Below are 55,883 nucleotides of genomic sequence, written 5' to 3'. Positions count from 1 at the left end.
CCGTGCAGCGCAAGCCTTAGACTTGCATGCATAACAACAAGAAAAGGTACTCAGATGAACGCGATTAATCGCCTCGCCGTTGCTATTTCCATTGCCTCGTTGTTTCCCCTCAGTGCATTTGCCGCCGACTCGAAAGGGACGGTTGAAGTTGTGCATTGGTGGACCTCGGGTGGTGAGAAGGCGGCTGTAGATGTCCTGAAGGCCCAAGTTGAGAAAGATGGCTTCGTCTGGAAAGACGGCGCCGTCGCAGGTGGCGGTGGCGCCACCGCCATGACCGTGCTGAAAAGCCGCGCGGTCGCCGGTAACCCGCCAGGTGTTGCCCAGATCAAAGGCCCCGACATTCAGGAATGGGCGTCCACTGGCCTGCTCGACACCGACGTGCTCAAAGACGTCGCCAAAGAAGAGAAGTGGGACTCCCTGCTCGACAAGAAAGTCTCCGATACCGTGAAGTACGACGGTGACTACGTCGCCGTACCGGTCAACATCCACCGCGTGAACTGGCTGTGGATCAACCCGGAAGTCTTCAAGAAAGCCGGTATCACCAAGAACCCGACCACCCTCGAAGAATTCTACGCAGCCGGCGACAAGCTGAAAGCCGCAGGCTTCATTCCGCTCGCCCACGGTGGCCAGCCTTGGCAGGACAGCACTGTGTTTGAAGCGGTGGTGTTGTCGGTGATGGGTGCCGACGGCTACAAGAAAGCCCTGGTCGACCTGGATAACGGCGCACTGACCGGTCCGGAAATGGTCAAGGCCCTGACCGAGCTGAAGAAAGTCGCGACCTACATGGACGTCGACGGCAAAGGCCAGGACTGGAACCTCGAAGCGGGCAAGGTCATCAATGGCAAGGCCGGCATGCAGATCATGGGTGACTGGGCCAAGTCCGAATGGACCGCTGCCAAGAAAGTCGCCGGCAAAGACTACGAGTGTGTAGCTTTCCCGGGCACCGACAAAGCCTTCACCTACAACATCGACTCCCTGGCGGTGTTCAAGCAGAAAGACAAAGGCACTGCTGCGGGTCAGCAGGACATCGCCAAAGTCGTGCTGGGTGAAAACTTCCAGAAAGTGTTCAGCATCAACAAGGGCTCGATCCCTGTGCGTAACGACATGCTGAACAAAATGGACTCCTACGGCTTCGACTCCTGCGCCCAGACCGCTGCCAAGGACTTCCTGGCAGACGCCAAGACCGGCGGCCTGCAGCCAAGCATGGCGCACAACATGGCGACCACGCTGGCAGTGCAAGGTGCGTTCTTTGATGTCGTGACCAACTACATCAACGACCCGAAAGCCGACCCGGCCGACACCGCCAAGAAACTTGGCGCTGCGATCAAATCGGCCAAGTAACGTCTGGTAACGGCTTTTTGTAGGAGCCGGGCTTGTGTGGGAGCGGGCTTGCTCGCGAAGGCATCACCGCGGTGTAACGGTTACACCGCGCCGCCTGCTTCGCGAGCAAGCCCGCTCCCACACAAAGCCAGCGTCACAAGGTTTATTGGCTGGTCCTTTTTCCCTGTATTGGATTTTCCCATGAGTTCTGTTGCTGTGTTCAGCAAAGCCTCGCCGTTCGATGCACTGCAGCGCTGGCTACCCAAACTGGTGCTGGCGCCCAGCATGTTCATCGTGTTGGTGGGCTTCTACGGCTACATCCTGTGGACGTTTGTACTCTCGTTCACCAATTCCACGTTCCTGCCAAGCTACAAATGGGCGGGCCTTGCGCAATACGCGCGGTTGTTCGACAACGACCGCTGGTGGGTAGCGAGCAAGAACCTGGCCGTGTTTGGCGGGATGTTCATCGGCATCACGCTAGTGATTGGCGTGACCCTGGCGATCTTCCTCGACCAGAAGATCCGCCGCGAAGGCTTTATCCGCACCATTTATCTGTACCCGATGGCGCTCTCGATGATCGTCACCGGTACCGCCTGGAAATGGCTGCTCAACCCGGGCATGGGCCTGGACAAACTCCTGCGTGATTGGGGCTGGGAAGGCTTCCGTCTCGACTGGCTGATCGACCCGGACCGCGTGGTCTACTGCCTGGTGATCGCCGCTGTCTGGCAAGCCTCCGGCTTCATCATGGCGATGTTCCTCGCGGGCCTGCGCGGTGTCGATCAATCGATCGTGCGTGCCGCGCAGATCGACGGTGCGAGTCTGCCGCGCATTTACTGGAGCGTGGTGCTGCCAAGCCTGCGTCCGGTGTTCTTCAGTGCGGTGATGATCCTGGCGCACATTGCGATCAAGAGCTTCGACCTGGTGGCGGCGATGACGGCTGGCGGCCCCGGCTACTCGTCCGACCTGCCGGCGATGTTCATGTACTCGTTCACCTTCAGCCGTGGCCAGATGGGCATGGGTTCGGCCAGTGCCATCCTGATGCTCGGTGCGATCCTCGCTATCATCGTGCCTTACCTCTATTCCGAGCTGAGGACCAAACGTAATGACTAGTCTCGCCTCCAAATCACCTATCAGCCTGAGTCGCATCGCGATCTACGCGGTGCTGATCCTTGCCGTGCTGCTGTACCTGGTGCCGCTGGTGGTGATGCTGCTGACCAGCTTCAAGACCCCGGAAGACATCAGCACCGGCAACCTGCTGAGCTGGCCGACCGTGGTCTCCGGCATCGGCTGGGTCAAGGCCTGGGCCACCGTGGATGGCTACTTCTGGAACTCGATCAAGATCACCGTTCCAGCCGTACTGATCTCCACCGCCATCGGTGCATTGAACGGTTATGTGCTGTCGTTCTGGCGCTTCAAAGGCTCGCAGCTGTTTTTCGGCCTGCTGTTGTTTGGCTGCTTCCTGCCGTTCCAGACCGTGCTGCTGCCGGCGTCGTTCACCCTCGGCAAGATGGGCCTGGCCAGCACCACCACCGGCCTGGTGTTTGTGCACGTGGTCTACGGGCTGGCGTTTACCACGCTGTTCTTCCGTAACTACTACGTGAGCATTCCGGATGCGCTGATCAAGGCCGCGCGTTTGGACGGTGCGGGATTCTTCACCATCTTCCGTCAGATCATTCTGCCGATGTCGACCCCGATCATCATGGTCTGCCTGATCTGGCAGTTCACCCAGATCTGGAACGACTTCCTGTTCGGTGTGGTGTTCTCCAGTGGCGACTCCCAGCCCATCACGGTGGCGCTGAACAACCTGGTCAACACCAGCACCGGGGCCAAGGAATATAACGTGGATATGGCGGCGGCGATGATCGCCGGGCTGCCGACCCTGCTGGTCTATGTGATCGCAGGCAAGTATTTCGTGCGCGGCCTCACGGCCGGCGCGGTCAAGGGGTAATCATGGCTACGCTTGAACTTCGCAATGTAAACAAGACCTATGGCGCCGGCCTGCCCGACACCTTGAAGAACATCGATCTGTCGATCAAGGAAGGCGAATTCCTGATCCTGGTCGGCCCTTCGGGGTGCGGTAAATCCACGCTGATGAACTGCATCGCCGGCCTTGAGACCATCACCGGCGGCGCGATCATGATCGGCGACCAGGACGTGAGTGGCATGAGCCCCAAGGACCGTGACATCGCCATGGTGTTCCAGTCCTACGCGCTGTACCCGACCATGAGCGTGCGCGAGAACATCGAGTTCGGCCTCAAGATCCGCAAGATGCCCCAGGCCGATATCGACGCCGAAGTGGCACGCGTGGCCAAGCTGCTGCAGATCGAACACCTGCTCAATCGCAAGCCGGGCCAGCTCTCCGGCGGCCAGCAACAGCGCGTGGCCATGGGCCGTGCCCTGGCGCGTCGGCCGAAGATCTACCTGTTCGACGAACCGCTGTCCAACCTCGACGCCAAGCTGCGCGTCGAGATGCGCACCGAAATGAAACTGATGCACCAGCGCCTCAAGACCACCACGGTCTACGTGACCCACGACCAGATCGAAGCGATGACCCTGGGCGACAAGGTAGCGGTGATGAAGGACGGCATCATCCAGCAGTTCGGCACCCCAAAAGAGATCTACAACAACCCGGCCAACCAGTTCGTGGCGAGCTTCATTGGTTCGCCACCGATGAACTTCGTGCCCCTGCGCCTGCAACGCAAGGACGGTCGCCTGGTGGCCCTGCTCGACAGCGGCCAGGCCCGTTGCGAGCTGGCGCTGAACACCACAGACGCCGGCCTGGAAGACCGCGACGTGATCCTCGGCTTGCGTCCGGAGCAAATCATGCTGGCGGTGGGCGAGGCCAACAGTGCCTCAAGCATTCGTGCCGAAGTCCAGGTGACCGAGCCGACTGGCCCGGACACCCTGGTGTTCGTGCAGCTCAATGACACCAAGGTCTGCTGCCGCCTGGCACCCGACGTGGCTCCGCAGGTGGGCGAGACCCTGACCCTGCAATTCGATCCTTCCAAGGTACTGCTGTTCGACGCCAACACCGGCGAGCGACTGGGCACTGTGCAGTCACAGCCTGTCCCTGTGGGAGCCGGGCTTGCCCGCGATGGCATCACTGCGTTGTAACTGAAGGACCGAGTTGCCTGCATCGCGGGCAAGCCCGGCTCCCACAGAAGCAGATAAGTTGTTGTTTTAGATAAAAAAAGTAAACCGCGTTAGATAAAAACAGTTTAATAACAATAAAGACGAGGATGTAGGGATGAAAAAGCAACACAACAACACTCGGCTGATCTGCCAACTGTCAGCTGCAGCAGCCCTGGTATTGTCCGCCAATGCGATGGCAGACGATGCATTCAGCTCCAGTTCCAAGTGGATGACGGGCGATTGGGGTGGCGAGCGTACCAAGCTGATCGAGCAAGGTATCGACATCAAGGCTGACTACGTTGGGGAGATGGGCTACAACGCCCATGGCGGCTACAACGACGACAAGACCGGTCGCTACTCTGACCAGTTCGGTCTCGGTGTGGCACTGGACCTGCAAAAGCTGTGGGGCTGGGATAACACCCAGGCCAAGATCCAGTTGACCAACCGTAATGGCCAAAACATCTCCAACGACCGTATCGGCGACCCGCGTGCCGGCACCTTGAGCTCGTCTCAAGAGGTCTACGGTCGTGGCCATATGGTGCGTCTGACCCAGTTCTGGATTCAGCACCAGATGTTCGACAACAAGCTGGACGTGAAACTCGGTTACTTCGGCGAAGGCGAAGACTTCAACACCTTCCCATGCGACTTCCAGAACCTGTCGTTCTGCGGCTCGCAAGTGGGTAACTACGTCAACACCTGGTACAACTGGCCCGTTAGCCAGGCCGCGATCCGCGTGAAGTACAACATCACGCCAGAGCTGTACGCGCAGATCGGTGCGTACAACCAGAACCCTTCGCAGCTGGAGCACGGCAACGGCTTCAAACTCAGCGGCAGCGGCACCAAGGGCACCGTGATTCCGGTGGAATTGGTCTGGTCGCCGAAGGTCAACAGCCTGCCGGGCGAATACCGTGTGGGTTACTACAAGAGCGCGGCTGATGCCTCTGACGTCCGTGAAGACATCAACGGCAACGATGCGGCTACCACTGGCGCGGCTTACCGTACCCGCAGCAGCAAGAAAGGCTACTGGTTCGTTGCCCAACAGCAACTCACCACGCATAACGGCGACGCTTCCCGCGGCCTGAACATCGCAGCCAACGCCACCTTCCACGACAAGGAAACCAACCTGGTCGACAACTACCAGTCGATCATGCTGGTGTACAAAGGCCCATTCGACGCGCGTCCAAAAGACGACATCGGTATTGGCGTGGCTCGCCTGCACGTGAATGATGACGTGAAGAAAAACTCTGAACTGCTCAACGCCGCCAATGGCGTGAGCGACTATGACAACCCGCTGTACACGCCGATTCGCGAGACCGAGTACAACGTCGAACTCAACTACGGCATCAAGGTGACCAACTGGCTGACCGTGCGTCCTAACCTGCAATACGTCGTCCAGCCTGGCGGCGTGGACAAAGTCGACAACGCGTTGGTAGCCGGCCTGAAAATCCAGTCTACGTTCTAACGCTGTTGCGATAAGCTCCTCCTCTCTGTGCGCATTTTGCGGGTAGCCATGGCTACCCGCTTTTTTGTGTGGGAGCTGGCTTGACTGCGATGGCATCACTTTGGTTTATCTGAAGCACCGAGTTGCCTGCATCGCAGGCAAGCCAGCGCCTACAAAGAATTTCAGGACCGGGCACATGCATGAGCAACCGCTGCAACGCTTTTTCAAATCCCTGCGCGAGCGACCGGTGTTCGCCTGGGAGCGCTTTCAGATGCGCGATGTGTTGGTGATCGACCATCCGCTGTGCCAGGCGGTGTTCAGTCGCCAGGGCGCGCAATTGCTGCACTTTCAGCCTACCGGTCAAAAGCCTTGGTTGTGGTGTGCAGCCAAGTGGCCGCAAGTCGGCGCCATCCGAGGTGGCGTGCCGGTGTGCTGGCCGTGGTATGGCCGTCACCCGAGCGAAAATGCCTGGCCTTCCCATGGCTGGGCGCGGCTGATTGACTGGAAACTGCTCGACAGCAGCACCGACGACGACGGCGTCCGCCTGCACTGGCAATTGCAACTGTGTGACTGGCAGGTCGACCTGCACGCGCACCTGGGCGAAACCCTGGAACTGCGCCTGAGCACCGAGCATCAGGATGAGCTGCCGTGCCAGTTGAGCCACGCTTTGCATGCTTACTGGCGTATTGGTCACGTCGATGAGATAGCGCTGTCTGGACTTGACGGTGCCCAGGGTTACGACCAGCTCAATCGCCAGGTTTGCCAACAGGAAGGCGAGCTAAGGGTGGAGGGCGGATGCCAGCGGGTGTTCCAGCACGAGGGTGAATTGCAGCTCAAGGACCACGCCTGGCAGCGTGAACTGTGCATCGACACCGGCGACAGCGCCGACACAGTGGTGTGGCACCCAGGCAGCCGGCCGCTGTTGGGCGTGAGCTTCAACGAGGCGTCGGGGTTTGTGTGTGTGGAGTCGGCGATGGCGGGGGCGAGCCTGGCGCCGGGGGAGAGGGCGCATCTCAGTCTGCAGGCAAGAGCGGGGGTTTAGCGTGGCATTGCGGTTGTTGTGGGCGGGCTTGTTGTGGTGAGCGGGCTTGCCCCGCGCTGGGCTGCGAAGCAGCCCCATTACAGGCGCTGTGTATGTACCTGATGTACCGAGGGGCCCGTTTTTCAGGGCGGCTTCGCCACCCAGCGCGGGGCAAGCCCGCTCACCACATACAAACTCCCTCTCACCGGCAGTGGTGTTGCAGGCTTAGTTGAACTCATCCCCCACCGGATACCGGCTGTCATTCAAGCTCTCTTTGATCTTGCGCAGATGCGGCTGGAAATCCACCCCGCGCCGCAGGGTCATGCCGGTTGCCAGCACATCCAGCACCGTCAGTTGGATAATCCGCGAGGTCATCGGCATGTAGATATCGGTGTCTTCCGGCAGCGGAATATTCAGGCTCACGGTACTGGCCTTGGCCAGCGGCGAGTTCTCGGCAGTCACGCCCAGCACTGAAGCGCCGTTCTCCCGCGCGATACGCGCCACTTCCACCAATTCACGGGTACGCCCGGTGTAGGAAATAATCACGAACAGTTCACCGGTGTGCGCCACCGAGGCGATCATGCGTTGCATCAGCACGTCCGCGTGCGCGGTCACCGCCAGGTTGAAGCGGAAGAATTTGTGCAGCGCATCCATTGCCACCGGGGCCGAAGCACCGAGGCCAAAGAAGTGGATCTGCCGCGCTTGGATCAACAGGTCCACGGCCTTGCTGATCAAGTTCGGGTCCAGGGCCTGGCAGGCGCTGTCGAGGGACGCGATGGCACTGCCAAAGATCTTCTGGGTGTAGGCCTCAGGGTTATCATCGGCCTCCACGGCGCGGCTGACATATGCCGCGCCACTGGCCAGGCTTTGCGCCAGCTGCAATTTCAGTTCAGGGTAACCGCTGACACCGAACGAACGGCAAAAACGGTTGACCGTCGGTTCACTGACCGAGGCGGCCTGGGCCAGGGCGGCGATAGAGAAGCGGGTCGCCTGCTGCGGGTTGAGCAGGATGACCTCGGCGACTTTTTTCTCGGCCTTGTTCAATTCTTCGAGGCGGTTCCGGATCTGTTCCAGAAGATTTCGCACGCGGTCCATTCAGTCTTTCCTTCGGGCGACGATGCAAATAAAAGGTGGCAACCAATCGATGAGTGGTCTTTTGCGGTGGCCTATCCTACTGAGGGTAGCTGAACACCACCACTCGGAATGCGTATTTCGGGAAAATGTTGTGGTTATTACTACATTTTTCCTTGAGTGATGCCTTGAAAAAAGGTATTTGTAGCTTAACTTGATAAAAGAACAAACATCATGCCTTCGATAACCGTAGAACCCTGCACCTTTGCCCTGTTTGGCGCCTTGGGTGATCTGGCGCTGCGCAAGTTATTTCCTGCCCTCTATCAACTCGATGGCGCCGCGCTCCTGCACGACGACACGCGCATCCTGGCCCTGGCCCGTGAAGCCGGTTCCGAGCAACAGCACCTGGCGCACATTGAAAAAGAATTGCGTAAATACGTCGGCAAGGAACTGGACGAAACCATCGCCCAGCGTTTCCTGGCGCGGCTGACCTATGTTCACGTCGACTTCATGAAAGCCGATGACTACGTGGCCCTGGCGGAAATCGCCGGCACCGAACAACGCTTGATCGCCTACTTCGCCACCCCGGCGGCGGTGTACGGCGCGATTTGCGAGAACCTGTCCAAGGTCGGCCTGGCAGAAAATACCCGCGTGGTGCTGGAAAAGCCCATCGGTTCGGACCTGGAGTCCTCGCGCAAGGTCAACGACGCCGTGGCGCAGTTCTTTCCGGAGAACCGCACCTACCGCATCGACCACTACCTGGGTAAAGAGACCGTCCAGAACCTGATCGCCCTGCGTTTCGCCAACAGCCTGTTCGAAACCCAGTGGAACCAGAACTACATCTCCCACGTGGAAATCACCGTGGCCGAGCAGGTCGGTATCGAAGGCCGTTGGGGCTATTTCGACAAGGCCGGCCAGCTGCGCGACATGATCCAGAACCACTTGCTGCAGCTGCTGTGCCTGATCGCCATGGACCCGCCGGCCGACCTGTCCGCCGACAGCATCCGCGACGAGAAGGTCAAGGTGCTCAAGGCCCTCGCGCCGATCAGCCCGGACGGCCTGACCACCCAAGTGGTGCGCGGCCAGTACATCGCTGGCTACAGCGCCGGCAAGCCTGTGCCGGGGTACCTGGAGGAAGAAAATTCCAACACCCAGAGCGACACCGAGACCTTCGTCGCCCTGCGTGCCGATATCCGTAACTGGCGTTGGGCCGGGGTGCCGTTCTACCTGCGCACCGGCAAGCGCATGCCGCAGAAGCTGTCGCAGATCGTCATTCACTTCAAGGAACCGTCCCACTACATCTTCGCTCCCGAGCAGCGCCTGCAGATCAGCAACAAACTGATCATCCGCCTGCAGCCGGACGAAGGTATTTCCTTGCGCGTGATGACCAAGGAGCAGGGCCTGGACAAGGGCATGCAACTGCGCAGCGGTCCGCTGCAACTGAATTTTTCCGACACCTATCGCAGCGCCCGGATCCCGGATGCCTACGAGCGCTTGTTGTTGGAAGTAATGCGCGGCAATCAGAACCTGTTTGTTCGCAAAGATGAAATCGAAGCCGCGTGGAAGTGGTGTGACCAGTTGATCGCCGGGTGGAAAAAATCCGGTGATGCGCCCAAGCCGTACGCGGCGGGTTCCTGGGGGCCGATGAGCTCGATTGCACTGATCACGCGGGATGGGAGGTCGTGGTATGGCGATATCTGAATTGAAACTGCCCCAGGGCGTCACTCCCCATGAGTACCGCACCCCGGTGCTGTTGGCGGAAGGGCTGGCCAATGACGTGGCCGAGCAGTTGCGCACGGCCATCAGTGCCCGTGGCGAAGCGACCCTGGTGGTATCCGGTGGCCGTAGCCCAGTGGCGTTTTTCCAGCACCTGGCCAAGCAGGGCCTGGATTGGTCCAAGGTCACCATCACCCTGGCCGACGAGCGTTGGGTGCCGGTGGAACACGCCGACAGCAATGCAGGCTTGTTGAAGCAGCACCTGCTGCAAGGCCCGGCGGCCAAGGCCAGGTTCTTGAGCCTGTACAGCGCTGCCGCCAACCTCGAAGACGCTGCCGAGCAGGCTGACCGCCTGCTGGCCGAATTGCCAGCCATTGATGTGCTGGTTCTGGGCATGGGGGATGACGGCCACACCGCATCGCTGTTTCCCAACAGTCCGAACCTGAGCCAGGCCCTGCAGGCCGACGGTACCCGCCGTTGCTGGCCGATGCTGGCGCCGACCGTGCCCCACCAGCGCCTGACCATGAGTCGCGCATTGCTGGCCACGGCGAACTACACCGTGCTGTCGATTTCCGGCAGTTCGAAATTGACCACCTTGAGCGCCGCGCTGGCCAGTGACGATGTTGCTGCCATGCCGATCCGCGCGTTTTTGCAACCTACTTTAGAGATTTACTGGTGCCCATGAGCCAAGGATCAGCCGCTATGAAAAGCCCTCAACCGACCGTGTCCATGGCGGATAAAGTTGCCCTGATCGACAGTCTCTGCGCCAAGGCGCGGATCCTGCCGGTGATCACCATCGCCCGCGAACAGGACATCCTGCCGCTGGCCGATGCCCTGGCAGCCGGTGGTTTGACCGCATTGGAAGTGACCCTGCGTTCCGAGTTCGGCCTCAAGGCCATTCAGGTACTGCGCGAGCAACGGCCTGAACTGTGCACCGGTGCCGGCACCGTGCTCGACCGCCACATGCTTGAAGCGGCCGAAGTGGCTGGCTCGCAATTTATCGTCACCCCTGGCATTACCCGCGACCTGCTGGAAGCCTCGGTGCACAGCCCCATCCCACTGCTGCCAGGCATCAGCAATGCCTCGGGCATCATGGAAGGCTATGGCCTGGGCTACCGCCGCTTCAAGCTGTTCCCGGCCGAAGTCAGCGGTGGCGTGGCTGCAATCAAGGCCCTCGGCGGCCCGTTCGGCGAGGTGAAGTTCTGCCCGACCGGTGGCGTGGGCCCGGCCAACATCAAAAACTACATGGCGTTGAAAAACGTGATGTGCGTGGGCGGTAGCTGGATGCTCGACCCGGAATGGGTCAAGAACGGCGACTGGGCCCGCATCCAGGAAGTCACTGCGCAGGCGCTGGCACTGCTGGATTGATCTACTTTTACTGAATCGTTGTTGCTGTGCTTAACGGCATTTTTGCGGTGCACTTGGTCGGTGTACCGCTTTTTTTTGCCCGCTGAAAAGTGCACTACAACCTGTAGGAGCCCGGCTTGCCGGCGATGGCGCCATCGAGGTAGGTGCAAGTCTTGCGGGCCTGATCGCCGGCAAGCCGGGCTCCTACAAGGTATGGGTGTTCAGTTCGGTAATGGCTTTAACCAAGGCATTGATATCCGTTGCTGACGTCACCAACCCCGGCGTCACCCGGATACAGGTACCAAACGACGCTCCTTCGCGCGTCGTGGTGAACAAGTTGTAGTCCTTGAGCAAACGCTCCGTCATCACCTGCTGATCGCGCCCTATAAACTTGAACGCCGTAATTCCGCAATAAAGGCGCGGATCGTCCGGCGTCAGCACTTCGATCCCAGGCAGGGCCCGTACCTGGCTGACCCACAAGTCCCGCAAGTAATTCACTCGCGCGCCCTTGGCCGCCGCGCCGCCCAGTTGCAGATGTTCTTCAAGCACTAGGGGCAAGGTCATCAGTGCCGGAAAATTCGGCGTGCTGTAGGGCGTACGTGCGCGAACGTCGGTGGCGGGGTAGTGGAACTCTCCCATGTCCGGATCAATGTCTGCCAGACGTTCCGGGGCGATGTACAGAAAGCCCAACGTCAGCGGGGCGCCAATCCATTTGTGCAGGTTGAAACCGGCAAACTGGATCCCCAATTCGGCCAGGTTGAATTCGATCTGGCCCAGGGCATGGGCGCCGTCGAGGATTATGTCGATGCCGTGCTCGCGCGCAGCCTGGGCAATCGCGGCCACCGGCATGACCAGCCCGGTGCGGTGGGTGACGTGGGTCAGTGCCATTAGTTTCAAGCGTGGGTACTGCACGAATGCATCGCGATACGTCTGAACCAGGCTGTCGAAACTCGCCGGGTGCGTGTGGGACAGTTCGATGACTTCCACGCCGCGATAGCCCGCCAGCCAGCGCATGGCGCCTTTAACGGTGTCGTACTCCAGGTCGCTGATCAGCACCTGATCGCCCGGTTGCAGGCGGTTGTAGTTGCGGATCAGCGATTGCAGGGCTTCGGTGGCATTGCGGGTGAAGGCCACTGCGGCGGGGTCGGCGTCGATCAGCCCGGCCAGTTGGCAGCGGATCGCGTCGTTTTCGCCACGCTCGAATTGCTGGCGCACATGCAACGAATTGCTACGGTTGATAAACGCAACGTGTTCCAGGTACTGCGCCTGTACTGCTTGGCTCATGCGGCCGAAGTAACCGTTTTCCAGGTTGATCGGGCCGGGCTCCAGCGCGTAACGCTGGGCGACGGTGTACCAGTGAAGCTCGTTGTCTGCATTCCGTGGCATGGGCTGGGCTCTTAATGACGAGGGGCGGGTTTGCCGTGTTTTGCGCGTAGCGGTTCTAACAATTCAGACAAGCCGTTGCTGTCGATTTCCTGCATCAGGGCCAGCAGACCACCGAGCTCGCCATGGGGGAAACCTTCGCGGGCAAACCAGTTCAGGTAGGGGCCGGGCAGGTCGGCGATGATCCGTCCCTTGTATTTGCCGAAGGGCATTTCGCGGGTTATCAGCAATTCGAGTTTTTCGGGATTCATGAGGGCTCAGGTGCTTGTATCGAGAGCTTGGAAAATACAGGCATTCTGCATGAAGGCCAAATGACAGATCATGCAAATAACGTACATACAGATGGTTCAAATTATCGTAAGTTATTGAAATATAAGATTAATTATATTTTTGAGAACTTGGCACGGGCGCTGCAAACACTAAGACAACCTTCTAACCCGTACAAGGAATTGAAAAATGACTGACATCAATAAAGAATCGATCTCCGTACTGAACGACCTGATCGAGACCAGCATCGACGGCCAAAAGGGTTTCAAGGAGTGCGCTGAAGACATCAAGCACCCAGAACTCAAAGCCCTGTTTGCCAAGCGTTCCGCTGACTGCGCCACCGCCGCCGCTGAATTGAAAACCGCCGTACGTGCCTTGGGCGGTGATCCGGAACATTCCGGCAGCGTTGCTGGTGCCCTGCACCGTGGTTGGGTCGACGTGAAGTCGATGCTCACCGGCAAGGATGAAGAGGCTGTGCTGAACGAAGCCGAGCGCGGTGAAGACCATGCCCTGAAGGCTTACAAGGAAGCGATCGAGAAGATCAATAAACACAACCTGCAGGGCATTCGTGACCTGGTTGAACGTCAGTTCAGTGGCGTTCAACGCAACCATGACCAGGTGAAAGCCCTGCGTAACCAGGCTCGCGCTCAGTCTTGAGTCGTAGCTGAATAGAAAAAGCCCCGCAGATGCGGGGCTTTTTTATGCGCGACGATCAACCAATGCTGATCGGCGGCAGCTCGGTCAACGTCACGACCTGCTGCTTACGTGGCGCGAGGATCTCTGCTTCGCCGTCCACAACCAGCTCATCGCGCTGGTTGAACACACGGGTGGCGATGCGCACGCGGAATTTCGGCAGCTTTTCGAGGATTTCCAGGCGCACGGTCAGGGTGTCGCCAATCTTGACCGGCTTCTGGAAGCTCATCTGCTGGCCGATATAGATTGTGCCCGGCCCAGGGAGCTCGCAGGCCACTGCCGCACTGATCAGGGCGCCGCTGAACATGCCATGGGCGATACGCTCCTTGAACATGGTCGCCTTGGCGTACTCGGCATCCAGGTGCACCGGGTTGTGGTCACCGGACATCGCGGCGAACAGCTGGATATCGCGTTCTTCCACCAACTTGCTGTAGCTGGCGGTCTGGCCGACTTCGAGGGCTTCGTACGGGGTGTTGGTTACCTGGGTCATCTAAAGGTGCATCCTGTGGCTAAACGGTCATTATCGGCCGATTTTAACTGGCTGATTTTAAAAGAAAAGTTATTCGCAGCGGGCCGGCCGGCGCAAGGTCAGGGCCTGATCCAGCCACGCCAGCACATCCCCTGTGATCTCGTCACGGTTGGTCTCGTTGAACACTTCGTGGCGCGCCTGCGGGTAAATCGTCAATTGCACGTGCTGGCATCCGGCTTCACGCAGCGCGTGGGCCAAGCTTTTGAGACGCTTGCCCTCACTGACCGGATCACATTCACCGCCCATGACCAGGATCGGCAGGCCTGGGTCGATCTGCGCGAGATTGGACGCTTTGCTGATTTGCTGCAAGCCGCCGAGCATGTCGATCCACAGTTGGTTGGTGCAACGGAACCCGCACAGCGGGTCGTTGATGTACTTGTCGACTTCCACTGGATCGCGGCTGAGCCAGTCAAAAGCAGTGCGATTGGGTTTAAACGCTTTGTTGAACGATCCAAACGACAAGAATTCGATCAGCGCACTGCGGCCACGCAAGCCCTGGCGCAGGCGCTCGGCCCGGGCGATCACCCGTGCGGCGCGATACAGGGCCACCGGCTGGAAATTCGAACCGCTGAGCATCGCGCCATTGAGGCTGGCGCTGTGGTGCAGCAAGTACGCCTGGGCGATATAGCTGCCCATGCTATGGCCCAGCAGAATGATCGGCAGCCCCGGCTGTTGCTGGCCGATATGCTGGTTGAGGCTCGCCAGGTCGCCCACCACCTTATTCCAACCGTCCTTCTCGGCGTACAGGCCCAGGGTGCCTTCGTCGGCGGTACGGCCGTGGCCACGCTGGTCCGGGGCGTACAGGCCGTAGCCGGCGCCGCACAAGGCTTCGGCCAGGCGTGCATAACGCCCGCTGTGCTCGGCCATGCCATGGGACAGCATCACCAGGGCCTTGGGCGGGCCGTCGGGCATCCATTGATTGACGTACAGGCGGCTGCGGTCATTCGCGGTCAGCCAGAAGGTGCTGTGGTTCATGGCGCTTCCTTTGCTCAGGGTCGTTGCAGTGTATAGCTCATCCCACGGGAAGCGTCTGATCAGCGCAAGGCCTTGTAGGAAGATTCACGCAATTAATGACGCTCTTTCCCGTATTTGCCTGTTTGGCCATAGCTGCTAACGTCCCCAAAGCTCCGCTTTTTATCGGTGTAGAGGTTTTACACCTGCAGCGGCCGGACACACTCAGGTAAGAGGACAAGAATAATGCAACCTGATTTCTGGAATGACAAACGCGCGGCGGGCGTTCCCAATGACATCGACCTCTCTGCCTACAAGTCGGTGATCGAAGTCTTCGAACGTTCCTGCAAGGCCTTTGCCGACCGTCCGGCATTCAGCAACATGGGCATCACCCTCACCTATGCCGAGCTGGAGCGCCAAAGCGCGGCCTTCGCCGGCTACCTGCAACAGCACACCGACCTCAAGCCCGGCGACCGCATCGCCGTGCAGATGCCCAATGTGCTGCATTACCCGATTGCCGTGTTCGGTGCCTTGCGCGCCGGGTTGATCGTGGTCAACACCAACCCGCTGTACACCCCGCGCGAAATGCGCCACCAGTTCAAGGACGCCGGCGTGCGTGCGTTGGTCTACCTCAACCTGTTTGGTTCGCGGGTGCAGGAGGTGTGCAGCGACACCGAGATCGACTACCTGATCGAAGCCAAGATGGGTGACTTCATGCCTGCCGCCAAAGGCTGGCTGGTCAACACCCTGGTCGACAAAGTCAAAAAGATGGTCCCGGCCTACAGCCTGCCGCGCGCCGTGTCGTTCAAGCGTGCCTTGCACATGGGTGCGGGCCTGGGCGTCACGCGTCACCCGGTGACCTTGGACGATATTGCCGTGCTGCAATACACCGGCGGCACCACCGGCTTGGCCAAGGGTGCGATGCTCACCCACGGCAACCTGGTGGCGAACATGCAGCAGGTGCGTGCATGCATGTCCCAGACCGGCGATGACGGCCACCCGCTGATCAAGGAAGGGCAGGAGGTGATGATCGCGCCACTGCCGCTGTACCACATCTATGCCTTCACCGCGAATTGCATGTGCATGATGGTGTCCGGCAACCACAACGTACTGATCACCAACCCACGGGACATCGGCGGCTTTATCAAGGAGCTGAAGAAGTGGCGTTTTACCGGGCTGCTGGGGCTTAACACGCTGTTCGTGGCCTTGATGGACCACCCGGACTTCAAGTCCCTGGACTTCTCCCACCTCAAGCTCACCAACTCCGGCGGCACCGCGCTGATCAAGGCCACGGCCGAGCGTTGGGAGCAGATCACCGGCTGCGCGATTGGCGAAGGCTACGGCCTGACGGAAACCTCGCCAGTGGCCAGCACCAACCCCTACGGCAACAAATCTCGCTTGGGCACCGTGGGCATTCCCGTACCGGCGACGGCGATGAAGGTGATTGATGACCATGGCGCCGAGCTGCCGTTGGGCGAGCGCGGCGAGCTGTGCATCAAGGGCCCGCAGGTGATGAAGGGCTACTGGCAGCAACCGGCCGCCACGGCCGAAGCGCTGGACGCCGAGGGCTGGCTCAAGACAGGCGACATCGCGGTGATCGATGACGATGGTTTTGTGCGCATTGTCGACCGCAAGAAAGACCTGATCATTGTTTCGGGCTTCAACGTATACCCCAACGAGATCGAAGACGTGGTGATGGCCCACCCGGCCGTGGCCAATTGCGCGGTGATCGGCGTGCCGGATGATCGCACCGGGGAGGCGGTGAAGCTGTTTGTGGTGGCGCGTGCGCAAGGGGTGAGTCTTGAGGAGTTGAAGGCGTACTGCAAGACCAACTTCACCGGGTACAAGGTGCCCAAACATATCGTGTTGCGCGAGTCTTTGCCGATGACGCCCGTGGGCAAGATCTTGCGCCGGGAGCTGCGCGACATCGCCTGACCGTGAATTGAAATGCAATCAAAAATGTGGGAGCGGGCTTGCTCGCGAATGGGGTGTATCAGCCAGCCTATCTGTTGACTGACACTCTGCATTCGCGAGCAAGCCCGCTCCCACATTTGCCTTGTGTTGGCCTGAATACCCCATTCCAGAGCCTTTCCAGGGCATATTTCAGCAATGTTTAAAGCGTGACCAATTATTGTAGGACAGTCGTGATTATGACCGCAGGGCCCTCCTTTGGCTCTAGGCGGCCCTTGGCAAAGCTGCTACTCTCGGCGCGCTTTGTGACGTCTCGGCCTGCTTGAAAGCGCCAGATTCACCTAAAAAAACATACACCAATAATAATCGCATCAAATGCGATGATGAATTCGCGTCGCTGACGTCGCTGAGGAGTGGGCTTCCATGAACGAAGACTTTTGGAAGGATAAGTACCCCGCCGGGATTGCTGCAGAAATCAATCCAGACGAGTATCCAAATATTCAGGCGGTACTGAAGCAGTCCTGCCAGCGCTTCGCCAACAAACCGGCTTTCAGCAACCTGGGCAAGACCATCACCTACGGTGAGCTGTACGAATTGTCCGGCGCCTTCGCCGCCTACCTGCAACAACATACCGACCTGCAGCCTGGCGATCGCATCGCCGTGCAACTGCCCAACGTCCTCCAGTACCCGGTCGCTGTGTTCGGTGCCATCCGTGCCGGCCTGATCGTGGTCAATACCAACCCGCTGTACACCGCGCGGGAAATGGAACACCAATTCAACGACTCCGGCGCCAAGGCGCTGGTGTGCCTGGCCAACATGGCGCACCTGGCGGAAAAGGTCGTGCCCAAGACCGCCGTCAAGCACGTGATCGTCACCGAAGTCGCCGACCTGTTGCCGCCGCTCAAGCGTCTGCTGATCAACAGCGTCATCAAGTACGTGAAGAAAATGGTCCCGGCGTATCACTTGCCCAAGGCGATCAAGTTCAACGACGTGCTGGCCAAGGGGCATGGTCAACCGGTCAGCGACGCGAGCCCGGCCAGCAATGATGTGGCGGTGCTGCAATACACCGGCGGCACCACTGGCGTGGCGAAGGGCGCCATGCTCACCCACCGCAACCTGGTCGCCAACATGCTGCAATGCAAGGCGCTCATGGGCTCCAACCTCAATGAAGGTTGCGAGATCCTGATCACGCCGCTGCCGCTGTACCACATCTATGCGTTCACCTTTCATTGCATGGCGATGATGCTGATCGGCAACCACAACATCCTGATCAGCAACCCGCGCGACCTGCCGGCGATGGTCAAGGAACTGTCGAAGTGGAAGTTCAGCGGCTTTGTCGGCCTGAACACCCTGTTCGTGGCGCTGTGCAACAACGAGGCATTCCGCAAGCTGGACTTCTCCGCGCTGAAAGTCACCCTGTCCGGCGGCATGGCCCTGCAACTGGCCGCCGCTGAGCGCTGGAAGGCCGTGACCGGTTGCGGCATCTGCGAAGGCTACGGCATGACCGAGACCAGCCCGGTGGCCACTGTGAACCCGATCCAGCATATCCAGATCGGTACCATCGGCATCCCGGTACCGTCCACCGTGTGCAAAGTCATTGCCGACGACGGCACCGAACTGGCGCTGGGCGAAACCGGCGAACTGTGCGTCAAGGGCCCGCAGGTGATGAAAGGCTATTGGCAGCGCCAGGACGCCACCGACGAAATGCTCGACAGCGAAGGCTGGCTCAAGACCGGTGACATCGCGATCATCCAGCCCGACGGCTACATGCGCATTGTCGACCGTAAGAAAGACATGATCCTGGTCTCGGGCTTCAACGTGTACCCGAACGAGCTGGAAGACGTGCTGGCAGGCCTGCCGGGCGTGCTGCAGTGCGCGGCCATCGGTGTGCCGGACGAGAAGTCCGGGGAACACATCAAGCTGTTTATCGTGGTCAAGCCGGGCGCGACCCTGACCAAGGACCAGGTGATGGAGCACATGCGCGCCAACGTCACGGCCTACAAGGTGCCCAAGGCCGTGGAATTCCGTGATGCATTGCCGACCACCAATGTGGGCAAGATCCTGCGCCGTGAGTTGCGCGACGAAGAGTTGAAGAAGCTCGGTCTTAAAAAGTAACGCTATACCAATGTGGGAGGGGGCTTGCCCCGATGGCGGTGTATCAGTCAGCAATCTGTAGCTGACACACCGTCATCGGGGCCAAGCCCCCTCCCACATTTTGAACCGCGTTTTTTATAGGGCGAACTGCGCGAATCCCACGCCAGCACCCGCCGGGCGCACATCCTTCAAGAACGAATCCTTGTCCGCACTCAGCTCCAGCGTAATCTCCGGCTTGCGCTTGCCCGCATTGCGGACCACCAGGCCTTCGAGCTTCTCGCGCAGGAACACGGTTGGCACCTTCAAGTGCAGCAACTGGTCGGTCTCGGCGTTGTGCATCAACAGGTGGATCCACTCGTACTGGCCCACGGCAATACGGCCCACCGGCAGGTCAAACCACCAGATGTTGCGCTTGCGGTCCAGGTCGGTGAAATGGCAGTTGTTGACGCCGAGTACGGCACCGCCCAGTTCGGTGTTTCGGCGGGCGATGGCCTGTGCTTTATTGAGTTTCATAACCTTCCTACGGGATCTGTTATTCAGCGTTTGAGCCTGAATGTGCCGGGCATTCTCAGGGGTTGGCGGCAAAACATAAAGCCAAACCTGCGGCCGGCGATGAAATGCGTGGGCAAAAATAATTGAAACTCTGCTGAACGGCCTCGGGTCAATCTTTACGTAATGACCCAAAACCCTTGATTGTTCTTTCGGAGAAATACCATGAGCAGCACATCTGACAAGGCTAAAGGCTTGGCAAACGAGGCGGTCGGCAATATCAAGCAAGGTGTCGGTAAAGTCACCGGCAACGACAAACTGCGCGCTGAAGGTGTGGTCCAGGAAAAGAAAGGCGAAGTGCAGAAAGCAGTTGGCGACACCAAGGACGCGGTAAAAAAAGCGACCAAGTAAGACTGCCAGTGCGCAACCAAGCGGCCATCCACGGATGGCCGTTTTTGTGTCACCTGATGCGGTTAAAGTTTCGAAATTGTTTCGAGGTCGCCAAATAGGCTACCTTGATGTAGAAAACGGCCCCTGAGTCGCCCACGAACTCAACCTTTTTGCGGCGAAAGGAGACGCTATGATTTTTCCGGTTCTCGATGGTCTCAAGCTGCACAAAGTGCTGGTGCGCACCGTCAAGGAATTCGTCGATGACGAAATGCCTACCTATGCTTCGGCACTGGCCTACCAGATGCTGTTCTCGCTGTTCCCCTTCCTGCTGTTCCTGATTGCCCTGATCGGTTTCCTGCACCTGCCGGACTTCTTCACGTGGCTGCGCATGCAATCGGAACTGGTGTTGCCGCCCCAGGCCCTGGAGCAGGTCAACCCGGTGATCGACCAGTTGCAGCAATCCAAGGGTGGCCTGCTGTCGGTGGGTATCGTGATCGCGCTGTGGACAGCGTCGGCCGGTGTGCGCTTGATGATGAGCGCGATGAACGCGGCCTACGACGTGGTTGAAGGCCGTCCCATCTGGAAGCGCTTCCCACTGTCGATTTTCTACACCGTTGGCATCGCCGGCATGCTGCTGGCCGCCGCCGCGCTGATGGTGCTCGGGCCGCAGGTGATGGAATGGCTGGCCGGGCAGATCGGCATGCAGGAATTCGTGGTCACCTTGTGGACCATTTTGCGCTGGCCGTTGATCGTGATTTTGCTGATGTTCGCCGTGGCCCTCATGTACTACGTGATGCCGGACGTCGAGCAGAAATTCCGCTTTATCACCCCTGGCTCGGTGCTGGCGGTGGTGGTGTGGATCGTTGCCTCCCTGGGCTTTGGCTACTACGTCAAAACCTTTGCCGACTACAACGCCATGTATGGCAGTATCGGCGCGATCATCGTGCTGCTCTTGTATTTCTATATTTCCGCTGCCGTGCTGTTGCTTGGGGCGGAGATGAACGCGGTGATCGAACACATGTCCGCCGAGGGCAAGGACCCGGGCGAAAAAGAGTTCGAAGAGCCTGGCCATACCGATGAAAAACAGCATGTCTCAGGCCTTGGCCGGGACCACTCCAAGCCCACTACTGATGAAGTCTGATCGATGATCCGTGAAATCCTGAAAATGGGCGACGAGCGCCTGCTGCGTATCGCGCCTCCGGTTCCGCCGGAAATGTTCGACAGCCCCGAACTGTGGCAATTGATCGATGACATGTTCCAGACCATGGAACACGTGGGCGGAGTCGGCCTGGCCGCGCCGCAGATCGGTGTCGACCTGCAATTGGTGATCTTCGGTTTCGAAGCCAGCGAACGCTACCCGGACGCGCCGCCCGTGCCGCAGACGATCCTGATCAACCCGCTGATCACTCCGCTGAGCCCGGTGCTGGAAGAGGGCTACGAAGGTTGCCTGTCCGTACCCGGCCTGCGTGGCGCGGTGGACCGTTACCAGCAGATTCGCTACGAAGGCTTTGATCCCAAGGGTGAGCCCATCGTGCGCTTTGCCGATGGTTTCCATGCGCGGGTGGTGCAGCATGAATGCGATCACCTGATCGGCCGGTTGTACCCGTCGCGGATCACCGACTTCAGCAAGTTCGGCTTTATCGAAGTGATGTTCCCGGACTTGGATCCCACTGCCGACGATTGATCCTGCATCTGAATGTGAGGCTGCTCGTTGTGGTGATCGGGCTTGTTGTGGTGAGCGGGCTTGCCCCGCGCTGGGCTGCGAAGCGGCCCTATCCAAGCCACCGCGGCGCGTCAGGCGCACTGCGGTGAAAGGTTTGGGTCTGCTTCGCAGCCCAGCGCGGGACAAGCCCGCTCACCACAGAAAAGCGATACTTCAATAATTGTTATCGGGTCGGTTTAATGAACCGCAACGTCATCCGGTCCGACTCGCCAATCGCCACATACTTCGCCTTATCCTGCTCGCCCAATCTCAGCGTCGGCGGCAACGTCCACACGCCAGCCGGGTAGTTCTTGGTGTCCTTCGGGTTGGCATTCACCTCGCTCTGTCCCGCCAGCTTGAACCCGGCATCGGACGCCAGCTTCACCACCTGCGCGGTGGTCAGGTAACCGCTGTTCTTGATCGCCTGCAGATCCGCCCCATCCTTGGCCCGGTGATCTTCCACGCCCAGCACGCCGCCCGGTTTCAGTACTTTGTAGAACGCGCTGAACGTGGCCGGCGCAGTACCTGCCTCGACCCAGTTATGCACATTGCGGAACGTCAGCACTGCATCCGCCGACGCGGGTTTGCCGAACACCGGGGCTTTGGGGTCGAACTCGATGACTTCAGCCTTACCGTACCGAGCCGGATCAGCCACGAATTTCTTTTTCAGGTTCTCTTCGGACGTGCGCGCATAGGCGCTGCTGCTCGCCGCCTGCACCGCGGCGATGTAGTGCCCATGATCCTTGAGCAGAGGCGCCAGCACTTCGCTATACCAGCCGCCACCGGGGGTGATCTCGATCACCGTCTGCTTGGCGCCCAGGCCAAAGAATTCCAGCGTCTGTTGCGGATGGCGATAACCGTCGCGGGCGCTGTTGGCAGGGTCGCGCCAACTACCGGCGAGTACGCTCTGGTACTGCTCGGCGGTGATGGCTGCGTCGGCTGCCTGGCTCAAGACCGGGACGAGCAGGGCGGTGAGGGAGAGAGCTGCAAGCGTCGTTTTCATGATCATCCTGTAAAGGGCCACTGTGCCGCTGAGGCTAGCATGGGCCCTGCAGGCGCTGATCACACATTATCTGCGGTCGACCTCACCAAACGATCTAAGCCCATCGCGATCATGGGTTTGTTGCGCTTGTAGCGTACCAAGCGTTCGCTGAGGGATTGCGGCAGCACGGTGTCCTGAGTGAAGCCCATGCGTTGATACAACCCTTCCAGGTCCGGGTGACACAACAACCACAGGGTGCCGTCGACATCGGCAACCGCCGCCTCGATCAACCGCGCCGCCAACCCGTGGCCGCGATAGGCGGGGTCAACGAACACCCCGGTCAGGAACTGCCCGCCAACCACCGGCGTGAGGCACAACCCGGCGACAATCTCAGCGTCGCGCGCCACCCACAAACGCCCGCCCTTGAGCGCCTTCATCGGGGAATTGTGGCTGCGGTAAAACTTGTTCAGCAGCGGCCACAGCGGCTCTGCCAAGGGTTCGATGTGCAATTCGGGCATGGTGTTCAGGCAAGCGTTATCAAGGGCCGGGCATTATAAGCGCCTTCTGCCGGGCAATAGGTGGTATACCCAGTGCTACATCCCCTGTAAGTGGAGCATGCATCATGGCCAAAGGTATGGATTCAAAGAAAGCCGCGAAGAAAAAACCGGCAAAGACCGCGGATGAAAAACGCGCCGACAAGAAAGCCAAGAAAACCGAGACAGGCCTGTTCGGTCACTGAGTTACAAGCTTAGAACCAAACGATCTGCAAGATTTTCGCGCCTCATTGCACAGAGCAGGAAACACCTGCTCTGAGCTGCCGATGGCCAACTACCTTGATCCGACCCAACGCCGGGAAATCGAAGCCCTGGCCACCACCTTCACCGCCAGAACCGAATGGCCGACCTGGCTGTTGTTGATCGGCGTGTACACCGGCTGGTTCGCCGTGATCCTCGCCAGCCACTGGCTGGGCTCGTGGTTGAGCAGCCTGTTGCTGATCCCGCTCGTGACGCTGTGGCTGTCGGTGCAACATGAGCTGCTGCATGGCCATCCCACCCGTTCGCCGCTGCTGAATAAAATCCTCGGCTACGCCCCCTTCGCCGTGTGGTACCCCTACACGCTGTACCGCGACAGCCACCTGCTGCACCACAACGACGAAGACTTGACCCTGCCGGGCATCGACCCGGAAAGCCGCTACCTCAACCAGCAGCAATGGGACACCAGCTCGCTGTTCGAGCGTGGCGTGCATTGGCTGACCAAGACCGTGCTCGGCCGCTTCCTGCTGGCGGCGCCCTTGGCCATTGGCCGTTTGGCCCGCCATGAGTTGCAACGCCTGCCCCAGGTGTGGCCGATGTGGCTGGTCCACGGCGCCGTCACTGTGCTGATGCTGGGTTTCATCGCCCACTACAGTGCGCTGTCGGTGTGGCATTACCTGCTGCTGGTCAGCGTGCCGGCCTTGTCCCTGGCCTCGATCCGTTCCTACTATGAACACCGCCCGCACCCGCAGCCGGAGCAACGCACCGTGCTCAACGAAGCGTCCTGGCCGTGGACCTGGCTGTTCCTCAACAACAACCTGCACCTGGTGCACCACGACTTGCCGAAACTGCCCTGGTACTTGCTGCCGACGGTCTACCGCGCTCGACGTGAGCAATGGGTGGCGCGCAGCGGTGGCTTCCTGGTGCAAGGCTACGGCCAGTTGATCAGCCGCCACGGCCTCAAGGCCATCGACAGCCCCCGGCACCCTTTTGCGTGAGAGATGACCATGAGTGACCACTACGCCGAGCTGCTGATGTATGTCGCGCCCGAGCCGATCCAGCAGGCCAACCAGCAATGGCTGACGCGCATCCTCGAACACCTTGGGCTGCGCCGCCTCAACGCCGATCACCTCGACCTGCACGCCCTGTGGCGCGCACCTGAGTTACTGCTGACTCAAACTTGCGGCTATCCGCTGATAACCCAATTGCGCGGCCAGGTCCGCGTGATCGGTCGCCCGCGCTATGAGCTGCCCCACAGCAGCGATGGAGAACATTGCAGCGTGCTGCTGACCCGCGACAACAACCCGCATCAAACCCTGGCGGACTTCTACAACAGCCGAGGGGTGATCAACGGCCACGACTCCAACAGCGGCATGAACCTGCTGCGCGAGCGCCTGGCCCCTTTGCAGCGCGACGGGCGTTTCTTCGCCAGCGTCGGCATCAGCGGCGCCCACCGCGAGAGCCTGCGCTGGCTGCGCGAAAATCGCGCCGACCTTGCCGCCATCGACAGCGTCACCTACGCCTACCTGGCCCGTTTCGCGCCGCAGGAAGTGGCGGGGCTGCGCATCGTCAGCCTTAGCGCACCGAGCCCGACCTTGCCCTATATCGGCCCATTGGGCTTGAGCGATGAACAGGTCATTCAACTCCGCCAAGCCATGAATCAGGCGTTGCAGGACTTGCCGCAAGTCGCCGAGACGCTGGGCCTGCAGGCCGTGCTACCCGCCAGCGAAGACGACTACGAAGTGCTCCTGGACTACCAACGACAGGCCATCAACGCCGGCTTCCCGATACTTCAATAAGGTTATATAAAAATACCTTTTAAATATTATTAAAGAATAAGCAGCCTTGCTAGGATCGCTCCACCGGAACACCGGACATAACGCGCAACCTACTCAGATGGAGCCACTATGTCCGGCGCCGACACTTCTCACAGCGATTACGTGGGCGGATTGTTCCGCAGTCATTACGACTGGCTGTGCAGCCGTTTACACCGCCATCTCGATTCCCGCGCGCACGCCGAAGACATCGCTGCCGATACCTTTGTCCAGCTCCTGAGTGCGCCGGGTGTCGTGCCCATCCGCCAGCCCCGGGCGCTGCTCACCACGATTGCCCAGCGCCTGATGTATCAACTGTGGCGCCGCCGTGATCTGGAGCGCGCCTACCTTGATGCGCTCGACAACGACGAGACCAGCAGCGCACCGTCGCCGGAAGAACTGGCGCAAATGCTGGAGGCGCTGCAAGCCATCGACCAGCTGCTCGACGGTTTGCCAGCCAAGGTCAAGGCGACCTTTTTGCTGTCCCAGCTCAATGGCCTGACCTACCCGCAAATCGCTGCCGAGCTGGGGATTTCCCAGCGTTCGGTCAGCGACTACATGACCCGCGCCTTCAACCGTTGCCTGCGGCTGTGCCTGGAATGAACGACGAACTGATCGACAGCGCCACGCGCTGGTACGTGCTGTTGCGTTCCGGCCAGGCCACGGCGGGCGACTGGCAGCAGTATGAACAGTGGCGCGCCGCCGACCCACGGCATGACGCCCTGTGCCGACAGTTGGAAACCCGCCTGGGTGTGTTCCAGGTACCCCAGGCGCAAGGCGTGAGTGGCCAGGTGTTGCAGCAGGCGCTGGAGGCGCCGTCCAGTCGACGCCAGGTGTTGCAGGTCGCGTTGGCCGGTGCCGGTGTGGCCGTCGGCGCAGCCTTGCTGGCCAAACCGCTGGGCTTGCCATTGACGGAACTCACGGCAGATATCCGCACTGGCACCGGGGAGCGCCGCACGGTGACGCTGGACGATGGCAGCGAGTTGTTGCTCAACGCGCAAAGCGCGGCCGATATTCAGTTCGACCCGCAACGGCGCCTGGTGCGCCTGCGCGAAGGCGAGTTACTGGCCAAGGTCGCCAGCGACCGCATCCGGCCATTCCTGATCCAGACCGAGCAGGCCCGCCTGCGCGCCTACGGCAACCGTTTCCTGGTGCGCGAGCGGGAAGGGCAGGGCCAGGTCGTCGCCCTCAACGGCGCGGTGGACATCGATGGCCAGAACGGCGAGCGCCTGCAACTCGCCGCCGGCCATGAGGTGCATTACGACCGTGCCGGGTTCGGCCCGGTACAGGCCAGTGCCTCCGGTGCCACGGCCTGGGTCGATGGCTTCCTGCAAGTGCGCGACCGGCCGCTGGCTGAAGTCATCGACGCGCTGCGGCCCTACCACAACGGCGTGCTGCGCCTGGACCCGTCCGTGGCCGGCCTGCGCGTCACCGGCCTCTACCGCCTGGACAACCCCCGGCAAATCCTCGACACCCTGGCGCGCACCTTGCCGATCCACATCACCCGTCGCACCGGTTTGTGGGTGACTGTCAGTGCGGCATAGCCGATTCACTCGGTCCCTGTGGGAGCTGGCTTGCCTGCGATGCGGGCGGCTCGGTCTGTCAGTCCAACCGAGCCGACGTCATCGCAGGCAAGCCAGCTCCCACATAAAGCGAGGAGGCTATGCCTATGTGGGTTCTAAGGACATAACCAAACGATCTGCAAGTTTTCCCCCCGCTGGCCCACATCACTCCCGTAAGCGCTGCGGGGAGCAGCGTTCTCGTGTTTCCTTGGGGGGAGCCAAAGTGAATCAGTTCAACCGTGTGCCGCTTCGAACCTTTGCCCTGGTGCCGTTGGCCAGTCTGTTTTTCTCGTTTGCCGCCGGTGCCGAAGAAGCACGCCAGGTCTATCACATCGCCCCTGGGCCGCTGGATGAAGTGCTGCTCAACATCAGTCGGCAAAGTGGCCAGGTGATCTCGTTCACCCCGCAACTGGGTAACTATTCCTCGGCCAGCGTGGACGGTTCGCTGTCGGCGCAACAGGCAGTGGACGCCGCGCTCAAGGGCACCGGCCTGCAGGTCCAGGTCAGTCCGGACGGTGCGTTCATCATCAAGGAAGGCGCGAGCAAAAACGCGACCAGCAATGTCAAGGCACAAACCAGCGCAGCGCAAGCGCCGACCCTGGACCGCGTGGTCGCCATCGGCACCCGGCGCAGTGACGCCACGGCCCTGACCAGTGCGGCCCCGGTAGACGTCATCAACGCTGAAGAACTCAAGCAAACCGGCGCCACCAGCCTCAACCAGGCGCTGTTCCAACTGCTGCCGTCGTTCAACTTTCCGCAGAACCAGAGCGCCACCCGTGGCCAGAACCCCAAGGGCGCGTCCCTGCGTGGCCTGGCGCCGGACCAGACGTTGGTGCTGATCAACGGCAAGCGCCGCCATGCCTCGGCGGTGGTGAACATCTCCGGTGGCGTGCCGTTCATTGGCGCGCAGCCGGTGGACCTGGACATGATCCCCATCAGCAGCATCGACCACGTCGAAGTGCTGCGCGACGGAGCCTCGGCGCAATACGGCTCGGATGCGGTGGCGGGCGTGGTCAACATCGTGCTCAAGGAGCGTGACAGCGGCGGCCAGGTCAACACTCAACTGGGCAAATATGCCCAGGGCGATGGCTTCAGCAAAACCACCGACGGCTGGTACGGCCTGGGTTTGCCGGGGGATGGCTTTCTCACCCTGAGCTTCAACACCCTCAACAACAAACCCACCGACATTGGCGATAAATACATCGCCGACGGCCAGTTGCAAGACCCACGTTGGGGCGGTGCAGGGCGCGATAAATTCAACCTGGCGGCCAACGCCGAAATCGGCCTGAGCGACCAGTGGCGCCTCTACAGTTTCGCCACCTTCGGCCAGGACAAGTCGGTGAACAACACGCCACCGCTGTTGGCGAATAACCCGAACAACGTGCAGGGCATCTACCCCAACGGCACCATTCCCAAATATCGCTACCGCTATGAGGATGGCGCGCTCACCGTCGGCACCCGCTATGAAGACGACACCCTCGGGCGCTTCGACCTCAGTGCCACCTACGGTCGCGACAAGCACGATGAGCTGGCCTTCAACACGGTCAACCCGAGCTACGGCCTGAACAGCCCGACCAAATTCGACGTGGCCACCCTGATCAACGACCAGACCAACATCGGCCTGGATTACGCCAAGGATTTGGACGTCAACTGGTCAAGCCATCCGCTGACCGTCTCGGCGGGCATTGCCTACCGGCATGAGCAGTATCGGCTGGAGGAGGGCGACTACGAGTCCTACTCCTTTGGTGGCATCAATGGTGTACAGGTCGGCGCGGTGCAAGCCTCCGGTCTCACGCCAGACGACGCCGGCACCTACAAGCGTGATGTCGGTGGCGTTTACGTCGGTCTTGAGCACCAGCTCACTGACAAATTCCAGGTCGGCCTGGCCGGGCGTACCGAGCACTATTCGGACTTTGGATCGGCCACCACCGGCAAGCTGTCGGCGCGCTATGACTTCACGCCGCAGGTGGGCTTGCGCGCCACGGTGAACAATTCCTTCCGTGCGCCGACCCTGGGCCAGATCGGCACGTCGTGGACCACCACCACCAACGTCGACATCAACGGCAACCCGGTGCTGACGCGCATGCTGCCCGCCGACAACCCGGCCGCCCGCGCCTTGGGCGCCGAGCCGCTCAAACCGGAAAAATCCACCAACTACTCCCTGGGCCTGGTGCTGCGCCCGATTGAAAACGCCTCGCTGACCATCGACGCCTACCAGATCTCGATCCGTGATCGCCTGCTCTACAGCGGCGGCATTTCCGGGCCGCGCGCCGAGCAGATCCTGCAGCAAGCCGGGTTTGGCCAGTACACCTGGGCGCAGTTCATGACCAACGCCGCCAACACCCGCACCCGTGGCGTCGACATCGTCGGCAAGTACAACCTGGACCTGGCGCAGTACGGCGCGTTGAGCCTGTCGGCCGGCTACACCAAGGCTCGCACCACGATCGAGAAGGTCCACGAAAACCCCAACGGCTTCGACATCCTCACCCGCGAAGCCCGTGGCTTCCTGGAACACGGCTACCCCGAAGACAAGCTGGTACTGGGCGCCACCCACCGCATTGGTGCCTGGACCATTGCCCTCAGCGAAACCCGCTACGGCGAATACCGCAAATACGCCGCCAGCGAAGCCAACGCCCAGTACGACCAGACCTTCGCGGCGCAATGGAACACCGACCTGGACGTGAACTACGCGTTCACCAAGCAACTGCGGTTGTCGGTCGGCGCCAACAACCTGTTCGACAGCAAACCCGATGACTTCAACACCCGCCTGCGCCAGACCCCAGGCCAGCAATACAGCTACCTGTCGCCGTCGGCGCCGGAAGGGGCGTTTTATTACACGCGGCTCAGTTATGACTTTTAACCGATCTTGAATCCGCAGAGATCGACTGTGGGAGCGGGCTTGCCCGCGAATACGGTGGGTCAGCCAGCTCATGCATCGCTGACCCACCGCATTCGCGAGCAAGCCCGCTCCCACACCGGATCTTCTGTGTTCTAGAAAATGATTCACCACGAGGTTCTGCATGAAAAGACTTAAAACACTGCTCGGTGGCTCACTGCTGGTACTGGCCGTTTTAGCGCAACCCACAACCGCCGCCGAAACCGTCAAGCCCATCCACTTCGGTGACATCACCTGGGAAAGCGGCAGCTTGATCACCGAGGTACTGCGCGTGATTGTCGAGAAAGGCTACGGCCTGCCCACCGACACCTTGCCCGGCAGCACCGTGAGCCTGGAAGCCGCCCTGGCCAAGGACGATATCCAGGTGATCGGTGAAGAGTGGGCTGGGCGCAGTCCGGCATGGGTCAAGGCGGAAAACGAAGGCAAAGTGTTTGGCCTGGGCGACACGGTCAAAGGCGCCACCGAAGGCTGGTGGGTGCCGGAGTTCGTGATCAAGGGCGATGCCGCGCGCGGTATCAAACCCCTGGCGCCGGACTTGAAGTCGGTGGCCGACCTGCCGCGCTACAAGGACGTGTTCCGCGACCCCGAAGACCCGAGCCGTGGACGCTTCCTCAACAGCCCAACGGGCTGGACGTCGGAGATCGTCAACAGCCAGAAGCTAAAGGCGTACAAACTCACCGACAGCTTCGTCAACTTCCGCACCGGCTCCGGCGCGGCGTTGGATGCCGAAGTGGCGTCGTCGATCCGTCGTGGCAAGCCGGTGCTGTTCTACTATTGGTCGCCGACGCCGCTGCTCGGCCGGTTCAAGCTGGTCAAGCTGGAAGAACCGCCCTTCAACGCCGAAGCCTGGAAGACCCTGTCGGACGCGAAAAACCCCAACCCCATCGGTACCCGCTCGATGCCGGCGCGGCTGGCGATTGGTGTGTCGGCACCGTTCAAGGCGCAGTACCCGCAACTGGTCAGCGTGTTTGAAAAGGTCGACCTGCCGATTGATCTGCTCAATGGCATCCTCGGCGAAATGAGCGAGAAACGTACACCGCCGCGCCAGGTCGCTGAAGCGTTCCTCAAGGACCACCCAGACGTCTGGGAGCAATGGGTGCCGGTCGATGTGGCGGCCAAGCTGAAGGGAGCGCTCTGATGCTTAAAATCTTCGCTGCTGCGGTACTTTCGCTGGTCGCCGGTCAGGTGCTGGCGGCCGAACCTGCCACGTTACGCATCGGTTACCAGAAAAGCTCGGTGAGCATGGTATTGGCCCGTGAGCACAAACTCTTCGAGGAAGCGTTGCCCGGCACCCAGGTGCAGTGGATCGAATTCCTCGGCGGCCCGCCGCTGATCGAAGCGCTGAACGGCGGCAGCCTGGACATCGGCAATATCGGTGATATCCCGCCGATCTTCGCCCAGGCCGCTGGTATCGACTTGCAGTATTTCGCCGTAGAACCCAACGAGGGCAAGACCGAAGCGGTGTTGGTGCCAAAAGCCAGCCGCGTACAGAGCGTGGCGGAACTCAAGGGCAAGCGCGTGGCGCTGCTCAAGGGCTCCAGCGCCCACAACCTGTTCCTTAAAAGCCTGCTGCGCGCCGGTTTGCAATGGAAAGACGTGAATGTGGTGTACCTGTCGCCATCCGACGGGCGTGCCGCTTTTGAGCAAGGCAAAGTCGACGCGTGGGTGGTGTGGGACCCGTACTACTCCGCGGCCGTGGTCGACGGTTCCGCCCGCGTGCTGGGCGATGGCCAGGGCCTCAACCCGGCGGGCAGTTTCTTCGTGGTCAGCAGCCCGTTTGCCAAGCAGTATCCGCAGTCCATTGGCGCGATCATCCAGACATTGGCCAAGGCGCAGCGTCTGTCCCTGGACCAGCCTGACGAGAGCATCGCGCTGATGGCCAAGACCCTGGGCCTGCCACCGGTGGTGGTCAAAAGCTACTTCGAACACCGTTCCTCCACGCCGATTCGTCCGCTGCAAGCCGCCGACATCGCCACCCAGCAACACACCGCCGACCTGTTCTTTGCCAACGGCCTGATCCCGAAAAAGGTCGATGTACAGCAAGCTGTCTTCAAGGCGCCATGACCATGCAACCGATCTACATCGATTTTCTCAACGGCCTCGATATCGACGAATTGGGGCTTACCAATGACGAAATCCTCAGCGCCATCGAAGCGAGCCTGGCGATCCAGGGGCGTGGCGAGGCGGTGATCGAGCCGCGTACCCACCTGATTCCCGGCGGCGGGATCAACGGTCACTTCAACGTATTGCGCGGCGTGTTGGGTGGCGATATCGGCTATGCCGGTGTCAAAGTGGTGGGGGACTTTGTCGACAACTACCGCAAGGGTTTGCCCTCGGAATTGGCGATCCTCAACCTGCTGGACCCGGCCACCGGCATTCCCAAGGCCATCCTCGACGCCTCGGCGATCACTGATATGCGCACCGGCGCCATCACTGCCATCGGCGCCAAATACCTGGCCCGGCCCGACAGCAAAGTGCTGGCGCACATCGGCGCGCGTGGCACGGCGTACTGGAACGTGCGCCTGCTCGACCACCTGTTCGACTTCGACGAAATCCGCGTGCACTCACGTCGCAGTGAAAGCCGCGAAGCCTTCGCCCAACGCTTGCGCCAGGACCTGGGCAAACCGGTGATCGTCACCGAGGATTGGGAGTCCGCCGTGCGTGGCGCCGACATCGTGGTCGAAGCCTCGCGCCTGGATCAGCCCGAGCCCTTGCTGCGCACCGAGTGGATCAAGCCCGGTGCCTTTGTGGTGCCCTACGGCACCATGAGCGCGGTGGAGCTGTCGCTCACCGACATCATGAGCAAGCGGGTGGTGGACGATTGGGGCCAGTGCAAGGGCGGCCTGTTCGGTTCGCTGCGCGCGCATGTTGACGCCGGCAAACTCAGCGCCGAGACCCTGCACGCCGAGTTGGGCCAGATCGTTGCCGGCTTGAAAAGCGGCCGTGAAACCCCCGAGGAAACCATCCTGTTCTGGCACCGCGGCCTGAGCCTCAGTGATATCGCGTTGGGCCATGCGCTGCTGGAAAAAGCCGGGCGCCTGGGGATTGGCCAGCGGTTGCGCTGGGCGTGATTCACTTCGATCCCGAAGGCTTGAGCCTAGCCGATTTGCTGGCGATTGCCCGGCAGGACGTACCGGCGGATTTCTCTGCGCAGGCCCGTCAGCGTATTGAAGAAGGCCACCAGTTGTTGGTGAAGCTGGCGGTTGAAGGCACGCCAATTTATGGGGTAAATACCGGCCTCGGTGCAGCGGTGGATACGGCGGTGGCGCCCGTGCAGGCGAGTATTCCGTTGGGTCGTGCGGTGGGGGTCGGGCGCCTTGCCAATCGCCAGGAACTGCGCGCGATCACGGTTGCGCGGCTGGCCGGATTGGCTCAGGGGCGTTCGGGTATTTCTCCGGGGGCGGCGGATGCACTGCTAGCGTTGCTCAATTCCGGCGTCGAGCCCGATGTACCGTTGCTCGGCTCGTTGGGCGAGAGCGACCTGGCGCCACTGGCGCACCTGAGTCTCGCATTGTCAGTGCCGCTGACCGGCAAAGATGGCTTGGCGCTGGTCTCTGCGAATGCCGCCAGTGTTGGGCTGGGCGCGTTGCTGGTGGCTGAGGCGCAGCGGGCCTTGGAGGCTTTGCTGGCGGCGTTGGCGTTGTCGTGCGAAGGCTACCGGGCCAACCTCAGTCCGTTCCAGCCATGGGCTTCACGCCTGCGGCCGGCACCTGGGCAAACCGAACAGTCGGCGGCATTGTTGCAGTTGCTGGCGGGCGGCGAGCTGGCCGACAGCCCGCGTCGCCTGCAAGACCCCTTGAGCTTTCGCTGTGCCACGGTGGTCCAGGGTGCGGCGCAGCAGGCGCTGCACGCCCTGCATGAATTGGTTGAATTGGAACTGCGCAGCGGTACGGATAACCCGGCGTTGATCAGCGAAGCGTCGCTTGTATTGGCCACGGCGAATTTCGACAGCACCCACTTGGCGCTGGCCACGGAAGGGTTGGGCCTGGCGCTTACCCGTGTCGCCGCGTGCAGCGCTGAACGCATTGCCAAGCTGCTGTCGCCGGCTTCCAGCGATCTGCCGCGCTTCCTGATAACCCAACCCGGTCATGTCGGCATGGCGGCGTTGCAGCGCACCAGTTCGGCGTTGGTCGCGGAAATCGGGCACCTGGCCAATCCGCTGCCGGCGGTCAGCGTGCCGGTGGCGGACCGTGTTGAAGACTATGCGGGCCAGGCCATGGCGGTGGTCGACAAGACTCGTCGCTTGACCGAGCGGGTGCTGTGGCTGGCCAGTATCGAGTTGATCGTCGCCGCGCAGGCGGTGGATTTAAGGGGGGCGCTGCGGCTGGGGCAAGGTGTGCGGCTGGTCCATCAAGCCGTGCGCAGCCAGGTGGCTCATCTTGATGAAGACCGCTCAGGCTCGGTGGATGTACTGGCACTGGCCACCTTCCTCGAATCCACCCCATTCCCTCTGTAGGAGCCGGCTTGCCGGCGATAGGGCCCGTGAGGACGCCATTGCCGGCAAGCCGGCTCCTACAGGGGCTGCGTTTGCCTTATGGATTCTCGGCGGCCAATGCCGCAATCACCGCCTGCCGCTCACCCACCCGCTGCTGAAACGCCGCCAGCGCCGGCCACTTATCCAAATCAATCGCGTGAAACGCCGCCCAGCGCAGCACCACAAACAGGTAGGCATCTGCCACCGAGTACTGCGCACCCAACAGGTAATCCTGGCGCTCCAGCGTCTGCACCAGCACCGTGAAACGCTTGAACAGCGTGGCCTGGAATGCCGCTTTCACCTCGCCCTGGATCGCGCCGTTGAAGAACACCGCCAAGCCGCCATGAATCTCGGTGGCAACGAAGTTCAGCCACTCCTGCAGGCGCACGCGTTCCCAGCTGCCATTAGCCGGTGCCAGGCCTGCGGCGGGTTTCAGGTCGGCCAGGTATTGCAGGATCGCGCTGGCTTCGGTCAGCACCTGGCCGTTGTCCAGTTTCAGCGCCGCGACGTAGTCCTTGGGGTTGATCTGCAGGAAGTCTTCGCCGTCGGCGGTGGTCTTGGCTTGGTTATTTACCAAGACCAGGTCGAACGGCAGCGCCAATTCGCGCAGCACGATATGCGGTGCGAGAGAACAGGCGTGGGGGAAGAAATACAGTTTCATCTGGGGCAGCTCCGTTGAATTTGCGCCAGTCTCGCGGGCGTGGCACCGTGCGTAAAATTAAACGTTCAGACCCCTGCCATAAGGACAGCTACTGCCATGATGAACCTGATGCACTGGCGCTTGCTGGTGGCCGTGGCCGATCACGGCAGCATCACCGCCGCCGCCGAGCGCGTGGGCATGACCCAATCCGCCGCCAGCCAGGCCATGGCCGGTATGGAAGCGACGCTGGGGGCGCAGCTGTTTACCCGCGAACCGCGCAAGACCTTGCCCACTGCCCTGGGCTTGAGTGTGATCGAGCAGGCGCGAGTCATGCTTGGGGCGTTGCAGGCGATTCGTAGCACCGTGGACGAAGCCAGGCCCATGTTGCGTGGGACGATTCGCATCGCCAGTTTCCCCATGGTGCTGGCGACCTTTCTGACACCCGCATTGCAGCGTTTTGCGCAGCTCTATCCCGGTATCGACGTCACCACCTTGGATGTCACTGACAACGAAGTGCTCACCCTGCTCGACACCGGCCTTATCGACTTGGGCGTGGTGCTCAACCCCACGCCCGAGCGCAATGCGACGGTGTTGGGCCGTGACTTGTGGATGGCCGTGCTGCCAGTGGAGCACGCGCTGGCGCAACGCCCCGCCGATGCCACGGTGTCGCTTGAGGAATTGCTTGAGCAGCCTTTCGTGCTGGCTACTGGTGGCTGTACCGCTAATGCCCGCAGCCTGGGCGCCGCCGCCGGGCTGACCCTGCGCGATGTACGCGTTGAGGTGCGTGAATGGAACAGTGCCTTCAGCCTGGTGCGTGAGGGCGTCGGCGTCACACTGGTGCCGGAAATGGCCTTGCCGTCCCAGCGCAAGGGCCTGCGCGTGATGGCGTTGGATGTGCCGCTGCACCGCGAATTTGCCTTGGTCGGCTCGTCGGATCGCCCGCTGTCAGCCGCGGCCCTCGCATTGTTAAAAATGCTGGCTGACTAGTGGCCTTGCATAGCGCCAAGCCCTGTCTATGCTCACCCGGAACCGTTGATGACGCTTGGCATATAAAGCGATTTGGATGGTTATTTCCCCATGAAGGTGTGCCAGCAATAGCCAACAAAAGAATGGAATGCGCCTTACGGGCGCCGGGAATCAAGGGTGATCTGACCATGTTCAACCGCCATCACAAATCCGACCTGCAACAAATCGAACGTTTTTCCTGCGCACTCACCGAATCCAACGCCAAACTCGCCGCTATCAGCCGTTCCATGGCCATGATCGAGTTCGACCCCAGTGGCGTGATCCTCGACGCCAACGACAACTTCTGCAAAACCATGGGCTATAGCGTCGAGGAAATACGCGGTAAACATCACCGCCTCTTTTGCGACGAGCCCTACACCCACACCGATGCCTACGCCAAGCTATGGCGCGACCTGGCGCGAGGCCAGGCGCTCAGTGGCACCTTCATGCGCTTGAACAAGCATGGCCAGGAAGTCTGGCTGGAAGCCAGCTACATGCCGGTGCTGGACAAAGACAATCACGTGCAGAGCGTGATCAAAGTCGCGTCGGACATCACGGCGCGGGTCCACCACGAACATGAAAACCAGAGCCTGATCGATGCCATTGGCCGCTCCATGGCAGTGATCGAGTTCACCCCGCAGGGCCAGATCATCAACGCCAACGAAAACTTCCTGAAGACCGTGCAGTATTCCTTGGATGAAATCGTCGGCCAGCACCACAGCATGTTCTGCCACCGCAATGAAGTGGAATCACCGGCCTACAAGGCGTTCTGGGCGTCGCTCAATCGTGGCGAATACCACTCGCACCGCTTCGAGCGCAAAAACAAATACGGCAAGACCCTGTTCCTGGAAGCCTCCTACAACCCGATCTTCGACACCAATGGCCGCCTGTACAAAGTGGTGAAGTTTGCCAGCGACATCACCGACCAGGTCACCACCCTGCGTAACGCCGCCGACTCGGCCCATGCCACCTCGGTACAAAACGACGCCTGCGCCCGCAAGGGGTCGGAGGTGGTGCAGCAAACCGTGCAGATCATCGAAGAAATTTCCCACGACCTGAACCAGGCCGCCGTGAGTATCGACGCAGTCAGCAAGCAATCGGACATCATTGGCGCCATCGTGCAGACCATCCGCAGCATCGCCGAGCAGACCAATATGCTCGCGCTCAACGCCGCGATTGAAGCGGCGCGGGCGGGCGAACACGGGCGCGGTTTTGCAGTGGTGGCAGACGAGGTGCGCAGCCTCGCCGCACGGACGAGCCAGGCGACGGTGGAAATTGTCGATGTGGTGCGCAAAAACCACGACCTGTCGCTGAGCGCGGTGTCGAGCATGCAGTCGAGCCTAAGCCGCACGGGGCTGGGGGTGGAATTGGCGAATGAAGCGGGGCAGGTGATCCTGGAAATTCAGGAGGGGTCACGGCACGTAGTGGATGCGATCGGTCAGTTCAACTCGACGTTACAACTGCAATAACCCAAACCCTGTAGGAGCCGGCTTGCCGGCGATGGCGATCTTGAGAACGCTATCGCCGGCAAGCCGGCTCCTACAGTGACTTGGGGGCTGTTAGATTGCGGCCAGGGTTTCTTTGACTGTCTGGGCCTGCGGGTCAGCAGTTTTGGCGGCTACCTGCTGTTCTTGCTGTTGCTTCAAGCGCTCGGCCACTTGCTTGGAGAAGGCATCCTGCTTTTCCTTCGACATGTTCTGCAAATCCGCCTCGGTCAAACCCTGCTCCTTGAGCAGTTGGTCACGGATGCGCTCGGCCGGGGATTTGCTCATATAGTCGGTGAACTCCGAGCGTGCACCGGAAGCGGCGCTGGTCGCCGGCACATCGCTGGTCGACGCGCTGGTCTGCAGCTGCACGCGGGTCTTGGCAAAGGCTTCGTCGATGCGGTCGGCGGCCTTGTCCAGTTCCTTCTGCGCGGCGGGCACGGTCACGCTTTGCTGCGCGGCTTGCAGGGCACCGCTGTACAGCGCGCTGGCGGCGGCGTTGGCGGGATCCATGTCGGGTCGCTTGATCTGTTGAACAGTCGAAACGGCTTGGGTGTTGTTGTTAACCAGCATGATCGGTCACCTGGGGAAATGTTCGGTGCCACAGGTGGAGCAAATAGTGTGCCGGGTGTGAAGTGCCCGGTTTTACTGGGGGGCGGTGGCCGACGCGGCAAGTGTTGTCCCGCCGGCGGCCAACCGTTGCCGTCAATGGGCGATATTTTCCAACGCCAGGTTTCGCGTACGCGGCCCGAACCAACTGATGGTGATCATCACGATCAGCATGCTGCTGGCAATGAACGCCAACACGCCCGGCGTGCCCAGGTGTTCGAGGATAAAGCCGATCAGCAGGCTGCTGAACACCGTGGACAAGCGGCTGAACGAGTAGCAGAAGCCCACCGCCCGCGCCCGGATGTTGGTGGGGAACAGTTCGCTCTGGTACGAGTGATAGCTGAAGCTCAGCCAGGCATTGCAGAAGGTGATCATCACGCCACAAATTACCAGCCCCACCGCCGTGGTTTGCAGGGCGAACAGGCTGCCGAAGATCATCGCGCCCAGGGCCGAACCGACGATCTGCCATTTGTTTTCAAAGCGGTTGGCCACCTTCACGAACAGCAGCGGCCCCAAGGGGTAGGCGAGGGTGATGATAAAGGCGTAGAGCAAACTGTGGGTCACGCTCACGCCTTGGCCTGACAGCAACGCGGGCAACCAGTTGCCGAAGCCAAAGAAGCCGATGGCCTGGAACACATGGAACACGATGAGCATCAACGCGCGGCGGCGGTACGGTGGTTGCCAGATATCGGCAAAGCGGCCGCTGCCCTGCACGCTGACGGCTTCGGGCTCGGGCTCATCCAGCGGTTTGCCGTGATCTTTCTGGCAGCGCGCCTCCAGGTTGTCCATGATCGTGCCGGCTTCCTCAAAGCGGCCTTTCTGCGCCAGCCAGCGCGGGGATTCCGGCAGGCGCTTGCGCAGTTGCCAGATAAACAGCGCAAATACCGCACTGCTCAGCACTACCCAGCGCCAGCCTGACACGCCGAACGGCGCCTGGGGCACCAGCCACCACGACATCAATGCCACCGCCGGCACCGACAAAAACTGGATAAAAAATGCGAAGGCAAACGCCGAACTGCGCATGCGCTTGGGCACCAGTTCCGAGAGGTAGGCGTCGATGGTTACCAGTTCGATACCCAGCCCGATGCCCACCAAAAAGCGCATGCAAATGATGCCCAGCGCCGAGGTCTGGATGCCCATTAACACGGTGGCGACGGTGTACCAGATCAACGCAAAGGTGAAGATCGCCCGGCGCCCGAAGCGGTCGGCGATGGGGCTGAGCAGGCTGGCGCCGAGGAACAGCCCCAGGAAGGTCGCCGAGGCAAAGGCGGCCTGGTCCGAGAAGCCAAACACGCCCTGGCTGCCGGTGTGGAAAATCCCGTCGCTGATCAGGCCGGGGCTGATGTAGGCGGTTTGGAACAGGTCATACAGCTCGAAAAAACCGCCTATCGACAGCAGCGCCACCAGACGCCACACAGTGGCGACGGCTGGCAGGCGGTCGATGCGCGCGCTGATGTGGGCGGCGCGGAGGGGGTCGATGCCGTCGGTGGCGCGGGCGTTGAGTGTGGACATGGGCGTATTCCAGTGGCAGTGACCTGGAATCTTAGCGTGCTAACGGAAATCTGCGCGTGTGAAGTTGCGCCCGTTGACACGCCGATTCGCTGATTTATTGCGCGCCGGCGTTATGTTTCAGGGTTTTATGGCGCGCGCTCAGAAGGTGATGGGTATGTCGAACGTCTGGAATGCGTCGTCCACCGGTTGGTAGCCCAGCACCCGCGTGGTTTCGCTGAGGTCCAGGCGTTTGAAGCGGTTGTTGGAAATGCCATGGGCGATCAGGTGCTTGACGCCCTCGGCTTCTACCGAGCGTTGCAGCAACTGCACCGCATCACGCGGGCTGAGCCAGGCGCTGAGGTCGCGGGCGTTGTTGAGGTCGTGGGTTTCGCGGAATTCGAAGGCGCCGATACGCAGGGCAATGGTCGACAACAGCGTTTTTGCCGCGTAGTAGCCGCACAGCGCCTCGCCGTAGCATTTGCTCACGCCATACAGGTTGGCGGGCATCACGGGCATGCCAGGCGTGATTTGGCGGTCCACCGGGTACCCTTCGATAGTTTGCGCGCTGCTGGCGAACACCAGGCGTTTCACGCCAGCGGCCACGGCAGCTTCGAACAGGTAGGTGGTGGCGAGGATGTTGTTGGGCAGCAGTTCTTCGAATGACGCGCTGGCGTGGGGGATGCCCGACAGGTGCACGATCACGTCGATGCCTTCGAGCAATGCCGCCAGGCTGGATCGATCGCTGAGGTCGGCGTGGACGAAGCGGTGCTCGCCCAGGTCGAAGTCCGGCGTGACGCGGTCGGTGAGGGTGAAGCGGTAGCGGTCTTGCGAGGCCTCGAAAAACGTCTTGCCGATTCTGCCGCAGGCGCCGGTGAGCAGTACGTTGAGTCCTTTCACGTGTAGCCCTTGTGGTTAGTGATGGCCGTCGAGGGCGAAGGTCTTGAACCCGGCGTGTTGGCCGAGGCGTTGATAGTACGCCGCAACGGCGGGGTAGGGCGGGCGCTCCATGGGCGTCATCTGCCAGCGGTGCACCGAGAGGCCGATAAGGATATCGGCGAGGGTGAATTCGTCGCCGGCCACGTAGGCACCTGTCTTTGCCAGCTGTTGTTCGAGAATGCCCATGCTGTCATTCCAGCGCTGCACGGCGGCGGCAATCTGCGTTGCGTCCAGGCCGTCCGGGTTGTTGCGCACAAGGGCGGTGAAGGCGTCGCCCCAGGCGCGGTTGAGTTCGATGGCTTGCCAGTCAATCCATTGCTCGACCCGGGCACGGGGTGCCGGCTCGGCGGGCAGCAGGTCATGACGCTGGTACAGGTTTACGAGGTAGCGACAAATGGTGTTGGACTCCCACAGCACGCCGTGGTCGTCAATCAGCACGGGGATCTGGGCGTTGGGGTTCAAGGCCAGGAATTCGGCGGACTGGGTGGGCTTGAAGCCGATGCCCCAGTCTTCGCGCTGGTAGTCGATGCCCAGTGCCTGGCAGGTCCAGAGTACTTTGCGCACGTTGATAGAGGACGTGCGGCCCAAGATTTTCAGTGAGTGTCCCATGGTGCTTCCCTGGCGGTGGAGAGCAGCCAATCTAGCAGGGGCAGGAGGCTACGGCGATATTTCCAAGTGGGCACAGTAAAAACTGTGGGAGCGGGCTTGCTCGCGAATGCGGTAGACCAGCCAGCTTATTTGGTGCTGACAGACCTCATTCGCGAGCAAGCCCGCTCCCACATTTTGACCGAGTAGGGCCTTAACAGCGTGGCGTGTGCTGGTCCATCGCCTTGCCCACCAACAGCACGCTCAGCTCACTGAGTTGGTGAATGGCCAGCGCGACATCGCGTTGCTTGCCGGTGAGGTCGTCGGACAGGTCGAGCAACAGGGTACTGACGGAACACACGGTTTCGTAGCTATTGATCAGCAGGGTTTCGATCGGGATATCGGGGATGACGGTGAACAGCGTGCTTGGCGGATTTTCGATTTGTTTGATCAAAGCAGTGCTCCTGGTTTAGGAGGTCCAAAAGTGGGCTACTAAACCCGATCACCGAGACATTCAGCGACCGGCAAACCTTAGAGCCCCCCCACCTCGGCGCACAAGCCGGCGGATTCTGACGTAAGCGTAGGCAAACGGGCAAGGCGCTTACCGCAATGTCAGTCGCGCCCTACAGGCGTCCTACGTGCTCTCCCGCACCTGCAACTCAAACCCTATGTCCACTACCGGCTTTACGGTTTGCGAGAGTTTTATGCCCATTGTGTCAATAGTGGGGATGAACAAACTTATGGTTTAGCAGCTAACTTTACCTTCAGCTGATTCGACGATACTGAAACTATTCTTGGTTCGCGAGATCCTGAGGTTGCTGGGCGAGGGCTAACGCCTCTCTGAAGAGGGTCCGGCTCTAACTTATAATATAGAGCCGGAAAGCAGTGAGTTGTAAAAGGGAGTGAATTAGGGGTAGGGATCTGAATGCTGTTGTATGTTGAATTCGCCTTCACATTCAGCATCTGCACCGTGGATCCTTGCGATGAAACTAAATTTGCCGGTTACATGTTCAGGCTTTTCTAGGTAGGTGTGTGTTGTTTCTCCGCGCAGAGCAGTCCAGGACCAGTCGCCTAGTCCGTAGTAACCCCATGGCGGTAGATCAGGGTTGCCGAAGTTGCCCGTGAATGTTCCTTCTTCATTAAGAAAGGTTAGAGATACTCTTGCGCGTTCACCACTGTCAAGTACTTTGTAACCTGAGATAGAGAGATATCTTCTCTCGTTATACATTCTGACTTGGTCGGCGATAAATGGGCCGATTGGCGATTTTGTTACGTTGATACTCCCTGTTGAAAAGGGGCCGTCTTCGTTGTCTTTATGAAAAATCATGAGTGAAACTCCGTTGTTTGTTTAAAGTGCTCACAGTTTTATAGTTTAACTAAAACTGTCGTCCTTATTAGGCGTCGTAAGTGAGGCATTGTCTACTGTCATAGTTGACAGTATTTTTATTGTGGGGTAATGGCTATGCTAAAAGTTTTTTTGAAGCGTTAAACAGAAGAATTTGCACCTCAGAGGTCACGCCTTTCCAGGTGCAATTTTTGTGTCAGTGGCGCGGGTTGTGTTGTCCATGGCCTTGCCTATCAGAGCACGTTCAATTCTCCAAAATTATGGCCGGCTAGACGCTCATGTGCTCTCCCGCACCTGCAACTCAAACCCCATATCCACCACCGGATTTACGGTTTGCGAGAGTTTTATGCCCATTGTGTCAATAGGGGGGGTATGAACAAACTTATGGTTTAGCAGCTAACTTTACCTTCAGCTGATTCGACGATACTGAAACTGTTCTTGGTTCGCGAGATCCTGAGGTTGCTGGGCGAGGGCTAACGCCTCTCTGAAGAGGGTCCGGCTCTAACTTTCTAATATAGAGCCGGAAAGCAGTGAGTTGTAAAAGGGAGTGAATTAGGGGACGGGATTCATAAGCCTTTGTACGTTGAATTCGCCTTCACACTCATGTTCTGTACCGCTGATACTTATGATGAAACTAAATTTGCCAGTTGCATGTTCAGGCTTGTTGAGATAGGTGTGTGTTGTTTTTCCGCGCAGAGCAGAGTGCGACCAGTTAACTATATCGTAGTAACCCCATGGTGTTACATCAGGGCCGCCAAAGTTGCCCATGAATGTTCCTTCTATAGCAAGAAAGTATAGACTTACTCCTGCGCGTTCACCTCTGTCAAGTATTGTGTCCCCTGTGACAGCGAGATATCCGAGGTCTGTATAAATTCTGACGTGGTCGGCGATAAATGGACCGTTTGGCGATTTTGTTATGTTGAAACTCCCTTTTGAAAAGAAGTTGTTTTCGTTACTTGTATAAAGCTTCATGAGTGAAACTCCTTTGTTTGTTTAAAGTGCTCACGGTTTTATAGTTTAACTAAAACTGTCGTCCTTATTACGCGTCGTAAGTGATGCGTTGTCTACTGTCATAGTTGACAGTATTTTTATTGTGGGGTAATGGCTAGGCTAAAAGTTTTTTTGAAGCGTTAAACAGAAGAATTTGCACCTCAGAGGCCACGCCTTTCAAGGTGCAATTTTTGTGTCAGTGGCGCGGGGTGTGTTGTCCACGGCCTTGCCTATCAGAGCACGTTCAACTCTTCAAAATTATGGTCGTCGGCTAGACGCTCATGTGCTCTCCCGCACCTGCAACTCAAACCCCATATCCACCACCGGATTTACGGTTTGCGAGAGTTTATGCCCATTGTGTCAATAGGGGGGGTGAACAAACTTATGGTTTAGCAGCTAACTTTACCTTCAGCTGATTCGACGATACTGAAACTGTTCTTGGTTCGCGAGAACCTGAGGTTGCTGGGCGAGGGCTAACGCCTCTCTGAAGAGGGTCCGGCTCTAACTTTCTAATATAGAGCCGGAAAAAGCAGTGAGTTGTAAAAGGAAACGAATTAGGGGTAGGGATCTGCATGCTTTTGTACGTTGAAATCGCCTTCACACTCAACATCTGTACCGTCGATCCTTACGATGAAACGAAATTTGCCGGTTGCATGTTCAGGCTTTTCGAGGTAGGTGTGTGTTGTTTCTCCTTGCCGAACCAGGTACCCCCAGTTGCCTACATTGTAGGAACCCCATGGTGGTAGATCAGGGTTGCCGAAGTTGCCCGTGAATGTTCCTTCTTTATTAAGAAAGGTTAGAGATACTCTTGCGCGTTCACCACTGTCAAGTATTTTGTAACCTGAGACATGGAGGTATCTGTTGTCTTTATCCATTCTGACTTGGTCGGTGATAAATGGACCGTCTGGCGATTTTGTTATGTTGAAATTCCCTTCTGAAAAGGGGGCGTCTTCTTTGCCTGTATAAAACTTCATGAGTGAAACTCCTTTGTTTGTTTAAAGTGCTCACAGTTTTATAGGTTAACTAAACTGTCGTCCTTATTACGCGTCGTAAGTGAGGCATTGTCTACTGTCATAGTTGACAGTATTTTATTGTGGGGTAGTGGCTAGGCTAAAAGTTTTTTTGAAGCGTTAAACAGAAAAATTTGCACCTCAGAGGGCACGCCTTTCCAGGTGCAATTTTTGTGTCAGTGGCGCGGGGTGTGTTGTCCATGGCCTTGCCTATCAGAGCACGTTCAATTCTCCAAAATTATGGCCGGCTAGACGCTCATGTGCTCTCCCGCACCTGCAACTCAAACCCCATATCCACCACCGGCTTGGCGATCTTGTTGCCCGCCATGATCGTCAACAAATGCTCCGCCGCACGCCGGCCGATCGCTTCACGCGGGGTGCTGATGCTGCTCAGGCGCGGCACCATGAACGACGACGCCGGCAAGTCGTTGAACCCCAGCACCGCCACACGCTCCGGCACTTTGATGCCATGGCGCAGGGCTTCTAGCAGCGCGCCCTGGGCCAAGTCGTCGTTGCCGAAGAAGATCGCGTCCACGTCCGGATGCGCCGCCAGCAGCTGCAAGAACAACTCGCCACCCAGGCCCACGGAGGAGGGGCGCGGTGTCAGCAGTTCCAGCGCCGGGTCATACATACCGGCCTGTTGCAGTGCGCGGCGGAAACCTTCACCCCGCAGCAGCGTGCGTTGGTCCAACTGCGCGCCAATGTACGCCAGGCGCTTGCGCCCACGGGACAGCAGGTGCGCCGCCGCCGTCTCGCCCGCCGCCAATTGCGAGAACCCTACGCAGTTCACGCCGGCGTTCGGGTCCAAATCCATCATGTACACGCAAGGCACATGGCTGGCCTCGACCATCCGTCGGGCGCTTTCGGTGCGATCAAACCCGGTCAGCAACAACCCCCGTGGCTGGTAGGCCATGTAGTTGCGCAGCAGGTTTTCTTCTTCGTCACGGGAATAGTGGGAGTTGCCGATCAGCACTTCGAAGCCCTTGGGCCGCAGCACCTGGTGGATGGCTTCGAGGGTTTCGATAAACAGCAGGTTGGACAGCGACGGTACCAACACCACGACCGAATGGCTCTGGGCCGAGGCCAGGGCGCGGGCGGCGGGGTTGACCACGTAGTTCAGTTCGGCGGCGGCCTGCTGCACCTTTTCCACCAGTTCGGTGGCGACGGTGCTGATACCGCGCAGGGCCCGGGAGGCGGTAATCGGGCTGACGCCCGCCAGGCGGGCGACTTCGTTGAGGGTCGGGCGACCCGTGGTGCGCAATTTTTTATCGTTCTTGGAGGTCATCAGGCAGCTTGCCAAACAAAAATCGAGGCACTAAGGTAGCGCTGTCTCCAGAGGGCTGCAAATTCTTGAATAACGGGTTGCCTGATCCGGTCTGAATTTGAGTAAGCCGCTTGGAGAGGATGCACGCGTCACTCCCAAAAAAAGACAAGACGGCGCGGGAAAAGCCTGTTTTTGCACTAGCCTTACAGCGTGCAAAGGTAGCGCTATCTGCGTCCTGAGGTGTTTCATGAGTCAACCTGTTACCGCCCTGGTCATCATGGGTGTTTCCGGCTGTGGCAAGTCCAGCGTCAGCGAGGCCCTGTGCCGTCTGAACGGTGCGACTGCCATCGAAGGCGACAGCTTTCACCCCGCCGCCAACATCGAAAAGATGAGCGCTGGACACCCCCTCAACGACGACGACCGCGCCGGCTGGCTCGACATCCTGTGCGATGAACTGCGCCGTTCGCTCAAAGCGGGCGAGCACCCCGTACTGACCTGTTCAGCCCTCAAGAAGAAATACCGCGACCACCTGCGCGAAGCTGCGCCGGGCCTGGGTTTCGTGTTTCTGGAGCTGACCCGCGCCGTGGCTGCCGACCGGGTGTCCCATCGCCCCGGCCATTTCATGCCGGCAAGCCTCATAGACAGCCAGTTCGCCACCCTTGAATCGCCCAAGGGCGAGCCGCTGACCCTGGCCCTCAACGCCAGTGATGACAGCGTCGAGGAACTGGCCGAGCAGACCAACGCCTGGTGGCTGCAACACGGTTTTGAACCATCCAAATAATTTTTTGCCGGAAAAGATAGCGCTATCCCCGGCAGGAAATTCAACACCCGCTTTAATAACAACAACAAACAGGAGAGACCCCCCATGTTTGGCATGTCCCACGAGTCCTACCTACTGCTTGACGCAGTCGTTACCATCATCGGGTTGATCGTTCTGATCACCAAGTTCAAGGTGCACCCGTTCATTGCGCTGATCATCGCGGCCGGCTTCCTCGGCCTGACTTCGGGCATGCCCGTGGACAAGATCATCAAGGCGTTCCAGGACGGTTTCGGCGGGGTGCTCGGCTTTGTCGGCATTATCCTTGCGCTGGGCACGATGCTCGGCAAGATGATGGCCGAATCCGGCGGTGCCGACCAGATCGCCCAGACCCTGATCCGCGCCTTTGGCAAAGAGAAGGTCCAGTGGGCCATGATGTTCGCCGCGTTCCTGGTGGGCATCCCGCTGTTCTTCGAGATCGGCTTTGTGCTGTTGATCCCGCTGGTGTTCATCGTCGCGCGCCGTACGGGTGTGTCGCTGATCAAGATCGGCATCCCGCTGCTGGCCGGCCTGTCGGCGGTACACGGCCTGGTGCCACCGCACCCCGGCCCGTTGCTGGCCATCGGCGTGTTTGGCGCCGACATCGGCAAGACCATCCTGTACGGCCTGATCGTCGCTTTGCCGACCGCCATCATCGCCGGCCCGATCTTCGGTACGTTCATCGCCAAGTACATCCCGGGCAACCCGTCCCAAGAACTGGTCGATCAACTGGCCCGCGAACCTGAGAACAAAGACCTGCCGAGCTTCGGCATCACCCTGGTCACCGTGCTGCTGCCGGTGTTCCTGATGCTGCTGAAAACCTTCGCCGACATCGCGTTTGCCGAAGGCAACGTGGTGCGCAACTGGATGGACATGATCGGTCACCCGATCACCGCGCTGTTGCTGGCGTTGCTGCTGTCGCTGTACACCTTTGGCCATCGCCAGGGCATCCATTCCAAGCAGATCCTCAAGTTGCTCGACGCCAGCCTGGCGCCGACCGCTGCGATCATCCTGATCATCGGTGCCGGTGGTGGCTTCAAGCAGATGCTGGTGACCAGCGGCGTGGGTGATGTGATCGGCCACATGGCGGTGAATGCACAGATCAACCCGATCCTGCTGGCGTGGCTGGTGGCGGCGGTGATTCGTGTGGCAACCGGTTCGGCCACTGTGGCCACCATTACTGGCGCGGGCATCGTGGTGCCGGTGGTGGGGATGATTCCGGGGGTTAACCGTGAGCTGTTGGTGTTGGCGACGGGGGCGGGTTCGTTGATCCTGTCTCACGTCAACGATGCCGGGTTCTGGCTGGTGAAGCAGTACTTCAACATGACCGTGGCCGAGACGTTCAAGACCTGGACGGCGATGGAAACCATCCTGTCTATCGTGGCCCTGATCTTCATCATGTTGTTGTCGTTGGTGGTCTAAGCCGCACCACCGTTACCCATGTGGTAACCCGATCAAATGTGGGAGCTGGCTTGCCTGCGATGCAGACACCTCGGTGTAGCAGATACACCGAGGTGATGCTATCGCAGGCAAGCCAGCTCCCACATTTTTGATCACCTTTCTACAGGTGGATTGCGTCAGGCTTTGGTGACCAGCCCATCCGCCCGGAACATCCCGCGAATCCCGCGCACCGCCTGGCGAATCCGGTCCTGGTTCTCGATCAGCGCAAAGCGCACGTGATCATCGCCATACTCGCCAAAGCCGATGCCCGGCGACACACACACCTTCGCCTCCAGCAGCAACTTCTTGGCAAATTCCAGCGAACCCAGGGCGGCATACTGCTCGGGAATCTTCGCCCAGACGTACATCGACGCCTTCGGATTTTCCACCATCCAGCCCAGTTCATGCAGGCCCTTGACCAGCACATTGCGGCGTTGGCGGTACTGCTCGGCGATGTCTTTCACGCATTGCTGGTCGCCTTCGAGCGCCGCAATGGCTGCCACCTGCAGCGGGGTGAAGGTGCCGTAGTCGTGGTAGCTCTTGATCCGCGCCAGGGCGTTGACCAGTTCCGGGTTGCCGACCATGAAGCCGATGCGCCAGCCGGCCATGTTGTAGCTCTTGGACAGGGTGAAAAACTCCACCGCGATGTCCTTGGCACCGGGCACCTGCATGATCGACGGGGCCTTCCAGCCGTCGTAGACGATGTCGGCATAGGCCAGGTCATGCACCACCAGCACGTCGTACTGCTTGGCCAGCGCAATCACGCGCTCGAAGAAGTCCAGTTCCACGCACTGCGCGGTCGGGTTGGACGGGAAACCGAGGATCATCATCTTCGGCTTGGGGATCGAGCCGCGAATCGCGCGTTCCAGTTCGGCGAAGAAATCCACGCCCGGAATCAGCGGCACCGAGCGCACCTGGGCGCCGGCAATCACGGCACCGTAGATATGAATCGGGTAGCTGGGGTTGGGCACCAGTACGGTGTCGCCCTGGTCCAGGGTGGCCAGCATCAAGTGCGCCAGGCCTTCCTTGGAACCGATGGTGACGATGGCTTCCGACTCGGGGTCGATGTCCACTTCATAGCGGTCCTTGTACCAGCGCGAAATAGCCCGGCGCAGACGCGGAATGCCTTTGGAGGTGGAGTAGCCGTGGGTGTCTTCGCGCTGGGCGACGGTGACCATTTTCTCCACGATGTGGGGAGGCGTGGCGCCGTCTGGGTTACCCATGCTCAAGTCGATGATGTCTTCGCCGCGCCGACGCGCAGCCATCTTCAGCTCGGCAGTGATATTGAAAACATACGGGGGGAGTCGATCTATGCGCGCAAAGCGGCGCGGCGAACCTTGGTCGGCCATTGTTGCCTCGAGAGTACGTAAGCGCCCGGAACCGTCCGAGCGACGTCGGCCACTGCGGTGGCCTGCGGGGCAGACAATACGGTCGATGATGGCCAGTTGTCCAGATGCGCAGGAAAATTTTCTGCATGGAGTACAGCGTGGATATGCCCCTATACTCGATGCGGGTTTGTTCCCTCATAAGAAGGAGACTGTTCGTATGGATCAGCAGACAAAACAACCGTTAGAGCCACGCATGGAAGCCGGTAAAGCCCTGGTGATCGCCGGGGTGCAAGGGCGTTATTCGAAGGCCACCGTGGGCGATATCCCCAAGCTGTGGGAGTTGTTCGACACCTGCATCAAGGACATCAAAAAGCGCGTGGGCGGTGTGACTTATGGTGTTTGCCATAACCCCAAGCATGGCGAATTCGACTACATGGCCGGGGTCGAAGTCCCCACCAAAGGCGACGTACCAAGCAACTTCGAGTCCATCGAGATTCCGCCGCTCAACTATGCCGTGTTCGCGCATTACGGGCCGGTGCAGGCACTGGAGCAAACGTACGAGCGCATCATGTTCGAATGGCTGCCGCATTCAGGCTACAAGGTGATGGGCGCGGATTTCGAGCGCTACAGCGCCGACTTTGACGCGCGCAAAGGCACCGGTACGGTAGAGATCTGGCTGCCCGTGGGCGAACGAGGCTGACCACGACCGCGTAGGAGCCGGCAAGCCGGCTCCTGCAGTGGTATCAATACAGCGTGCTTCTGACTCGCTCGGGCATCTCCCGGTCATAGGCTTCGGCGTCAAACTGCCCATCGTTGAGCCGCTTGTGAAGCGCCCCCGCCGACGGCAATGCCGAGCGGTCCAGATGCTTCTCGGGGTTCCAGCAGTCCGAGCGCACAAACGCCTTGGAGCAGTGGAAATACGCGGCCTCCACCTGCACCAGAATCACCGAGCGCGCTGGCTTGCCGTTCACTGCAAAACTCTCCAGCAGCTGCGGCTCGATGGAAATCTGCGCCCGGCCGTTCACACGCAAGGTCTCGCCGACCCCCGGGATGATGAACAGCAACGCAATGCGCGGGTCCTGCACCAGGTTGCGCAGGGTATCCAGGCGATTGTTCCCCGGCCGATCCGGGATCGCCAAGGTGCGCTCATCCACAATCCGCACAAACCCCGGCACATCACCGCGCGGCGAACCGTCGATACCCTCCGGCCCGGACGAACTCACCACCACCAACGGCGAAGCCCGCACCATGGCCTGGTAGTCCTCGTTGAGAAACGGAATTTCCTTGCGCACGGCGCGCTCGTGGGGAAGGCCGTAGAGGGTTTCGAGTTGTTCGAGGGTTGTCAGCATGCTTACCACCTCCTTATCGTTCAAAATACTAACGCCAGCCGGCGTTCATACCCAATACGCCCCTTATACGCCTCCCCGCTGTCCACCCACCCAGCTCTCAGATACAACCCCGTCGCCGCCACATTGTCCGCGTCCACCGACAATTCCAGGCCCTTGATCTGCGGCCACGCTTCCAGTGCTGCCGCCGGTAGGGCTTGCAAGCAGGCCTTGCCGAATCCGCGCCCTTGTTGATGCCGATCCACCTGCAACGCGTGCAAGGTCGCGCTGTGTTCATCGGCCCAGTGGGGCAGGCAGGGTGGGCGTTTGAGCAGCAGGAAGGCCACGGGCAGGTCGTCGGCGAGCAGGGCGAAGCCTTTGATGGCGCCGGGGTTGGGGTTGACCAGCAGGCTGTTCAGCGCACAGTAGATATCACCGGAGTACGCCAGTTGCTCGGGATGCACTTGCAGGGTGTCGAGTTGCTGTTTCTGCACAAGGCTCAGCGTCTCATAGGGGACGAGGCGGGTTTCCATCGGTGGCGCATCCGAAATCCTACAAAGAGGCGTGGATTCTAGCGGGTTTGCCGGGGGCGAAATTATTTTTCAGTGGCTTGTCGATTTGCCGCTGGCTTGTTCGATTAAGGGTGTATTCCGCGCTTTTCCACCCGAAGGAGTCTCACCATGAGCACCGCCATCAGCACCCTGATCGAGCAATGGAAACACGCCGTCACCGCAAAGGACGTCGACAAAATTGTCAGCTTCTACGCCGACGATATCGTCGCGTTCGACGCCGTTAGCGCCCTGCAATTCAAGGGCAAGGCCGCCTACCAGGCGCATTGGAAGGCGTGCATGGAGTTCTGCCCTGGCCCCGGCGTGTTTGACTTTCATGAGCTGCAGATCGTCGCCGCAGACGACAGCGCCTTTGCCCACTGGCTTGCCCACTGCGGTGGCACCGGGCCGGATGGCGTGCTCAAGACCTGCTGGATGCGTGTGACGGCCGGCTACCAGCGCATCAATGGCCAGTGGAAGGTGGTGCATGAGCATTGGTCTGCGCCGTTCGACATGGCAACCGGCGCCGGTCTGTTTGACCTGAAACCTTGACCACCGCGATCTATAGTCAGTAGTCCGAAAACGGAGAACGCCATGAAATACCTGTGCCTGGTCTACAGCGACGAAGCGTTGCTGCACAGCCTGCCCGACAGCCCCAAGGACCCGGAATGCCATGCTTACGCCGAAGCCGTTCACGGCAGTGGGCGCATGCTGGCTGCCGAAGCGCTGGAGTCGGTCGCCACCGCCACCACCGTGCGCATGCGCAATGGCAAGCTGTCGATCACCGACGGGCCGTTTGCCGAAACCAAGGAGCAGCTCGCCGGCTTCTACCTGATCGAGGCGCGGGATTTGAACGAAGCGATCCAGGTGGCCGGCGGTATTCCGGCTGCCCGGGTTGGCAGTGTGGAAGTGCGCCCCGTGCGCGAATTGAATCTCTGAACAACAACCATAAGACTCAAGAGGTTTACCCCATGTCTACGCAACCTGCCGAGTTTGAACTGTCCATCAGCCGCGTCATCGATGCACCGCGCAGCCGCGTGTTCCGTGCCTGGACCGAGCCCAGCTTGCTCCAACAATGGTGGGGCCCCCACGGCATGACCACCCCCGAGTGCGAAATGAACCTGTGGGTCGGTGGCCTGTTCCGCACCCTGATGCGCGCGCCCGACGGCGCCGAATACCCGACCCAAGGCGTGTTCCTGGAAATCGTCGCGCCACGGCGGCTGGTGTTCACGGACGCCTTCGCGCCGGGCTGGATTCCGTCGGGCAAGCCGTTCATGACCGCCGAAGTGACCCTGCAGGAAGTCGAAGGCAACAAGACCCTCTACACCGCCCGCGCCATGCACTGGAGCGCCGAAGACAAACAGGCGCACGAAGCGATGGGCTTTCACGATGGCTGGGGCCAGAGCCTGGACCGCCTGGTGACGCTGGTGACCCAGGGCATGGGCGATTGACCCTCGCGATCGATGCTCTCTACCGCAGCGAATCGCGCCGGGTACTGGCGACGCTGATTCGCTTGCTGGGCGACTTCGATTTGGCCGAGGAGGCCCTGCACGAGGCCTTTCTGGTCGCGGTGCAACGGTGGCCGCTGGACGGTGTGCCGGACAATCCACGGGCGTGGCTGGTGTCCACTGGGCGCTTCAAGGCCATCGACCGGCTGCGCCGCCAGGCCCGTTTTACCCCGCTGTTGCAGGAGCAGGCCGACGCACTGGAGGCGGCTGACTGGAGTGACGAAGACGTGGAAGACGACCGCCTGCGCCTGATCTTCACCTGCTGCCACCCGGCGCTGGCGGCGGATGCCCAGGCCGCGCTGACCTTGCGTGAGATCTGCGACCTCACCACCGAGGAAATCGCCCGGGCATTCCTGGCCACGCCCACCACCATTGCCCAGCGCATCGTGCGGGCCAAGGGCAAGATCCGCGAGGCGAAAATCCCTTATCAGGTGCCATCCCGTGATGAGTTGCCCGAACGACTGGACAGCGTGTTACGCGTGATTTACCTGGTGTTCAACGAAGGGTATTCGGCGTCCATGGGCGCTGACCTGACCCGTGAAGAGTTGACGCGCGAAGCCATTCGACTGGGGCGTTTGCTCATGGAGTTGCTGCCCGAGCCGGAAGTGATGGGGCTGCTGGCGCTGATGCTGTTGCATGAATCCCGCCGCTCGGCGCGCACCTCGGCCAACGGAGAGTTGGTGCTACTGAATGAGCAGGACCGCTCGCTGTGGGACGCAGCCCTGATTGCCGAAGGCTGCGCGTTGGCAGAGCAGGCGCTGGGCACTCGGCGCTTTGGCCCGTATGGCTTGCAGGCGGCCATCGCGGCAGTGCATGCCGAAGCCACGCGTGCAGATGAAACGGACTGGCCGCAAATCGTCGGGCTCTACGATGTGTTGCTCAGGGCCGTGCCCTCACCGGTGATCGAACTGAACCGCGCCGTGGCGCTGGCCATGCGCGACGGTCCGTTGGCAGGGTTGCAGCAGGTGGAGAGGATTCTGGCGCGGGGCGAGTTGTTGGAGTACCACTTGGCGCATTCGGCGCAGGGCGAGTTTTGTCGGCAATTGGGGCGCGTCGAGGAGGCGCGCGCAGCCTACGAAAAAGCCCTGTCACTGACCCAGCAAGCCCCGGAAAAACGCTTCCTCGAAAGGCGCCTGGCCGAGCTGCATTCCCGCCAACACTGATGGTCCGCATGTAGGCGCTGGCAAGCCAGCTCCCACATTGAACCGCGTTGTTTGCAATATCCGGGTTACGGCTGCTGACGCGTCGCCGCCAACACGATCTCGCGAATGCACACATGCTGCGGTTGCTGGTAGGCATAGGCAATCGCCGAGGCCACGTCATCGGCGCTGAGCACGGTGCCGCCCATGTCCTGTTTCCAGGCTTGGTAGCCGCTCTTGATCGCCTCGTCGGTGGTGTGGCTGAGCAGTTCGGTTTCCACTGCACCCGGGGCGATGGTGATCACACGCACGTTGCTTGGCGACAATTCTTCGCGCAGGTTTTCCGAAATCCCATGCACGGCGAACTTAGTGCCTACATACGCCACGTGATTCGGGAAGGTCTTGCGCCCGGCCACCGAGCTGACGTTGATGATCGTGCCGCCCTTGCGCGCAACCATGCTGCCCGCCACGGCGTGAATGCCGTTGAGCAGGCCCTTCACGTTGACGTCGAGCATCTGCGCCCATTGCGCCGGGTCTTGCTCGCTGACCGCGCCCAACAGCATCACGCCGGCATTGTTGATCAGTGCGTCGGCGGGGCCGAACTGGGCTTCGGCTTCTTGCACCGCGGCGACCAGGGCGGCGCGGTCGGTGATGTCGACGCCACGGTTCAAGGTGTTTGGCAGGCCCAGATCGTTGAGGCGATCAATGCGACGCGCCAGCAACAACAGCGGGTGGCCGGCGGCTGACAATAGGCGGGCGGTGGCTTCGCCAATACCGGAACTGGCGCCGGTAATGATGACCAATGGCTTGCTCATGGGTGGACTCCTGCAATAAGAAAAATCGATAACTGGATCGTGGGCGCAGTATATTTAGCGCCGCCAGGGCTGAAAAATGCCTTATTCCTCTGTCAGCCATCGGATTCAGCTATGGATGTTCGTCACCTCAAGGCATTTCTCGCGGTCTTTGAAGAACGCAATATCACCGCCGCAGCCCAGCGTTTGTTTATCAGCCAGCCGACCCTGTCGGTGACCATCAAGCAACTGGAAGAGGAGTTGGGCGTGGCGCTGTTCCTGCGCCAGCCGCGTGGTGTGGAGGTCAGCGCCGAAGCGCGGGTGTTGTACCCCCAGGCGCGGCGCATGGTGGCGGAAGCCGAGGGGTTGAGCCGTCTGTTTCGCGGAGGCGAAAATCGCATCGCCCTGGAGCTGGGGGTGGAGGGCGATATTGCCGACAGCCAGATCGAAACCTTCCTGCGCATGGCGCACCAAGGCCTGCCCGGATTACTGCTGACCTTGCAGGAGGGCTGCCAAGGCGAAGGACGCCTGGCCGTGGAGGAAATGTGCTGCGAGGACGAATTGTTCCTGCCGCTATGGGAAGAGTCCTACGTGATGGCCTTGCCTGCCGCGCACCCGATGGCGCAGGCGGGAGCGGAACAGGCGTGGGCGCCGATTGAAGACTGGATCACCTGCCCGCAACACGATTCCCATCAGCGCTTGATGGCCCTGTACGGTCGCTCGCCGCAATCAGTGGCCGGGCATGCCGGCTCGCTGACCCAGGCCTTGCACATGGTGGCGGCCGGTGTGGGCGTGGCAATGTTGCCGCAGTCATTGGCGGCGGAGCGCGCAGGCGTGGTGATTCGCGAATGGCACCTGCCGGCCCCCACGCGCCGAGTCGGATTGTGCTTCGCCGCGCAAGCACTGGCGTTACCCGCACTACGTGCCCTGCACGAATACTTCCAGACCCACCGCCCGCCGCAACGCGTCGCGGCCTGACCCTATCGAGGGTGCAACGCCGCTCCCACAGTTTGATCTTTATTGTTTATCAGTAAGTGTTGGTTATTCGATCATCTGGCTCAACATCCAACTGCACGCCGGCCCTGGTGGGTATTGCCGCGACCACAGCGCATCCACGGCCACCGAACGTGGCCAGCCGCGGATATTGAGTTCAACCAGCCCCGCATTGCCGAAACGTTCCACCAGCCAGCGTGGCAATTCCGCCCAGCCAAAGCCGAGTTGCGCCATCTCCATCAGCATCAGAAAACTCGGCGCCGACCACACACGGCCGCAGGGACGCGTTTCGTTGGGGCTGATGATGCTTGCCAGACGCAATTCACGGTGTTGCTGCAGGGTTTGCGGGTCGATGTTTTCTGCGCGGGTCAAGGCGTGGGTGGGCGCGACGAACAGCGCGATTTCCGTGCGTTCGGCCACGGGCGAGCGCGTCAGGTCGGGCGGGTAAACCGCTTGGGCCTCGATAAAGGCAATCTGTGCGCGACCGCTTTGCACCAGGGCGATCAAGTCTTCGCATTCGGCGATCAGCCATTCCAATTCAAGGTCTGGGTAGCGCTGTTCGAAGGCCTTGAGGGCGAGCTCAAAGCGTTCCGACTGGTACGTATCGGACATGGCGATCGTGACCTTCGGCTCCAACCCCTGGGACAACTGGCTCGCCGCCAACTCAAGGCGACTGCTGGCCTCCAGCACCTGTTCGGCCCGTTGCAGCAACACATGGC

57 protein-coding genes and 1 pseudogene (1 of these 58 running past the window's edge) are annotated in these 55,883 nt (G+C 60.2%); 35 read left to right on the top strand and 23 right to left on the bottom strand.

Annotated features, from left to right (window positions below):
• The first annotated feature begins 54 nt into the window (after positions 1 to 54).
• From KUA23_RS23885 to KUA23_RS23860, 6 genes are all read left to right on the top strand, one after another.
• Positions 55 to 1,341: an ABC transporter substrate-binding protein gene (locus KUA23_RS23885; protein ID WP_252992965.1), complete on the top strand. Its 1,287-nt coding sequence runs from the start codon at positions 55 to 57 to the stop codon at positions 1,339 to 1,341.
• Positions 1,342 to 1,521: 180 nt separating this feature from the next.
• The gene (locus KUA23_RS23880; RefSeq protein ID WP_028617701.1) at positions 1,522 to 2,430 is read left to right on the top strand and encodes a carbohydrate ABC transporter permease; all 909 of its coding nucleotides are present in this window, start codon (positions 1,522 to 1,524) and stop codon (positions 2,428 to 2,430) included.
• Complete coding sequence (locus tag KUA23_RS23875) at positions 2,423 to 3,268, top strand: carbohydrate ABC transporter permease (RefSeq protein WP_078049970.1); 846 nt, start codon at positions 2,423 to 2,425, stop codon at positions 3,266 to 3,268. The genes KUA23_RS23880 and KUA23_RS23875 overlap by 8 nt, the downstream gene beginning before the upstream one ends.
• Before the next feature lie 2 nt (positions 3,269 to 3,270).
• Positions 3,271 to 4,434: an ABC transporter ATP-binding protein gene (locus KUA23_RS23870; RefSeq protein ID WP_252992964.1), complete on the top strand. Its 1,164-nt coding sequence runs from the start codon at positions 3,271 to 3,273 to the stop codon at positions 4,432 to 4,434.
• A gap of 133 nt (positions 4,435 to 4,567) precedes the next feature.
• On the top strand, positions 4,568 to 5,914 hold the full coding sequence (locus tag KUA23_RS23865; RefSeq protein ID WP_078049968.1) for a carbohydrate porin: 1,347 nt from the start codon (positions 4,568 to 4,570) through the stop codon (positions 5,912 to 5,914).
• Between the two features lie 175 nt (positions 5,915 to 6,089).
• Entirely contained in the window at positions 6,090 to 6,935 is an 846-nt protein-coding gene (locus KUA23_RS23860; RefSeq protein ID WP_071489446.1) for a D-hexose-6-phosphate mutarotase, read from the top strand.
• Positions 6,936 to 7,139: 204 nt separating this feature from the next.
• Here KUA23_RS23860 and KUA23_RS23855 read toward each other — a convergent pair whose 3' ends face one another.
• Complete coding sequence (locus KUA23_RS23855) at positions 7,140 to 8,000, bottom strand: MurR/RpiR family transcriptional regulator (RefSeq protein ID WP_174555598.1); 861 nt, start codon at positions 7,998 to 8,000, stop codon at positions 7,140 to 7,142.
• A gap of 219 nt (positions 8,001 to 8,219) precedes the next feature.
• Here KUA23_RS23855 and zwf point away from each other — a divergent pair, with 219 nt between their 5' ends.
• Genes zwf through KUA23_RS23840 form a run of 3 tightly spaced genes read left to right on the top strand, consistent with a single transcriptional unit; the run spans position 8,220 to position 11,069 of the window.
• Entirely contained in the window at positions 8,220 to 9,686 is a 1,467-nt protein-coding gene (gene zwf, locus KUA23_RS23850) for a glucose-6-phosphate dehydrogenase (protein ID WP_025858439.1), read from the top strand.
• Complete coding sequence (gene pgl, locus KUA23_RS23845) at positions 9,673 to 10,386, top strand: 6-phosphogluconolactonase (protein WP_099494309.1); 714 nt, start codon at positions 9,673 to 9,675, stop codon at positions 10,384 to 10,386. Before zwf ends, pgl begins: the two co-directional genes overlap by 14 nt.
• A 17-nt stretch (positions 10,387 to 10,403) precedes the next feature.
• Positions 10,404 to 11,069, top strand: a complete 666-nt coding sequence (locus KUA23_RS23840) for a bifunctional 4-hydroxy-2-oxoglutarate aldolase/2-dehydro-3-deoxy-phosphogluconate aldolase (protein WP_026013852.1) — start codon at positions 10,404 to 10,406, stop codon at positions 11,067 to 11,069.
• 183 nt (positions 11,070 to 11,252) lie between these two features.
• On the opposite strand, the gene KUA23_RS23835 is transcribed toward KUA23_RS23840, so the two are convergent.
• Positions 11,253 to 12,434 carry an aminotransferase class V-fold PLP-dependent enzyme gene (locus KUA23_RS23835; protein ID WP_252992963.1) on the bottom strand — a complete coding sequence of 394 codons (1,182 nt, stop codon included), beginning with the start codon at positions 12,432 to 12,434 and terminating at the stop codon, positions 11,253 to 11,255.
• 11 nt (positions 12,435 to 12,445) lie between these two features.
• On the bottom strand, positions 12,446 to 12,682 hold the full coding sequence (locus KUA23_RS23830) for a DUF3820 family protein (RefSeq protein WP_010208204.1): 237 nt from the start codon (positions 12,680 to 12,682) through the stop codon (positions 12,446 to 12,448).
• 205 nt (positions 12,683 to 12,887) lie between these two features.
• On the opposite strand from KUA23_RS23830, the gene KUA23_RS23825 reads away from it, so the two are divergent.
• Positions 12,888 to 13,355, top strand: a complete 468-nt coding sequence (locus KUA23_RS23825; RefSeq protein WP_214497389.1) for a ferritin-like domain-containing protein — start codon at positions 12,888 to 12,890, stop codon at positions 13,353 to 13,355.
• Between the two features lie 55 nt (positions 13,356 to 13,410).
• Here the strand turns inward: KUA23_RS23825 and KUA23_RS23820 are convergent, their stop codons facing one another.
• Together KUA23_RS23820 and KUA23_RS23815 are read right to left on the bottom strand one after the other, a co-directional pair.
• Complete coding sequence (locus KUA23_RS23820; RefSeq protein ID WP_010208208.1) at positions 13,411 to 13,881, bottom strand: MaoC family dehydratase; 471 nt, start codon at positions 13,879 to 13,881, stop codon at positions 13,411 to 13,413.
• Positions 13,882 to 13,950: 69 nt separating this feature from the next.
• Positions 13,951 to 14,895 carry an alpha/beta hydrolase gene (locus KUA23_RS23815; protein WP_252992962.1) on the bottom strand — a complete coding sequence of 315 codons (945 nt, stop codon included), beginning with the start codon at positions 14,893 to 14,895 and terminating at the stop codon, positions 13,951 to 13,953.
• Positions 14,896 to 15,117: 222 nt separating this feature from the next.
• On the opposite strand from KUA23_RS23815, the gene fadD2 reads away from it, so the two are divergent.
• Both fadD2 and fadD1 read left to right on the top strand, forming a co-directional pair.
• A complete protein-coding gene (gene fadD2 / locus KUA23_RS23810) occupies positions 15,118 to 16,806 on the top strand; it encodes a long-chain-fatty-acid--CoA ligase FadD2 (RefSeq protein WP_078049962.1) in 1,689 nt (562 codons plus the stop codon).
• A gap of 399 nt (positions 16,807 to 17,205) precedes the next feature.
• The gene (gene fadD1 / locus KUA23_RS23805) at positions 17,206 to 18,897 is read left to right on the top strand and encodes a long-chain fatty acid--CoA ligase (RefSeq protein WP_214497386.1); all 1,692 of its coding nucleotides are present in this window, start codon (positions 17,206 to 17,208) and stop codon (positions 18,895 to 18,897) included.
• A 114-nt stretch (positions 18,898 to 19,011) separates the two neighbouring features.
• Here fadD1 and KUA23_RS23800 read toward each other — a convergent pair whose 3' ends face one another.
• A complete protein-coding gene (locus KUA23_RS23800; protein WP_078049960.1) occupies positions 19,012 to 19,389 on the bottom strand; it encodes a hypothetical protein in 378 nt (125 codons plus the stop codon).
• A gap of 201 nt (positions 19,390 to 19,590) precedes the next feature.
• On the opposite strand from KUA23_RS23800, the gene KUA23_RS23795 reads away from it, so the two are divergent.
• From KUA23_RS23795 to def, 3 genes are all read left to right on the top strand, one after another.
• A complete protein-coding gene (locus KUA23_RS23795) occupies positions 19,591 to 19,776 on the top strand; it encodes a CsbD family protein (protein WP_058414423.1) in 186 nt (61 codons plus the stop codon).
• A 169-nt stretch (positions 19,777 to 19,945) separates the two neighbouring features.
• The gene (locus KUA23_RS23790) at positions 19,946 to 20,896 is read left to right on the top strand and encodes a YihY/virulence factor BrkB family protein (protein WP_034108996.1); all 951 of its coding nucleotides are present in this window, start codon (positions 19,946 to 19,948) and stop codon (positions 20,894 to 20,896) included.
• 3 nt (positions 20,897 to 20,899) lie between these two features.
• Positions 20,900 to 21,439, top strand: coding sequence for a peptide deformylase (gene def, locus KUA23_RS23785; RefSeq protein ID WP_028617688.1), 540 nt, complete (start codon positions 20,900 to 20,902; stop codon positions 21,437 to 21,439).
• 202 nt (positions 21,440 to 21,641) lie between these two features.
• On the opposite strand, the gene KUA23_RS23780 is transcribed toward def, so the two are convergent.
• Positions 21,642 to 22,460 (bottom strand): class I SAM-dependent methyltransferase, encoded by an 819-nt coding sequence (locus KUA23_RS23780; RefSeq protein WP_252992961.1) that lies wholly within the window; start codon positions 22,458 to 22,460, stop codon positions 21,642 to 21,644.
• Positions 22,461 to 22,519: 59 nt separating this feature from the next.
• Positions 22,520 to 22,957 carry a GNAT family N-acetyltransferase gene (locus tag KUA23_RS23775; RefSeq protein WP_252992960.1) on the bottom strand — a complete coding sequence of 146 codons (438 nt, stop codon included), beginning with the start codon at positions 22,955 to 22,957 and terminating at the stop codon, positions 22,520 to 22,522.
• Positions 22,958 to 23,259: 302 nt separating this feature from the next.
• Between KUA23_RS23775 and KUA23_RS23770 the strand changes: the two genes are divergently transcribed.
• The 9 genes from KUA23_RS23770 (at position 23,260) to KUA23_RS23730 (ending at position 33,919) form a co-directional block, all read left to right on the top strand.
• Positions 23,260 to 24,189 (top strand): fatty acid desaturase, encoded by a 930-nt coding sequence (locus KUA23_RS23770; protein ID WP_252992959.1) that lies wholly within the window; start codon positions 23,260 to 23,262, stop codon positions 24,187 to 24,189.
• A 9-nt stretch (positions 24,190 to 24,198) separates the two neighbouring features.
• Positions 24,199 to 24,990: a phosphate/phosphite/phosphonate ABC transporter substrate-binding protein gene (locus tag KUA23_RS23765; RefSeq protein ID WP_252992958.1), complete on the top strand. Its 792-nt coding sequence runs from the start codon at positions 24,199 to 24,201 to the stop codon at positions 24,988 to 24,990.
• A 108-nt stretch (positions 24,991 to 25,098) separates the two neighbouring features.
• Entirely contained in the window at positions 25,099 to 25,608 is a 510-nt protein-coding gene (locus KUA23_RS23760) for a sigma-70 family RNA polymerase sigma factor (RefSeq protein WP_078049955.1), read from the top strand.
• Positions 25,605 to 26,549, top strand: coding sequence for a FecR domain-containing protein (locus KUA23_RS23755; protein ID WP_252992957.1), 945 nt, complete (start codon positions 25,605 to 25,607; stop codon positions 26,547 to 26,549). Before KUA23_RS23760 ends, KUA23_RS23755 begins: the two co-directional genes overlap by 4 nt.
• A gap of 241 nt (positions 26,550 to 26,790) precedes the next feature.
• Positions 26,791 to 29,427, top strand: coding sequence for a TonB-dependent receptor (locus KUA23_RS23750; RefSeq protein WP_252992956.1), 2,637 nt, complete (start codon positions 26,791 to 26,793; stop codon positions 29,425 to 29,427).
• Between the two features lie 160 nt (positions 29,428 to 29,587).
• Positions 29,588 to 30,601 carry an ABC transporter substrate-binding protein gene (locus KUA23_RS23745; RefSeq protein WP_252992955.1) on the top strand — a complete coding sequence of 338 codons (1,014 nt, stop codon included), beginning with the start codon at positions 29,588 to 29,590 and terminating at the stop codon, positions 30,599 to 30,601.
• On the top strand, positions 30,601 to 31,527 hold the full coding sequence (locus tag KUA23_RS23740; protein WP_252992954.1) for an aliphatic sulfonate ABC transporter substrate-binding protein: 927 nt from the start codon (positions 30,601 to 30,603) through the stop codon (positions 31,525 to 31,527). Before KUA23_RS23745 ends, KUA23_RS23740 begins: the two co-directional genes overlap by 1 nt.
• A 2-nt stretch (positions 31,528 to 31,529) precedes the next feature.
• A complete protein-coding gene (locus tag KUA23_RS23735; RefSeq protein WP_252992953.1) occupies positions 31,530 to 32,534 on the top strand; it encodes an ornithine cyclodeaminase family protein in 1,005 nt (334 codons plus the stop codon).
• Positions 32,531 to 33,919 carry an aromatic amino acid lyase gene (locus KUA23_RS23730; RefSeq protein WP_252992952.1) on the top strand — a complete coding sequence of 463 codons (1,389 nt, stop codon included), beginning with the start codon at positions 32,531 to 32,533 and terminating at the stop codon, positions 33,917 to 33,919. Before KUA23_RS23735 ends, KUA23_RS23730 begins: the two co-directional genes overlap by 4 nt.
• A 76-nt stretch (positions 33,920 to 33,995) precedes the next feature.
• Here the strand turns inward: KUA23_RS23730 and gstA are convergent, their stop codons facing one another.
• Complete coding sequence (gene gstA / locus KUA23_RS23725; RefSeq protein ID WP_252992951.1) at positions 33,996 to 34,598, bottom strand: glutathione transferase GstA; 603 nt, start codon at positions 34,596 to 34,598, stop codon at positions 33,996 to 33,998.
• A 96-nt stretch (positions 34,599 to 34,694) separates the two neighbouring features.
• On the opposite strand from gstA, the gene KUA23_RS23720 reads away from it, so the two are divergent.
• The 3 genes and pseudogenes from KUA23_RS23720 to KUA23_RS30445 all read left to right on the top strand — a co-directional run bounded on the left by KUA23_RS23720 (position 34,695) and on the right by KUA23_RS30445 (position 37,051).
• The gene (locus tag KUA23_RS23720) at positions 34,695 to 35,564 is read left to right on the top strand and encodes a LysR family transcriptional regulator (RefSeq protein WP_100492247.1); all 870 of its coding nucleotides are present in this window, start codon (positions 34,695 to 34,697) and stop codon (positions 35,562 to 35,564) included.
• Between the two features lie 122 nt (positions 35,565 to 35,686).
• Positions 35,687 to 36,508, top strand: a pseudogene (locus KUA23_RS30450) (PAS domain-containing protein); the annotation flags it as partial.
• A complete protein-coding gene (locus tag KUA23_RS30445; protein WP_371858026.1) occupies positions 36,482 to 37,051 on the top strand; it encodes a methyl-accepting chemotaxis protein in 570 nt (189 codons plus the stop codon). The pseudogene KUA23_RS30450 and the gene KUA23_RS30445, both read left to right, overlap by 27 nt.
• A gap of 90 nt (positions 37,052 to 37,141) precedes the next feature.
• Here KUA23_RS30445 and KUA23_RS23710 read toward each other — a convergent pair whose 3' ends face one another.
• From KUA23_RS23710 to gntR, 9 genes are all read right to left on the bottom strand, one after another.
• The gene (locus KUA23_RS23710) at positions 37,142 to 37,639 is read right to left on the bottom strand and encodes a hypothetical protein (RefSeq protein WP_078049946.1); all 498 of its coding nucleotides are present in this window, start codon (positions 37,637 to 37,639) and stop codon (positions 37,142 to 37,144) included.
• Between the two features lie 132 nt (positions 37,640 to 37,771).
• A complete protein-coding gene (locus tag KUA23_RS23705; protein ID WP_078049945.1) occupies positions 37,772 to 39,187 on the bottom strand; it encodes an MFS transporter in 1,416 nt (471 codons plus the stop codon).
• 138 nt (positions 39,188 to 39,325) lie between these two features.
• Positions 39,326 to 40,063, bottom strand: a complete 738-nt coding sequence (locus tag KUA23_RS23700) for an NAD-dependent epimerase/dehydratase family protein (RefSeq protein WP_252992950.1) — start codon at positions 40,061 to 40,063, stop codon at positions 39,326 to 39,328.
• Between the two features lie 15 nt (positions 40,064 to 40,078).
• A complete protein-coding gene (locus KUA23_RS23695) occupies positions 40,079 to 40,711 on the bottom strand; it encodes a glutathione S-transferase family protein (RefSeq protein ID WP_252992949.1) in 633 nt (210 codons plus the stop codon).
• Between the two features lie 190 nt (positions 40,712 to 40,901).
• Positions 40,902 to 41,141, bottom strand: coding sequence for a DUF6124 family protein (locus KUA23_RS23690; RefSeq protein ID WP_099494327.1), 240 nt, complete (start codon positions 41,139 to 41,141; stop codon positions 40,902 to 40,904).
• A 453-nt stretch (positions 41,142 to 41,594) separates the two neighbouring features.
• A complete protein-coding gene (locus KUA23_RS23685; RefSeq protein WP_252992948.1) occupies positions 41,595 to 42,014 on the bottom strand; it encodes a hypothetical protein in 420 nt (139 codons plus the stop codon).
• 570 nt (positions 42,015 to 42,584) lie between these two features.
• A complete protein-coding gene (locus KUA23_RS23680; RefSeq protein ID WP_252992947.1) occupies positions 42,585 to 43,004 on the bottom strand; it encodes a hypothetical protein in 420 nt (139 codons plus the stop codon).
• Between the two features lie 572 nt (positions 43,005 to 43,576).
• The gene (locus KUA23_RS23675) at positions 43,577 to 43,996 is read right to left on the bottom strand and encodes a hypothetical protein (protein WP_252992946.1); all 420 of its coding nucleotides are present in this window, start codon (positions 43,994 to 43,996) and stop codon (positions 43,577 to 43,579) included.
• A gap of 292 nt (positions 43,997 to 44,288) precedes the next feature.
• Complete coding sequence (gene gntR, locus KUA23_RS23670) at positions 44,289 to 45,320, bottom strand: HTH-type transcriptional regulator GntR (protein ID WP_177409545.1); 1,032 nt, start codon at positions 45,318 to 45,320, stop codon at positions 44,289 to 44,291.
• Between the two features lie 223 nt (positions 45,321 to 45,543).
• Here gntR and KUA23_RS23665 point away from each other — a divergent pair, with 223 nt between their 5' ends.
• Complete coding sequence (locus KUA23_RS23665) at positions 45,544 to 46,077, top strand: gluconokinase (RefSeq protein ID WP_099494329.1); 534 nt, start codon at positions 45,544 to 45,546, stop codon at positions 46,075 to 46,077.
• An 84-nt stretch (positions 46,078 to 46,161) separates the two neighbouring features.
• Positions 46,162 to 47,514, top strand: a complete 1,353-nt coding sequence (locus tag KUA23_RS23660; protein WP_069078116.1) for a GntP family permease — start codon at positions 46,162 to 46,164, stop codon at positions 47,512 to 47,514.
• Between the two features lie 155 nt (positions 47,515 to 47,669).
• Here KUA23_RS23660 and alaC read toward each other — a convergent pair whose 3' ends face one another.
• Entirely contained in the window at positions 47,670 to 48,881 is a 1,212-nt protein-coding gene (alaC, locus tag KUA23_RS23655; RefSeq protein ID WP_078049940.1) for an alanine transaminase, read from the bottom strand.
• A 196-nt stretch (positions 48,882 to 49,077) separates the two neighbouring features.
• Between alaC and KUA23_RS23650 the strand changes: the two genes are divergently transcribed.
• A complete protein-coding gene (locus KUA23_RS23650) occupies positions 49,078 to 49,560 on the top strand; it encodes a GyrI-like domain-containing protein (protein ID WP_100492250.1) in 483 nt (160 codons plus the stop codon).
• Positions 49,561 to 49,603: 43 nt separating this feature from the next.
• Here the strand turns inward: KUA23_RS23650 and KUA23_RS23645 are convergent, their stop codons facing one another.
• A complete protein-coding gene (locus KUA23_RS23645; protein WP_252992945.1) occupies positions 49,604 to 50,209 on the bottom strand; it encodes a pyridoxamine 5'-phosphate oxidase family protein in 606 nt (201 codons plus the stop codon).
• A gap of 20 nt (positions 50,210 to 50,229) precedes the next feature.
• The gene (locus KUA23_RS23640) at positions 50,230 to 50,718 is read right to left on the bottom strand and encodes a GNAT family N-acetyltransferase (RefSeq protein WP_252992944.1); all 489 of its coding nucleotides are present in this window, start codon (positions 50,716 to 50,718) and stop codon (positions 50,230 to 50,232) included.
• A gap of 147 nt (positions 50,719 to 50,865) precedes the next feature.
• Here KUA23_RS23640 and KUA23_RS23635 point away from each other — a divergent pair, with 147 nt between their 5' ends.
• The 4 genes from KUA23_RS23635 to KUA23_RS23620 are packed head-to-tail and all read left to right on the top strand — an operon-like array spanning position 50,866 to position 53,404.
• Positions 50,866 to 51,285: a YybH family protein gene (locus tag KUA23_RS23635; protein ID WP_099494333.1), complete on the top strand. Its 420-nt coding sequence runs from the start codon at positions 50,866 to 50,868 to the stop codon at positions 51,283 to 51,285.
• Between the two features lie 42 nt (positions 51,286 to 51,327).
• Positions 51,328 to 51,672 (top strand): YciI family protein, encoded by a 345-nt coding sequence (locus KUA23_RS23630; protein ID WP_078049935.1) that lies wholly within the window; start codon positions 51,328 to 51,330, stop codon positions 51,670 to 51,672.
• 32 nt (positions 51,673 to 51,704) lie between these two features.
• A complete protein-coding gene (locus KUA23_RS23625; protein WP_078049934.1) occupies positions 51,705 to 52,184 on the top strand; it encodes an SRPBCC family protein in 480 nt (159 codons plus the stop codon).
• Complete coding sequence (locus tag KUA23_RS23620) at positions 52,181 to 53,404, top strand: RNA polymerase sigma factor (protein ID WP_252992943.1); 1,224 nt, start codon at positions 52,181 to 52,183, stop codon at positions 53,402 to 53,404. Before KUA23_RS23625 ends, KUA23_RS23620 begins: the two co-directional genes overlap by 4 nt.
• 65 nt (positions 53,405 to 53,469) lie before the next feature.
• On the opposite strand, the gene KUA23_RS23615 is transcribed toward KUA23_RS23620, so the two are convergent.
• Positions 53,470 to 54,195, bottom strand: coding sequence for an SDR family oxidoreductase (locus KUA23_RS23615; protein ID WP_214497366.1), 726 nt, complete (start codon positions 54,193 to 54,195; stop codon positions 53,470 to 53,472).
• Between the two features lie 111 nt (positions 54,196 to 54,306).
• On the opposite strand from KUA23_RS23615, the gene KUA23_RS23610 reads away from it, so the two are divergent.
• The gene (locus tag KUA23_RS23610; RefSeq protein WP_214497365.1) at positions 54,307 to 55,149 is read left to right on the top strand and encodes a LysR family transcriptional regulator; all 843 of its coding nucleotides are present in this window, start codon (positions 54,307 to 54,309) and stop codon (positions 55,147 to 55,149) included.
• Positions 55,150 to 55,212: 63 nt separating this feature from the next.
• Here the strand turns inward: KUA23_RS23610 and KUA23_RS23605 are convergent, their stop codons facing one another.
• A protein-coding gene (locus tag KUA23_RS23605) for a LysR family transcriptional regulator (RefSeq protein WP_252992942.1) crosses the window boundary here: on the bottom strand, positions 55,213 to 55,883 show its 3' portion. Its footprint extends 184 nt past the window's final position; only the last 671 of its 855 coding nucleotides appear in the window; the start codon falls outside the window, past its right edge; its stop codon occupies positions 55,213 to 55,215.

Origin of the sequence: Pseudomonas pergaminensis (assembly GCF_024112395.2) — a bacterium.
Taxonomy (GTDB): Bacteria; Pseudomonadota; Gammaproteobacteria; order Pseudomonadales; family Pseudomonadaceae; genus Aquipseudomonas; species Aquipseudomonas pergaminensis.
Note: the sequence above shows the minus strand (reverse complement) of the source record. Positions and strands in the feature narration are given on the sequence as shown.

Coding starts and splice junctions, on each gene's coding strand:
- KUA23_RS23885 (WP_252992965.1), top strand. CDS start 55: ATGAACGCGATTAATCGCCTCGCCGTTGCTATTTCCATTGCCTCGTTG.
- KUA23_RS23880 (WP_028617701.1), top strand. CDS start 1,522: ATGAGTTCTGTTGCTGTGTTCAGCAAAGCCTCGCCGTTCGATGCACTG.
- KUA23_RS23875 (WP_078049970.1), top strand. CDS start 2,423: ATGACTAGTCTCGCCTCCAAATCACCTATCAGCCTGAGTCGCATCGCG.
- KUA23_RS23870 (WP_252992964.1), top strand. CDS start 3,271: ATGGCTACGCTTGAACTTCGCAATGTAAACAAGACCTATGGCGCCGGC.
- KUA23_RS23865 (WP_078049968.1), top strand. CDS start 4,568: ATGAAAAAGCAACACAACAACACTCGGCTGATCTGCCAACTGTCAGCT.
- KUA23_RS23860 (WP_071489446.1), top strand. CDS start 6,090: ATGCATGAGCAACCGCTGCAACGCTTTTTCAAATCCCTGCGCGAGCGA.
- zwf (WP_025858439.1), top strand. CDS start 8,220: ATGCCTTCGATAACCGTAGAACCCTGCACCTTTGCCCTGTTTGGCGCC.
- pgl (WP_099494309.1), top strand. CDS start 9,673: ATGGCGATATCTGAATTGAAACTGCCCCAGGGCGTCACTCCCCATGAG.
- KUA23_RS23840 (WP_026013852.1), top strand. CDS start 10,404: ATGAAAAGCCCTCAACCGACCGTGTCCATGGCGGATAAAGTTGCCCTG.
- KUA23_RS23835 (WP_252992963.1), bottom strand. CDS start 12,434: ATGCCACGGAATGCAGACAACGAGCTTCACTGGTACACCGTCGCCCAG.
- KUA23_RS23830 (WP_010208204.1), bottom strand. CDS start 12,682: ATGAATCCCGAAAAACTCGAATTGCTGATAACCCGCGAAATGCCCTTC.
- KUA23_RS23825 (WP_214497389.1), top strand. CDS start 12,888: ATGACTGACATCAATAAAGAATCGATCTCCGTACTGAACGACCTGATC.
- KUA23_RS23820 (WP_010208208.1), bottom strand. CDS start 13,881: ATGACCCAGGTAACCAACACCCCGTACGAAGCCCTCGAAGTCGGCCAG.
- KUA23_RS23815 (WP_252992962.1), bottom strand. CDS start 14,895: ATGAACCACAGCACCTTCTGGCTGACCGCGAATGACCGCAGCCGCCTG.
- fadD2 (WP_078049962.1), top strand. CDS start 15,118: ATGCAACCTGATTTCTGGAATGACAAACGCGCGGCGGGCGTTCCCAAT.
- fadD1 (WP_214497386.1), top strand. CDS start 17,206: ATGAACGAAGACTTTTGGAAGGATAAGTACCCCGCCGGGATTGCTGCA.
- KUA23_RS23800 (WP_078049960.1), bottom strand. CDS start 19,389: ATGAAACTCAATAAAGCACAGGCCATCGCCCGCCGAAACACCGAACTG.
- KUA23_RS23795 (WP_058414423.1), top strand. CDS start 19,591: ATGAGCAGCACATCTGACAAGGCTAAAGGCTTGGCAAACGAGGCGGTC.
- KUA23_RS23790 (WP_034108996.1), top strand. CDS start 19,946: ATGATTTTTCCGGTTCTCGATGGTCTCAAGCTGCACAAAGTGCTGGTG.
- def (WP_028617688.1), top strand. CDS start 20,900: ATGATCCGTGAAATCCTGAAAATGGGCGACGAGCGCCTGCTGCGTATC.
- KUA23_RS23780 (WP_252992961.1), bottom strand. CDS start 22,460: ATGAAAACGACGCTTGCAGCTCTCTCCCTCACCGCCCTGCTCGTCCCG.
- KUA23_RS23775 (WP_252992960.1), bottom strand. CDS start 22,957: ATGCCCGAATTGCACATCGAACCCTTGGCAGAGCCGCTGTGGCCGCTG.
- KUA23_RS23770 (WP_252992959.1), top strand. CDS start 23,260: ATGGCCAACTACCTTGATCCGACCCAACGCCGGGAAATCGAAGCCCTG.
- KUA23_RS23765 (WP_252992958.1), top strand. CDS start 24,199: ATGAGTGACCACTACGCCGAGCTGCTGATGTATGTCGCGCCCGAGCCG.
- KUA23_RS23760 (WP_078049955.1), top strand. CDS start 25,099: ATGTCCGGCGCCGACACTTCTCACAGCGATTACGTGGGCGGATTGTTC.
- KUA23_RS23755 (WP_252992957.1), top strand. CDS start 25,605: ATGAACGACGAACTGATCGACAGCGCCACGCGCTGGTACGTGCTGTTG.
- KUA23_RS23745 (WP_252992955.1), top strand. CDS start 29,588: ATGAAAAGACTTAAAACACTGCTCGGTGGCTCACTGCTGGTACTGGCC.
- KUA23_RS23740 (WP_252992954.1), top strand. CDS start 30,601: ATGCTTAAAATCTTCGCTGCTGCGGTACTTTCGCTGGTCGCCGGTCAG.
- KUA23_RS23735 (WP_252992953.1), top strand. CDS start 31,530: ATGCAACCGATCTACATCGATTTTCTCAACGGCCTCGATATCGACGAA.
- gstA (WP_252992951.1), bottom strand. CDS start 34,598: ATGAAACTGTATTTCTTCCCCCACGCCTGTTCTCTCGCACCGCATATC.
- KUA23_RS23720 (WP_100492247.1), top strand. CDS start 34,695: ATGATGAACCTGATGCACTGGCGCTTGCTGGTGGCCGTGGCCGATCAC.
- KUA23_RS23710 (WP_078049946.1), bottom strand. CDS start 37,639: ATGCTGGTTAACAACAACACCCAAGCCGTTTCGACTGTTCAACAGATC.
- KUA23_RS23705 (WP_078049945.1), bottom strand. CDS start 39,187: ATGTCCACACTCAACGCCCGCGCCACCGACGGCATCGACCCCCTCCGC.
- KUA23_RS23695 (WP_252992949.1), bottom strand. CDS start 40,711: ATGGGACACTCACTGAAAATCTTGGGCCGCACGTCCTCTATCAACGTG.
- KUA23_RS23685 (WP_252992948.1), bottom strand. CDS start 42,014: ATGATTTTTCATAAAGACAACGAAGACGGCCCCTTTTCAACAGGGAGT.
- KUA23_RS23680 (WP_252992947.1), bottom strand. CDS start 43,004: ATGAAGCTTTATACAAGTAACGAAAACAACTTCTTTTCAAAAGGGAGT.
- KUA23_RS23675 (WP_252992946.1), bottom strand. CDS start 43,996: ATGAAGTTTTATACAGGCAAAGAAGACGCCCCCTTTTCAGAAGGGAAT.
- KUA23_RS23665 (WP_099494329.1), top strand. CDS start 45,544: ATGAGTCAACCTGTTACCGCCCTGGTCATCATGGGTGTTTCCGGCTGT.
- KUA23_RS23660 (WP_069078116.1), top strand. CDS start 46,162: ATGTTTGGCATGTCCCACGAGTCCTACCTACTGCTTGACGCAGTCGTT.
- alaC (WP_078049940.1), bottom strand. CDS start 48,881: ATGGCCGACCAAGGTTCGCCGCGCCGCTTTGCGCGCATAGATCGACTC.
- KUA23_RS23650 (WP_100492250.1), top strand. CDS start 49,078: ATGGATCAGCAGACAAAACAACCGTTAGAGCCACGCATGGAAGCCGGT.
- KUA23_RS23645 (WP_252992945.1), bottom strand. CDS start 50,209: ATGCTGACAACCCTCGAACAACTCGAAACCCTCTACGGCCTTCCCCAC.
- KUA23_RS23640 (WP_252992944.1), bottom strand. CDS start 50,718: ATGGAAACCCGCCTCGTCCCCTATGAGACGCTGAGCCTTGTGCAGAAA.
- KUA23_RS23635 (WP_099494333.1), top strand. CDS start 50,866: ATGAGCACCGCCATCAGCACCCTGATCGAGCAATGGAAACACGCCGTC.
- KUA23_RS23630 (WP_078049935.1), top strand. CDS start 51,328: ATGAAATACCTGTGCCTGGTCTACAGCGACGAAGCGTTGCTGCACAGC.
- KUA23_RS23625 (WP_078049934.1), top strand. CDS start 51,705: ATGTCTACGCAACCTGCCGAGTTTGAACTGTCCATCAGCCGCGTCATC.
- KUA23_RS23615 (WP_214497366.1), bottom strand. CDS start 54,195: ATGAGCAAGCCATTGGTCATCATTACCGGCGCCAGTTCCGGTATTGGC.
- KUA23_RS23610 (WP_214497365.1), top strand. CDS start 54,307: ATGGATGTTCGTCACCTCAAGGCATTTCTCGCGGTCTTTGAAGAACGC.